Raw genomic sequence first — 57,671 nt, forward strand, 5'->3', positions numbered from 1 at the left:
GAGCATGTTTGAAGCAGAAACTGAGACCATGGCGCAGCTATAAGAGGATTAAAAGATGCAAGTATTTGTTATTGGTGGCGGCGGACGCGAACATGCGTTAGCTTGGAAAGCAGCACAATCAGCTCAAGTTGAAACAGTATTTGTTGCACCAGGTAATGCTGGTACAGCCTTAGAGCCAAAACTAGAAAACATCGACATTAAGGTTGAAGCAATTTCAGAGCTGGTTAAATTTGCTCAAGATAATAAAATTGAACTCACCATTGTTGGCCCAGAAGTACCATTAGCACTTGGCGTAGTGGATGCCTTTAACGAAGCAGGTTTGCCTATCTTTGGTCCAACTCAAGGCGCTGCACAGCTTGAGTCTTCAAAAGCCTTCACTAAAGACTTTTTAGCACGTCATAACATCCCAACAGCTGACTACTCAAACTTCACTGAAATTGAAGCAGCAAAAGCTTACTCAGTTGAGTTAACCAACAAAACAGGTTTCCCTGTGGTGATTAAAGCTGACGGCTTAGCAGCGGGTAAAGGCGTGATTATCGCGGCAGACCAAGCTGAAGCTGACGCCGCAATCGAAGACATGCTAGCAGGTAACAAGTTTGGTGAAGCAGGTTCACGGGTTGTTATCGAAGAATTTTTAAAAGGTGAAGAAGCCAGCTTTATCGTAATGGTAGATGGTAAAAACATTTTAGCAATGGCCACCAGCCAGGACCATAAAGCCCGTGATAACGGCGATAACGGCCCTAACACTGGCGGCATGGGTGCATATTCACCTGCACCAGTAGTGACCCAAGTTGTTCACGACTGGACCATTGCTAATGTTATCCGCCCAACGGTCGACGGCATGGCAGCAGAAGGCAATGTTTACACCGGCTTCTTATACGCAGGCTTAATGATTTCTCCAGATGGCAGCGCAAAAGTACTTGAGTACAACTGCCGCTTTGGCGACCCAGAAACGCAGCCAATCATGATGCGTCTGCAATCAGACTTAGTTGAGCTTTGTCTAGCCGCTACCCGGGGTGAGTTAGATAAAGTGACTGCTGAATTTGATTCACGCGCAGCAGTCGGTGTTGTACTTGCAGCAGGCGGATACCCAGATGCTTACCGTAAAGCTGACGTGATTGACGGTTTATCATTAGGTGATAACAACGCCAAAGTATTCCACGCTGGCACCGCCATGAAAGACGGCCATGTTGTCACTGCAGGCGGCCGCGTTTTATGTGCCACAGCACTAGGTAACACTGTGACAGAAGCACAAGCTAGCGCATACAAGCTAGTCGATGCTATCCACTGGGATGACGTCTACTTCCGCACTGATATTGCCTACCGCGCTATCGCACGTGAGCAAGATAAAGGTTAATTTTTTTAGCCTAATGCTGAATTAAAAAAATCCCTGTGATGGCAACTAATGCCAAAAGTCACAGGGATTTTTGTTTTAGCGTTCAAAATTCAATTCCATTAAAGTATTAGGAGCTTATTAAACTATTTATCTTCCTTTACTAAAGGCACCGCCGAGTGTTTGCTTAAATTCAAAATCAACACCCCAACCAGTATGGCGATAACAATCGAGATTAAACGGGTAAATTCAGACGACAGTGAATCTGCCGCTTGGTGCTTAATGATTTGATACGTTAATACGATAAAATTAGTAAACAATAACTGGTAAATACTAAAGCGACATTGTCGACGAATGCCAAAGCAAGCTAACTGCAGCCCGCAAAATAACGTCACCCCAATTAACATCCAAGTTGAAACCCCAAAGGCAAACAGTAGCATCACAGGTAAGGTAAATAAGATCCCAGTGGCGGTGGTGACAATTTTATTCTGGCTATAAATACGATGATCATTCGCGATAGGAATTTTAATCAAACTGCCAATGGTGATGGCAATCAGCATGGTTTGCGTACTGCCAATACTGATAAGTACCACCAGCGTAATACACATGGCGGTGGCTTTAAACATGATAAGCCCAATGTTAGTTTGCGCCCCTTCTTTAACGGTTTCATCCATTAAAATATCTTGCTCATCACCTGGGAATAATAAAAAACTGATGTAGGTGATAACGATGGCAATTAAAAAGGCTTCAAACATCAACCAAGGTAACACGTCCACTGGCGCACCCATTTGGAAATTCATCACTGTCATGATAATCACCACCATTAAGGCTAAGGTGGCAAGCATATCTTTAGGATCGTGATGACTGCGGTAAAAGCACCAAAAAAATAATCCCCAGCAAAATAGCGCATAACCTGTGGGAGTGTCTTTTAACACCCCAGCAAGAAACACCAATATAAAGCTAAGAAAGAATAATATGATAAGCAGTTTAAGTAACATACTCATAGGCGGCTTTGATGGCATGATGGTTAAAAATATCACCACAAACATCGGCGCTAAAATAGGCATAGCCGCCCCAGAGTATTGCAAATAAAACAGCAAAAAGACCGGGAAAAATACCAGCCTGATGATCGGATTCACCGCATTACGAAACATAGGTCCACACGCTCACAACTCGGATCCAAATTTTAGCTAACCATTCGCCAAAGCTGCTTTGCTCTGTAAAAAAGGCAACGGTAGCTTGGGAGCCATAACGAATGTTTTGCGGTATATCATCGTTTTCAAAAACAATGTTAACCGGATAACGCTGGGCATTTAACGAAGTGGTATCTGCGGTTAAAAAGCCTGTTGCTTGGTCAATATTATTACTGCCACCAGTCCCCCAACCTATGCTATCGACTTTGCCATTCAACACCCTCCCTGGCAGTGCATCGAGCACAATTTCAACTCGTTGCCCCTCACGAATATGCTCTAGAGAGTTTTCTCTAACCAGTGCTGAAATCCAAATACCGCGGGGATCAATAAAGGTCAGCATCGGCGTGCCAACCGTGGCTCTTTGCCCTAGAGTAAGTTGTAAATTGGTCACGACACCTTGTGAAGGCGCAATCACTTCGGTGCGCTGTAAGTCTAGCTGCGCTTGCTCAAGGTTGGCCATGGCCGCCAATAACTGCGGGTTATTTTCACCCTGTGGGCCTAAATTTTGTTTGGCTTGTACTAATGAGGCTTCTGCGGCGTTATAACTGGCTTGGGTTCGATCTCGAGACTCAATTGCATTGTCTAAATCAGATTGGCTTAATACCCCCTGCGCTGCTAACTCGGTGATCCTTACCGCTTGCTCTTTGGCGTTATTGCGGGCTGCTAACGCATCAATCACATTCGCTTGAGCAACTTCAACTGCTGCAGTATTGGCGCCAATACTTTGCCCTGTGATAGCAAGGTTAGCTTGGGCTGACTGTAAGGCAATTTGATAGTTGCGTGGGTCGATTTTAAACAGCACCTCACCCGCTTCTACCACTTGGTTATTTTTGACATTAACATCAACGATATTACCAGCCACTTGGCTGGCAACTCTCACCAAATAGGAATGGACTCTCGCATCGCCTGTCATAGGGGTGACTCTATCGGCCCATAGGCTATACAACCACACAAACAGGATCACGCCGATAATATAAAAACTTAACTTACGAGATGATTTTTCCGCTGCGGACATGATATTAACTCTCTAACTGATGATGAAATAGTGATGAAATAGTGCTGAAACTGAGCGCTAAGCTCTCAATAATACAGTCTAGGATATAAGTGAAAATATACATACAAGTATTTGTAAGAGTGATAAAAATTTATTCAAACAAAGGCTAAGGTTTCGATAAGAAGCACATTATAAATATTACATAGTTATTCACTTTTATTAGCCTAAGCGAATAGCTATTTTACTCAGTTAGCTTAATAGTCACAATCGCCTCATCAGCTCCAAAGAGCCACATTTTTTATCACTGCTGGTCATTGCCATAAAACATCGACTTACCCCTTAGACCTATGGCAGGATGTCACCCTGTCACAAGTTAATAACAAATAATACTGACAGCGCAACAGCCAGCATAAATATAAAAAATCTCATCACACCCCAAAAAAATAATAATAGAGATCACTCAATGTCTGATAAGCAAAAGCTAAACAAACACAAACAGCCCAGTTTGCTCGATGCCCTTGCACCCGTCTTTGCCCTCATCGCAATGCTAGGCACTGCGGTGTATCTTTTTTCTTCCGATAGCTCATCTGGTGCCAACCAAATCGCGCTGATCCTCGCGGCCTGTATCGCCATTTTAATTGGCTATAAAAATGGCTATAGCTGGAATGAAATGGAACGCGGCATCATTAAAAGTATTGGTGTTGCCACTGGCGCCTTGTTAATTCTATTTACCGTGGGCTCGCTGATTGGCACTTGGATTTTGGCAGGCACGGTGCCGACAATGATTTATTACGGCATGCAGATTTTGCACCCTCAATATTTTTATGCCGCTAGCTGTATTTTATGTGCCGTGGTCGCGATCAGTATTGGTAGCTCTTGGACTGTGGCGGGTACCCTAGGTATTGCCTTAATTGGTATAGCTTCCGCTATGGGATTAGATATTAATATCACCGCTGGCGCGATTATTAGCGGCGCCTATTTTGGCGATAAAATGTCACCATTATCAGACACAACCAACCTAGCGCCAGCGGTTGCAGGCTCTGATATTTTCAGCCACATCAAATACATGACTTGGACTACGGTTCCCAGCATTATCATTGCGCTAATTGTCTTCACTGTTTTAGGGCTATCAGCCGATGTTGCTAGCTTCAATTCAGATCTTGATAGCACCCTGTTGCTCCTCGAAGCAACTTATCAACCTGGCCTGCATCTGCTTATTCCTTTATTAGTGGTGTTATTTTTTGCTAACAAAAAAATGCCAGCCTTTCCTACCGTAATTCTAGGGACAATTGCTGGGGCTATTTGTGCGGCGATTTTCCAATTTGATAATGTGGTCAGCTACGTTAATGAGGACAACTTATTACCGATAGTAGCACTCATTAAAGGTATTTGGATTGCGATGTTTGATGGTTATGTTGCCACCACAGGTGACACGGTTTTAGATAACTTATTAAGCCGCGGCGGCATGAGCAGCATGGTCACCACGGTTTGGTTAATCCTCTGCGCCATGACATTTGGCGGCGTGATGGAAGTGACAGGATCATTATCGCGCTTACTGGAAAGTATCTTAAGTTTAGTGACGGGGACTAGCAGCTTAATTATCACCACTTTGGGAGTTTGTATCGGCGCAAATATTATTACTGCCGATCAATATATTGCCATTGTACTGCCCGGTAGAATGCTAAAAATTGAATATCAAAAACGCAAGTTGGCGCCAGTTAATCTAAGCCGTACTCTAGAAGATTCAGCTACAGTAACTAGCCCACTTATCCCGTGGAATACCTGCGGTGCTTTCATGGCCAGTACCTTAGGCGTAGCAACCATTGCTTATTTGCCTTATGCAATCTTTAACCTAGTTTGCCCATTCATCAGTGCATCCTATGCGTATTTCAATATCAAAATACAACCGCTAGATGAATCACTGCAACTCACAGAAGGTTTATAAATTTCAAAAATACGGACTTAGCCTGCTGCTATATAAGTGACTATATAAATGACTATATAAGCTGTTATCCAAAACGGTCTTTCAACCAGCCATAATGATAGTAACCCCATTGCCCTATTCGCCTTGCTTTAGCAAAGGGCAAACGGGGTAATGGGTTTTGATAAAGTGGTAAATTAGCTATTTCAGTTGGTGTTTCACCGGCAATACTTTGGGCTAATCGAAAAGCCGCTTGTGCACTAAAAGACACCCCAGCGCCGCAATAACCTAAGCTGTAACCCACGCCGTTTTTCTCAACTACATGGGACATATCATCCATTGATGCCGCTATCCAGCCCGTCCAGTTATAGGCCACTTTTTTAGTCGCTAATGCAGGAAAGCATTTATTCATGGCCAGCTTGAGTCGCTGACCATAAATCGGATCTGCAGCGTCTTTTCCCCACACAGCGCCACGGCCGCCAAACAGTAATCGATTATCAGGCAGTAACCTGAAGTAATATTTTAAAATGCGGGTGTCCATGGTTACTTGATGGCTAAATAGACCAGCGGCTTGCAGCTCATCAGCACTAAGTGGCTCAGTGACGATAATATTACTGAGTATTGGCAAAAACTTTTCATCAATGCGGTGATTAAACGCTTTGGGCGTATAGCCATTGGCGGCCACTATCACTTTATTTGCGCTTAACTCACCATGCTCAGTGAACAGACGGTGCTTGCCATTTTCCTCGATCCAGTCAAGCACGCATGAGCTTTCAGATAGGGTGACATCTTGATGCTCAACCATTGATTTATAGCCCAGCAATAACTTTAGCGGGTTTACCCCAAAGCCATCACTTAATCGCAGTGCGCCATAGGCTTGGTGATGATTTAAATAATCTCGGCGAAAGTCTGCAGCATTAATAAATTGCGCATGCTGATCCATATTTGCAGAGCCTGCTGACGAGGGTGATTTACTGTCTAATGGTGAAGGTATTAAATGCTGCTGAATAAAGTCAGCGGCTGTTTTAAGCTGCTGCAACGCCTTAGGGTTATGCGCCACCTTTAAGTAGCCTTTCTCCTGCGGATCACACTCTATATTGTATTTATGAATTAGTGATTCAACGCGCTCGACAGCTTGGCTAAACTCGCCATAAATGGCTTTAGTGGTGGCTAAATCCCAACGTTTTGCCATAGCGGCATAGCCCAACCTGCCCGAGCCCTTTAATACAAAACCTGCATTACGGGCGCTGGCACCAAAACCCACTTGGTTTGCCTCTAATACATGGCAATCTATATGGTATTTACTGGCGAGATAATATGCCGTCAGTAATCCTGTATAACCGCCGCCAATTATCGCGACATCCGTTTGCTGATGACCACTTAGGTGAGGTAAGCGTGGCGGCAAAGCTTGGGTACTTGCCCAATAGCTATTGGCCAGTGGTTGTGAAGCAGCATTCGGGGTTATTAAAGGATCATACATAGCAGCGGCTCTTTTTATTTTGGTTATATGAGTGCAAATGCGGGCACTAAAATCTGCAATAAAGCCTTTTAGTAAAGCCTTTTGATAACGTCTCTCTATAAATGGTTAGCTAAATTCAATCACCATTTCACAAGCTGTGCAGTGGCAATCATCGCCGCAAAGCACACAAAGATAATCGCTACCGTCTACTTTTTGGTTCCAACGGCTCGGATGTTGTTTAATTAATTGCCCACCAGCATGAGTAAAGTAACCTACCGCCGAGTTATTTGGGCTTTGTTGCCATAAGTGACTCACCCCCGCTTTGGCGCCCTGTTGCTTAACAGCCGCAATAGACGCTTGCAGTAATTTAGAACCAATCCCCTGACCGCGATATGCTTCTGCTACTGTATTACATTTGAAATAACACATATTTTCAGCAGTAACAGGCCACTTTTCAGGAGTACACCATTGATCAACTGGCCACTTCCCAGCGGCATAAGTCAGCCTAAAACCGACAATATTAGCCGTCGAATTATGGGTATTTTTAGTTGGTGATAATTGTTCACTTTCTGCGATAAAGTGAGCATTGATATTATTTTTTATACCCATTCGATAAATTTTTTCAAGCGAAGATAGATTTAAATACCCTTCACCATGAACCAAGTTTCCGAGTTCAATAACTTGTTGAAAATCATCAGGAGTTAAGCTTCTTATCATTATTATATTGACTCCAGGTTGTCTTAATATATCGCCAAGATAGCACAATTATTTAGCAAAAATAACGATGTTAAACTTTTGTGATAATTTGGCGATAACACAGTGAGATCCCTTTGGCAGAATCGATTGCAATTAAACAAAAGGAGCTCCGTTATGAAATCATCTGTATTAAAACCTATCGCACAAAAAGCAAGCTTACTGACTTGTGGACTCATCGCCGCTGGCCTGTTCAGTATGTCAGCTAATGCTGCTGAAGTTGAAATCAGTGTTGTTAACCTAACCCACGGTAATCACTTCACGCCATTGTTTATTGCAGCACACGATGCTGACAGTCACCTATTCCAAGTAGGCGAAATGGCTACACCAGCATTACAAAAAATGGCCGAGGGCGGTGATATTGCTGATTTAGATGCCGCAGTTATGGGCGCAAGTGGCGTGACTGTTACCAACCCAGCCATGGGTTTATTAGCCCCCGGTGCTAATGTCAGTGATGTCATGCTTGATTCAATGGAAATGACGCACCTTTCTATCGTTGCTATGGTACTACCAACCAATGATGCCTTTATGGGGTTAGATGGCTGGGAGATCCCGACTGAGGCGGGTACTTACGCAGTTTATGTAAACGCCTATGATGCGGGTACTGAAGCCAATGATGAAGTGGTTAATGGCGGCGGAATGTCCGGCGTTGCAGGTATTCCAGCAGCGCCAGGTGGTGACGGAGGTATGAATGGTACTGGTGTTATGGATGGTGCTACTAATGGTTATGTCCACACTCACCCAGGTGTGCTTGGTGATACTGATCCAGCCGGCGGCGCCAGTGATTTAGACAGCCGAATTCATCGCTGGTTAAACCCTGTTGCGAAAGTTGTTGTTACCGTTAAATAAGGGGCATGTGATGAAATATCCAATCAAAAATATCAATAAATATAGCCTGAGTGCTGCAGCATTAATTGCTGTGCTGGGCTTAAGTGGCTGTTCAGACAATAACAACTCACCGTCTCCTGAGCCGACTCCAACCCCAACGCCCGATACGGTAATGCAAACCTATAGCGTCACAGTGACAAACTTAACGGCTAATCAACCCATGTCACCGATTGCAATTGCCGTTCATAGCAATGATGTGATGTTATGGCAAGCAGGCGAAAGCGCAAATGTCGCCCTAGAGAAAATTGCTGAAGGCGGCGATTCAAGTGATGTAGCGGCTATTGAGGGTATCGAGGTTACGGCCAGTGGCGCTGGTATATTGATGCCAGGCATGTCAGAAACCATCACAATTACTTTAGATGAAGCCGATGTTGCCAACCTTACCGTAGCAACCATGCTGGTAAACACCAACGATGCCTTTACTGGATTAAACAGTTACGACATTTCGATGTTAGCAGTCGACACTATGGTCGCTATGAAAGGCATGGTTTACGACGCTGGCACTGAAGCTAATACAGAAGAAAAAGGTACTATGCCCGGACCTGCTGATGGCGGAGAGGGGTTTAATGCAACCCGTGATGATGTTGATTTTGTTCATATTCATCCAGGCGTGATCACCATGTATGACGGTTTAATGGACTCAGTCCTAACGCCATCACACCGTTTTGATAATCCGGCAATAGCCATATCAATCAGCCGCACACAATAGCAAGCATCAGCCTTTATGATTAAAAACCAAACAATCTGAAAGTTTATCCGCCCATCTCAGGTCTGCTGGATAAGGACCTGAAATGGGAAATTCTGGATGAATGATTCTAATAAGCACCATCAGCACCATCAGCACCATCAGCACCAAATCAAGCCACATATTTTGTTGGTTGAAGATGAGCAAGATTTGGCAAGGCTCATCATGCTAAATCTAACCGCACTAAATTATGAGGTGTTTCATGCCACCACATTAAGCCAAGCGCTTAACATCATTAAATCTAGTGTAATAGATTTGATTTTGATGGACCGTATGCTACCAGATGGCGATGGCATTATGTTGTGCCAGCAACTTCGTGAAGCTGACAACTCGGTTGCTGTGATGATGCTAACTGCCAAAGATTCAGAAGCCGATATTGTATTGGGCCTTGAAGCCGGTGCTGATGATTACTTAGTCAAACCCTTTAGTGTGCTGGAGCTACGAGCGCGAGTAAAAGCCATGCTTAGGCGTAGTAAAACTCAACAAATCAGCTCTGAGCAACTGCAGTTTAATGGCGTTACCATTAACGCAGCAACCCGTGAGGTCATTACCAATGACTGCCCGCTGGAATTAACCGCTAGAGAATTTGATCTGTTGCTGTTTATGGCCAAGCATCCACTACAAGTATTTAGCCGAATGCAATTATTAGAGGCAGTGTGGGGTTACAACTATGACGGTTATGAGCATACGATTAACAGTCACATTAATCGCTTACGCAATAAACTCGCCCACAGCCCTGGGCATCCAGAATTAGTCAAAACCGTTTGGGGTGTAGGCTATAAGTTCTCTCCACCATCAGCAACTTAGCTGATATTCGTTTTAAGCATGTTATTTTTAAAGTGTATATGGGTCTCTAATGAACCGCTTATTTAACCGACTATTCTTATCTGCCACTTTAATGGTGTTGCTACTTTTTGTAGCCCTGTGGCAATGGTTACAACTCAACCATGAATTTAGCCGTAATCAAATTCAGCAATCATTACACTTACAACTTGCTGAACATATGGCGCACATTAATCCGTTATTGTCACAAGGGATTACCTCAGATGCAGCGCTAAAAGAAGCATTTCACGACTTTATGCTGCTGGGCCCAAGTTTTGAAATTTATACCTTAGATCCACAAGGTCGTGTCATTGCTTACGATGCCAAAGAAGAGAAAATCAAAACCACTCGAGTAAATTTAGCCAAGATAAAGCAATTTATTGCAGGTCGAGACCTACCGATTTTAGGCACAGATCCCCGCTCAAAAAAAACAGAAAAAATCTTTTCCGTCAGCCCGCTCATCACTACTGACGGGCTTCACAGTGGATACTTATATGTCATCATCGGCGGCGAAGATTATGATAGCTGGCAAGCACTAATAAACTCAGAAAATCAGCCCAAGCTTTGGGGCGCTACCATTGGCTTTTGGATTATTTTTGCACTGATGTTATTTGTGCTATTGCTGGGCTTTTTTACCCAACCAATTAAAAAATTAGCTAGCGATCTCAACCAATTAAAAGATTCGCCATTAAGCGGCACACTGGCTTTGCCTAACCGTTACAATGGCAGCGAAGAAATCAGAGTCCTCAGTGACAATATTAATCATTTACTGCATAAAATCAGCCAACAACACCAACAAGTCAAACGCCAACAACAAGCCAAACATGACTTCTTACTGCATTTGTCCCATGACTTAAAAACCCCACTCACCTCTTTGCTGGGATATATCGATACCTGGCTACTATTACCGCCAGCAGAGCGCCAACCAGAATTAATTGAGTACGCCGCTAATTCAGGGCAAAACTTACAGCAGTTACTGGCACAATTACTTGAATTAGCAGCACTGGAAAATGGTCAAATCAGTGCCCAAATAAGTCAAATTAATTTGCGAGAGGTATTACTGGATTTAAAACAAACTTTTGCACCCAGAGCGCAAAAACTTGGAATACTCTTAGACTTTAATATTGCCGATGAGCTGCAAGTGTATACCGACCCACAATTAATGCGTCGAATATTAAATAATCTTGTAGATAATGCCCTGAGATACACCCCAAAAGGTGGCACCATCAAGGTATACAGCGAAAGCTTAAATGGTCAAAGCTGGTTAGCCGTTAAAGATACTGGCGCAGGCATGCATAAGCATGAAGTCGAAGCCTTAAAACAATTATCCATGCAGCAGTTATCATTTGAGCCCAATCAAACATTGCCACAGTTGGGTGTTGGTTTAGCCATAGTGCGCCAATTGCTTGGACTCCTAAAGTGCCGTATTAATGTTGACAGTGAACCAGGCACTGGGAGTTGCTTTCATATCGAACTACAAAGCTGTCATCATTAATTCGCTTTAGCATTAGTTGCATTAACACTCTCACTTATGTGCGACTAATTCTTCTCAATAAAATAGCTTCGCCTTCCTACCCATAATTCGTAAATATTGATAACATCGATTAAGTTAATAAAATATTAAATATAAACAAACAATAATAACAATATTGAGTTAAATGGAAGGTATACACCATATGCACCAGAAGTATTCAGATGACTTAAACCTCCCAGAAATCCCTTTCGGTTCTCCAAGGCTTCCCTATGAGAAGCCGGAAGAAAATGTAAACTATTGGATAATTGATGATTTCTTCCCTGAAAAACAGGCAATTGATATAGCAAACCGATGTTTTATTAAAAGTAAGTGGAAGCTTGGCAAACCCTACACCAATGAACTTTGGCCTGGGATGCGTTCGAAAAATGCATTGAAGAAAAAAGAGCTCGAACTGGTAGAGAATTGGATAAAACAAACAATAGGAAAAGATAAGATTTGGGTGGCTGAGTCAAATGATGTTGTCGTTGATACTAATACCGCTATTTTAGTCGGAAGCGAAGAAGGTGCTGCAAGGCCACATGTCGATAATCGTCAGCTTTGTCGCTTTGGTGCTGTACTTTTTTTAAGTCGCGACCCAAAACCACATTCAGGAACTTCTTTTTATCGCCTAAAATATTCAAATGATGCTGCTGGCGGAAACTTAGTCGAAAAGCCTTACCATAATTTAGTTGATGCATTGAATACACAAAGCTTGCCACCAAGTGCTTGGTATGAAGATGAAAGTATAGAAAATAAATTCAACCGTTTAATCCTATTCAAAGGCAATATGGTACATAGTGCAAGTAGCTATTTTGGCAAAGAAAAAAGAGAAAAGCGCCTCGCCGTCACTTTCTTTTATATGGCTGAAGACATATTTTAAAATATAAATTTTGCAGTTGCTTCTATCGTAAAAAAGACAAAAAATTCTCCTACTGGTATTCGCTTTATTGGTCGCTAGCGCTATCACCACATGGAAATCATCTATCAACTTGAAGCCAATATAAAACACTTTATCCTAGCGAATAAAATAAAGCACCGAACGTATCCACGCTCAGTGCTTTATTTGCCCAGCCGCTATCCACTAAACATAGATGTTTAGTGGAATAATTTTAGCTATTAACTCTAGATAGATTGATAAAGTTTTTTAATTTTGTGGAAGAAAAGACTCACAAAACCAGCAGCTAAACTGCCCCACATTAATAATACTGCCGCAACAGTCACAAATTGCCCCATATAATAATCGGCATTAGCCACATAAATGTAATGGGTACCTGGTAGTAGCGCAGCAAATACAGCAAAGAACATTAAAGCAACAATAATTTGAATTTTCATAATTAACTCTTTTTGGCAAAGGCTACTAGTTTTTGCCTCTGTTTCATCATGAAACAAAGCTAGTTAGCTAAATAATACTTAATTCTCAGAATGACGATAAAGTATCAAATAAACCCCACTAAGAGTTTTGTTAAGATCACAATTTAGAATATTCAATTGTCACTTTGTGATAGAGAGCACTCATTACCATTAAAACTATGATGAATAAAATATGGTAAAGCTCAGTGGTCGAAAACGAATTAAAAAAAAGACGAGCATTGCTCGTCTTTTTTTGTGCGCATCATTATCAATTACTTATGATATTTCGCTGATAGCTCATGTACTGAGTTAATGAATGAACCAGCATGTTCTGGGTTAACATGTTGATGGATACCATGACCCAAGTTAAATACATGGCCAGTACCTTCACCGTAAGAAGATAGGATTTGATCCACTTCTTGATGAATACGCTCTGGTGAAGCATAAAGTACAGATGGGTCCATGTTGCCTTGCAGCGCCACTTTATGACCAACACGGCGACGTGCATCACCGATATCAACAGTCCAATCTAAACCGAGCGCATCACAACCAGTTTCAGCCATAGACTCTAACCATAATCCGCCACCTTTAGTGAACAAGGTAACAGGAACTTGGCGACCGTCAGCATGGCGAGTTAGGCCATCAACGATTTTTTGCATGTAACGTAATGAGAACTCACGGTAAGCGTGGTGAGATAACGCACCGCCCCATGAATCAAAGATCATTAACGACTGAGCACCGTTAGCAACTTGTGCATTTAGGTACAAGATAACTGAATCAGCTAACTTGTCTAAAAGCATGTGTAATGCTGCTGGCTCTTCGTAAGCCATTTTCTTAATTTTTTCGAATGTTTTGCTTGAACCACCTTCAACCATATAAGTGGCTAGCGTCCAAGGAGAACCAGAGAAACCAATTAACGGTACTTCGCCTTTTAGCTCGCGACGAATCGTGCTTACTGCACGCATCACGTAACCAAGTTCATCTTCTGGATCTGGAATGCAAAGCTTTTTAATCGAGTCAACGGTATCAGCTCGACGTTCAAAACGTGGACCCTCACCAGTTTCAAAGTATAAGCCTAAGCCCATTGCATCTGGAATGGTTAGAATGTCTGAAAATAAAATAGCTGCATCTAAATCATAACGACGTAATGGCTGTAAAGTCACTTCACAAGCCAAGTCTTGGTCTTTACAAAGCGACATGAAATCACCGGCTTGAGCACGGGTTGCTTTGTATTCTGGAAGGTAACGACCAGCTTGACGCATCATCCATACAGGCGTTCTGTCAACAGGCTGTTTTAGTAAAGCGCGTAAATAACGATCATTCTTTAATTCTGCCATTGGGCTTGATTCCTAAACATATATTGATATCCGCTGAACCGTAGTTTAGCGACTTAAGGTATTAATGTAACCAGTTCTGCTAAATTTATGTGAGCTGCCCCTCCTACTAGTATCAAAATTGCTAATATAAACGTTAATATGCTCACAAAAAGGGTGATTTTTGACTAGGTGTGAAGCTAACTCGACAAAAAAGTTGCACCTTCGCTGCACCTTTGATATAAAAAGTCTGCGCTAGCAAGAACAATCAAGAAGCACGATAAATCGAGCCCTTAAAAATCTATTTGCCCAGCGGTAGCATGCTATCGCTGGGCATTTTTCTTTAGATTACAATAACAAAGAATATTTCCCTCGTAACTCAGCCCATTCCTCTGGTCAATCCATTGCTTCTTTTGCAGAAAAGAGTTGATTAATCACTACTTTCTCTCATACATTAAGTGTTATGTATTGGTTACTAAATTGAGAATGATAATGCTGACAAAACTAGAAAAAGCCGAACAAAAATGGGGTGGCTCCAATAAGCTGGTTGATCAATGGCTGCAGCACCGCAGAGCATTACTGATCCAATACTTCAAAATTGCTGGCCTCGCCCCTTACTCAGTCCCTGCAAAAAGCTTACCTGAACTAGATACCGTTAAGCAGTTTTGCGCTCAATTAGTTGATTATGTCTCTGAAGGTCATTTTGAGGTATACGATCAATTGGTTAATGAGTGTGAAAAATCAGGTGAACAAAGTAAAGCCCGAGCACAACTGTTATTACCACAAATCAGTGAATCAACTGATGCCGCATTAGACTTCAATGACAAATATACTGAAGCAGATAGCGATTCTATGTTGCTAGAATTAGATAGCGATCTCTCTAATTTAGCTCAAGCAATGGAAGCGCGCTTTGCTTTGGAAGATGAGTTACTCGAGCAACTTCATCAGCATCATTCAAAAGTCAGCTAATGTGACTTATTACTTATTACTTATTACTTATTACTTACCAAAGTAATTAGCAAAGCTAGCGGCTAACTGATTGATCTTGAGTCACAGACAAAGAAAGGCTCGATTTACTGATGCCATTTACTTGCGCCAGTTATCAGGTAGATCGACTTGGGACCATAAATCATGGCAAAGCGCTTGATGTTGATGCCAATTACCTTGTAGTAACCACCCCACCAAGGCATCACCGACTTGCGGATATGCAATAGGCTTGGGCGACGCCGCCTTTAACCATCGGGCTAACATTTTACTATCTAAGCTATCCATACTTTGTCCTGCAGCCAACAGCTCTAATGCTGCTACGTTTGATGATTGCTCAAATTGCCCCTGAAGCGGTTTAACCAGTAGCTTCTTACCTAATGTCATCGCCTCGCTGGCAAGCTCAAAACCTGCATTACCTATTACCCCACCACATTGCGACATGTGTTGTTTAAACCCACAGCGATCAAAGCTGAACCAATTAATATGATCTGGTAATGACTGCTTTGGCTTATTGCCATGGTAAACAAAAAATTGATAGTCAGGAAAAGGCCTTAAAAAAGCTGCTATCGCGTCGGCACTTTCAAAGGGTAAATACACCAAAATTTGATGACTGTGAGCACCACAACTTGGCTCAACTTCTACAAAGGGAGGTAAAATAGCAAAACCGAAATGATGCCAATGACAGCCTAATTTGATATCTGCAGGTGCAAAGTTGTTTAACAGTAATTCATCAAACCAGCTCATTCCCTGTTTAGGTACTGAGTATTGTAAGGACGCTTGATGACTGATCGCAATTGCGGTCACGCCCTGTTTTTTAGCAGCCCAAGCACTCACTGGCTCAAAGTCGTTTAACACTAAATCATAGCCGCTCAAATCAAGTTGTCTCACTTCAGACACAATGGGTGAAGTGATATTTCTTTTAATGGTTTTGCCAATGCTGACTCGCCCGTCTTCGGTAATAAAAGACATGCCCGTTCTAACTTGATAGTCGCCAAAACATTGCATATCAAAGTACTCATCTTTGGCGCGACCACTAAATAAAAAATCAACCTCGATATCAGTTTTACTTAACGCCTTTGCCATGACTCTGGCACGGCTAATATGGCCATTTCCCGTCCCTTGAACACCGTATAATATTTTCATGATTTACCTTGTTTAATGACCAATTTCAGCGCTATGACAAGCTAAATCAACGGCTCGGCTAAGATAACCACACCGACCCCCAACCCAATACCAGCAACAATATCCAATGGATAATGCACCCCAAGCGCTATTCGAGATAATCCAATCGCCACAGCCCAGGTCATTGCGATTGGCCACAATGCAGGAAAAGTCGAAGTGATAGCCATCGCCATAATAAAGGCCGCTGCAGTATGCCCCGATGGCAAACTAAATGTGTCTGATGCCTGAAAGCTGCTATCAAAGCCTGCAAAAGCGGCGCAAGGCCTAGTGCGGCGAATGGCATTTTTAAAGACAAAATATAACGGCAGTTCAATGATAAAACTCACTAACATCAAATTAAAAAACTGACTGCCTTGAGGATGTAAAAACAATAAACCTACCGCCATATACACGTAATAATGGCCATCCCCACTTGCTGAGATTCTTTTCGCTAAAGGGGTTAACTCATGAGTTCGACAAAAAGTAATAATGTGGCAAAACACAAACTTATCCAGTGCGCTAATCGTCATAGCCATACAAAATCCTTATAGTTCAATTGTTCAACCTTAATAAGAACTGTAAATAGGGCTAATGACGCTTAGATGACAAGCTATCGAAACTTTTATGACAATCATAACTTACTCAAAGGAGTCACCACAGACAGGGCAACAATGCAGTTAATCATATAAAAACAAGAACTAAGGCTAATAAAGGGCTTATCACAGCGATAAACAACAGCCGTTTAAGTCATCCCGCCTTAAGACCAAAGACTGAACAACTAACTGATTATCTTTATCAAGTGATGAATATCGCTGTTATTTTCATAAAAAGCTCATATAATTCATATATTATTGCTTTGATAACTGGCGAAAACCTCTGTGAATCGCTAACCCCAAGGAGTGTCACTATGGAATACAACACCTCAGAATTGTGTGATATGTATTTAGATGTCGTTGATGTAGTAGAACCAATGTTCAGTAATTACGGCGGTTGTAGCTCTTTTGGTGGTTCGATTAGTACCATCAAATGTTTTGAAGATAACGGCTTAATTGCTGATGCGCTGCAAGCAGAAGGCGAAGGTAAAGTCTTGTTAGTAGATGGTGGCGGTTCAATGCGCCGTGCATTAATTGATGCCTCGATTGCTGAAATCGCAGTGGCTAACAAGTGGGAAGGCATTATTGTTTACGGCTCAGTACGTGACGTTGACACCCTTGAAGAAATGGATATTGGTATTCAAGCATTAGCTTCAATCCCGATTGGCGCTGACACTAATGGCGTTGGTGAAGTTGAAATCCCAGTTAACTTTGGTGGGGTAACATTCCTGCCATGCGACCATATCTATGCTGACAATACTGGCGTTATCTTATCGCCAGAGCCATTAGATATCGAATAATCGATTGATATTGCTGGTTACATATTACCAGTTTAAATATCGACTAAAGCCAGCTATGCTGGCTTTTTTATGGCCTATTTTTAAGTCATAAGCTCTAAGTATTTGACTCTAGATATGTGGCTCGACATATTAGCCTTAAAGCTAACCCCAATTGAATGAAATAGGTTCTTAATGTTGCAGATAATGACCCGCAGTGAAGTTAATCAATACCTCTCCAGCAGAGATGGCGAAAGCAAACTGGGCCAAACCGTCAAGCTTATCTCCGAATCAGCCCCCTCTTTAGCGGATCTTAAACAGGCACTTTGTGAGGCTAAAACCAATGGGGTGCAATTTGTTATTGTCGGAATTACCGAAGATGCTGGTCCAAGGGCTAACTTAGGCCGCGGCGGCTCATCTGCAGCCTTTAGTGCCACTATGCAACAATGGCTTAATTTGCAGTCCAACCGCTACCTTGATGGTAAACAGTGTCTTATTTTAGGGGAAATATCTCAGGCCCCACTGCCAGAAGCGGCATCCCTAGAAGAGTTAAGGCAAGCGACTAAAGAACTTGATAACCAAGTCATTAGTGTGATCAGCCAAATTATGGCAGCAGAGCTTGAGCCCATAGTGATCGGCGGCGGTCATAACAATGCATATGGCATGCTAATGGCGACTAAGGCTCACTTTAATCAGGCGGCTGCGGCAGTAAACCTTGATCCCCATAGCGATTTTCGCCCACGGGAAGGGCGCCACAGTGGCAACGGATTTAGCTATGCTGCAGCCAATGGCGCACTGGCTTATTACCATGTGCTAGGTTTACATGAGCTAAAAAACACTGAAGCCACCTTAGAGCAATTAAGCTTATTTGGCGGTCATTGGCACAGCTTTCAGCAAATTTGGGTCAGACGAGAAATCGACTTAAGCCAAGCGCTGCAACAAATCGCCAGCAATCTTAATCAAACTCAACTGCCAGTGGCCTTAGAAATTGATGTAGATGCCATCGCCAAAATGCCCAGCAGCGCATCCACTTTTGCCGGTGTGCCCTTGTTAGATGCCTGCCACTATATTCATCACATCGCTAAACACTGCCCTTGTGCTTATCTGCATATTGCTGAAGCCGCGCCTCAATGTCACGATGCGGGTGATATGGCTGGTAAGCGTGATGTAGGCCAAAGTGTCTGTGAATTAATGTACAGTTATATCCAGGCAAGAAAAGTAAGCTAGCTTAAGCAAGGGATATTTGAACTTCTCTCGCTTAAGGATCGTACAAACTTAAGCTGTTAAATTTATTGCACGCTATTACCTAATACTTTCACTATTCAATAACTGTGAATTTTATGCTCTAATGCAGGGCAATTTTGATGAGATAGAATAATACGCTATCTTAACGCATTCTTAGCTATTTCAAGTAAACTTGATCACATTCTGGCTGATTGAAGTTTCTGCAAAGCAAGCAATGACATACACTCGCTGTTAATTACCGCACATTATAGGAATACACAGATGTCTGAGGGCGACCCAAAGAACACCCATTTTGGTTACAAAACCGTTGATTCAGAGAAAAAAGCGGATTTAGTTGCTGACGTATTTCATTCGGTTGCTGCTAAATACGACATCATGAATGATGTTATGTCATTCGGTGTACACCGTTTTTGGAAACGTCACACGATTGCGACCGCAGGTGCAAGACCGGGCATGAAAGTACTTGACCTTGCTGGCGGCACCGGTGATTTAACCGCTAAATTCTCACACCTTGTGGGTGAGCGCGGCCAGGTTATTCTTGCTGACATTAATGATTCAATGCTTAAAGTTGGCCGTACTAAATTGCGCGACAAAGGCATTGTTAGCAATGTCAGTTACGTACAAGCTAATGCTGAAGCACTGCCGTTTCCTGACAATCATTTTGATATTATTACCATTGCGTTTGGTTTACGTAATGTGACCGATAAAGACGCAGCATTACGCTCGATGCGCCGGGTACTAAAACCTGGCGGAAAGTTATTAGTGCTTGAGTTCTCAAAACCTCAACACGAAGTCATGCGTAAAGTTTATGACCTTTATAGCTTTAAAGTGTTGCCTAAAATGGGCGCACTAATTACCCAAGATGCTGACAGCTATGAATACCTAGCTGAATCAATTCGCATGCATCCAGATCAAGAAACCTTAAAGCAAATGATGCTTGATGCCGGTCTTGAACAAGTTGACTACACCAATATGACTGATGGTGTTGTCGCCTTACATCGCGGTTATAAATTCTAATGCTGCCGAACCACTGTTCATTACTGGCTTGTGCTGCAATGGAAACTGCTCTCGGGCAGTTACAAGCACAAGATCAGGGTGAATATGCGCGACTAAAGCCGTTGCACGGTAAAGTATTCAAAATTCAGTTAACCCAAGTTAGTTGGCCAATATACCTTATTTTTGCACCGCAAATTCAAGTCATGAGCGCTTATGAAGCCACTGTTGACGTCAGTATTACTGCTGATGTCACTACGCTTTATAAGGTGACTGAAGGGGCTAACCTTACCGAGCTCATTAAGCAAGATAAGCTGATCCTCGATGGCGATATCAACTTATTGCAAAGCTTTAGTCATTACTTAAAGCACATTGAGTTAGATTTTGCCGAGCCATTATCAAAGTATATTGGTGATGCCCCGACTCATATGTTGCTGACTAATACCAAACACTTAGCCAGTTCAATGAAGCAAGTGTTTGAAAAGTCGCTCTCTCATGTGGGTCAATTAACCACTGAAGAATATCGACTCGCCCCTCATCAAATCGACTTCATTCATTTTCGTGATAATCTGGAACAGCTTGTTGATAGAACAACAAGCATTGAGTCCAAGATAGCAAAATTAAGAGAAAAAATTACCCCATGACAATTGCAAGTATCAGGCGTGGTTACCAAGTCATAAAAACTGTACTCCATTACGGCTTAGATGATGTTTTACCCAAAAATAAAACTCCCTGGTACTTTTCACTTCTGCGAAATTGTTTCTTTTGGATCCGCAACCAACACAAAGACAAATCTTCTGCTGAGCGTTTAAAGCTGGCGATGCAAGATTTAGGACCGGTTTACATCAAGCTGGGACAAATGCTGTCAACTCGCCGTGACTTACTCAATGATGAGTGGGCCAGTGAGCTGGCTATGTTGCAAGACCGCGTACCACCTTTTGATTCAACCCTTGCCCGCCAAGCTATTGAAGCAGAACTAAAAGCGCCGATAGACTCATTATTTGACAACTTTGAAGACATTCCCTTAGCGTCAGCATCCATATCTCAAGTTCACACTGCTAACTTGAAAGAAAATGGCGCAGAGGTGGTGTTAAAAGTTTTACGTCCCAACGTTGAAGCGCAAGTTAATGCTGATTTACAACTGATGTGCCAAGCGGCCAATTTACTTGAAAAGCTATTAGGTGAAGGCAATCGTCTGCGCCCTGCTGAAGTCATTGATGATTATCGCACCACCATTTTAGGCGAGCTAAACCTTAAACTAGAGGCGCTCAATGCCATCAAGCTACGTAACAATTTTTTAGACTCTGATAGCTTGTATGTGCCTTATGTTTATGAAGATTATTGCTACCCTCGCCTAATGGTAATGGAGCGTGTTTACGGCATTCCTGTTTCAGATATTGAAGCCTTAAAAGCCCAAGGGACTAATTTAAAGCTTTTGGCTGAACGCGGTGTTGAGCTGTTTTTCACCCAAGTATTTCGTGATAATTTTTTCCATGCTGACATGCACCCTGGCAATATTTTTATAAGCCGTGAACACCCTGACAATCCATTTTATATCGGCATGGATTGCGGCATTATGGGCACCCTTAATGATGTCGACAAACGCTATTTAGCAGAAAATTTCTTAGCCTTTTTTAATCGTGATTATCAGCGTATTGCCCAGCTTTATATTGAATCGGGTTGGGTATCAGAAAACACTGACGTACTGGCATTTGAGCAAGCGGTTAAAGTGGTTTGCGAACCCATGTTTAATAAGCCATTAGACGAAATCTCATTTGGCCATGTGTTACTGGAGTTATTTCGCACTGCCCGCCGATTCGATATCGTCGTGCAACCACAACTTGTTTTACTCGAAAAAACATTACTTTACATTGAAGGCTTAGGTCGTCAGCTGTACCCACAGCTAGACTTATGGTCAACAGCTAAACCGTTTTTAGAGCAGTGGATGTCTGAACAAGTCGGCCCGAAAGCCATTTTTGATAAAGTTAAAATGAAGAGCCCTTATTGGGCTGAAAAGCTGCCAGAATTTCCAGAACTTATCTATGACAATTTAAAAATGGGTCGAAAACTACTGGGCACCCAACAACAAATGCTTGATAAGTACCTAAAATTTCAACATAAAGCCCATAAAAGTAATTACTTATTAATAACAGCCGCTGTAATGTTGATCTGTGGCACAATATTATTAAACCAATACGCTACACTATGGCCTGCTTACATTTGTATCACATCAGGTATAGTGCTTTGGTTCACAGGATGGCGATCCAGACCAAAAAACCGTAAATTTTAACTAGCACTTATACATTAGAGGTTCATAATACTCTATGTATAAAGGTTACAATTGTGAATGTAAAAATTCCAACATCATGTTTTTATTCTTATAGAGGAAATGTTCATGGGCGGCATCAGTATTTGGCAGCTTCTAATTATTGCGTTAATTGTTGTGTTGTTATTCGGAACTAAAAAATTACGTTCTTTAGGTGGCGATTTAGGTGGGGCTGTTAAGGGCTTCAAAAATGCAATGAATCCTGAAGATGAAGAAAAGAAGTCTCTAGAAGACAGCACTGCGAAAAAGTCTGAACAGGCAACTGAGCAGAAATCCGAGTCAAAGGATAAAGAACAGGCGTAATTCATTATGTTTGACGGTATTGGCTTTATGGAGCTACTGCTGATTGGAATTTTGGGGCTTGTGGTTCTCGGCCCCGAAAGACTTCCGGTTGCAGTACGTTCAATATCTGAGTGGCTCCGCTCATTAAAGCGGATGGCAAACTCAGTCAAAGATGAATTAGAGCAAGAGCTTAAAATTGATCAGCTTCATGCTGACCTTAAAAAAGCAGAAAGCAAAGGTTTGTCGAACCTATCACCTGAACTACAAGAGTCCATTGATCAGCTAAAAGATGCTGCAAAATCGGTTAATCGTCCCTATCAAGTTGACGAAGTAGCCAAAGATACCTCTGCAGCTACACCCGCTGAAAGTTCTACTGCCAAAAGTGAACAAGCAAACGACTCTGACAGTTCAAATACCAAAAGCTAACACGGGTAACCAATGTCACAACAGCTACCTCTTATCAGTCATTTGCTTGAGTTACGAAATAAGTTACTTAGAGCTATCGGCAGCGTATTGCTGGTATTTATCTGCTTAGTTTATTGGGCAAATGACATTTACCATTATATGGCAATCCCATTAATGCAATCACTGCCAGAGACCGGCAGTATGATTGCAACGGATGTAGCCGCGCCCTTTTTTGCGCCATTTAAATTAACCTTAGTGTTATCATTTTTTGTGGCGATCCCCTACGTACTATTTCAAGTATGGTCATTTGTGGCGCCCGGTTTATACAAACACGAAAAGCGCATGATTATGCCGCTGCTATTTAGCAGTACGGTATTATTTTACCTCGGTATTGCTTTCGCCTATTACGTGGTATTTCCGGTGGTATTTGCGTTTTTCACCAGTGTCGCACCAGAAGGAGTGCAAGTAGCAACCGACATTAGTAGCTATTTAAGTTTTATCTTAAAGCTATTTTTTGCTTTTGGTTTAGCCTTTGAAATCCCTGTAGCCGTAGTATTAATGTGCTGGGCTGGCGTGACAACACCAGATGAGCTTAAACAAAAACGCCCTTACATTGTTGTAGGTGCATTTGTGGTTGGCATGATGCTAACGCCACCTGATATTATTTCACAAACAATGTTAGCGATTCCTATGTTAATATTATTTGAAGGTGGTTTATTAGCAGCTAGACTATATACCCCAAAAGAAGATACAGATAACGAAGAGCCAGAGAACGAGAAAGCTGATAGTTAAATTGCGCATCGCACTCATGGACTAGTTAACCAATAAAAAGAAGGATTCTGTAATGCGTTTAACTTTGATTGCCACTTTTGCTTTGGCTATCTCTTCTCAAGCACAGGCCAGTGTTGAGCAACAACTGGCGAGCTGTGCAGCTCAAACTGACAAACTTGACCGGCTAATGTGTTACGACACATTAGCCGCGTCAGTTAACACCTCCCTCACTTCAGCGACAACAGAGACTGCTACTGCGGTATCGACGCCAGCAGTAGTAACTGCATCTGCCGTAACAAAGGCTGCAGTTGCAACGTCTAACAATCCTACTGCAGAACAAGAGTTTGGTCTTAAAAAGAAGGTCGATGAGGATGTCACTCGCCTTTATGCTGACGTTGTATCGGTAAAAAAAGATCCTTACGGCTCATTAATTATTACCCTGTCTAATAATCAAACTTGGAAGCAGTCAGGTACTGACCGCTATAAAGTGAAAAAAGATCAAACCGTCTTTGTTGAAAAAGGCGCTCTCGGTTCATTCCTACTGGGCAGCGATGATCGTAACTCCACTATTCGAGTGAAGCGTTTAAAATAAATCATGCCGCAGCATATCGACATAGCCGTTAATTTGCTTAGCAGCAGGTTAATCGCTGATATTGACAACATAGTGACTCAAGCGGCGCAACATCATGTTTCGCCGTTAATTGTTATTGGCAGTGATATTACTGAAAGTAGCGACAGCGCCTCGCTGTGCGCAAAATACCCTCAGCAACTCTATAGCACTGCAGGGGTTCACCCTCACCACGCCAGTAGCTGGAATGCTGCCAGTGCTGATGAGATAAAAACCTTAGCAGCATTAAAGCAAGTGGTTGCTATTGGTGAATGCGGTTTAGATTATAATCGCGACTTTTCTCCCCGTAATGCCCAGCGCCTTGCCTTTCACGCCCAACTTGAATTGGCAGTTGCATTACAAATGCCGGTACTGATGCACTGTCGTGACGCTCACGAGGACTTTATTGCAATAGTAAGTCAATATCGCCACAAGCTCCCTGCAGCGCTGCTGCATTGCTTTACGGGCAGCAAAGATGAGTTACTTGCTTGTCTTGAATTAGATTTACATATCGGCATAACTGGCTGGGTATGCGATGAACGTCGCGGCGCTGAGCTGGCGAGCATAGTGCCATTGATCCCAAACAACCGCTTAATGGTTGAAACTGACAGCCCTTATTTATTACCTCGCAGCATGCGCCCTAAACCCAAATCTAGCAAAAATTTGCCACAATACTTGCCCTATATTGCCGAGTATATTGCTAATCTTCGTCAGCAACCCTATGCAGAGCTGGCAGCCCATTGCTACACCAACAGCCAGCGTTTTTTTAACCTAGGGCAGGATTAATGCAGCAAGTGCATTGGGCGTTTAAAGCATTTACTTTGTTTTTTATTATATTGCTAACTCAATTACAAGCAGCCCACGCGCTTGCCGTTGAGCACGCCAATACCCCGCTAAGATTAACCGCCTCATCCATTACAAAAATCAAATTAACGGATTGGATGTATATCAATCAGTCTCAAGATATTGAAGAGCTTGCCAGCTTAACACTGCTAAAAAATAGCCAACAAGATTGGCGCAAGTTAAGCCGCGGCGATATGCGTAAAATTGGCGCTAAAAATACTTGGTTGAGTTTTAGTATTTTTAGCCCTAATGACCATCTATCACGCATGATAGCGCTGAATAACCCACTGCTAGATAGCATGAAACTATATCATTTAGTCAATAACAAATTAGTAAAAGTGGAGCTAATGGGTGATAGCTATCCGTTTAAACAGCGCCCACTGCAAAGTAATTTATTTCTTTACCCCTTTGAATTACAGCCAAACGAAACACATACCTTTTACTTAAAAATCGATAATCGCGGCAGCTTAAATTTTCCATTGGTACTATGGAGTAAAAATGATTACAGCCATGCCATTGAGTCTCAAAGCCTTGCTAATGGCTTTCAAATTGGGATATTGATTGCCATTGGGCTATTTAGTTTGTTTATTGCCCTCGCATCAGGGTCTTTTAGTTATAGTTACTATAGTGGCTATGTACTCAGTTTAACTCTACTTGTGGCCACTATTCATGGTATTGCCTTTCAATATTTATGGCCCACACTGCCGGTGGTGCAAAACTTAGCCATTCCAATATTAATCCCGATAGCCTTAGCTTTTGCGCTGATGTTTACCGAAAAAGTGATGCTACTTAAATATCATAATAAACCGATGCTATTAGTCGGTCGTTACCTTGCGGTTTACTGCGTTTTACTGAGTCTGGTTATCTCGTTTATTGATTTTAAATTCAGCTTATATTTGCTCACTTTCTCGGTAATCGCCATTAGCTGTGTACTGATTACAGTATCTTTAATACAAGTAATTAAAGGCAGTAAAAATGCACGTTTATATGCTATTGCCCGTATCGGGCTATTTATTGGTGCCATTCTCAGCGGGCTCATTTATCTGGGCTATTTACAGTGGTATATGCCAGCGCATACTCCAATGATGATCGGACTGACCTTTGAAGTCATTGTCATGGCTGCAGTGCTAGCTGTGCGCTATAACGATGAACGAAAAGCCAAACTTCAAATGCAAAAAAAGGCCCTAGAGCAAGCCCAAAAACTACAACAAAACCGTGATGAAGCTTTAAAAGCAGAAGCGAGAACCAATGAACGTCTCGAACAAATGGTCGCTGAGCGGACTCTTGAGCTCGAAGTCACCTTACGTGAGCTAAATGATGCCAATCAAAAGCTGCAGCAACAAAGCACCACTGACAGTTTAACTGGGGTAAAAAATAGAAACGCCTTTGATAAACGCCTAACCGCAGAAGGACGCATTAGTCGTCGTCAGCAAACCTCACTTGCTATCCTAATGGTTGATATTGATAAATTTAAACAGATTAATGATCAATTTGGTCACCTTGCTGGCGACCTTGCAATTAAAGTGATTGCGACAACAATTTCTGAGTTTTTAAAACGACCAACCGATCTGGTGTCACGTTTTGGAGGTGAAGAGTTTGCTATTATATTACCAAATACTGATAGTGTAGGAGCGATGCTATTGGCTGAAAGAATTCGCCAAGCAATCTCCAATTTATCAATCGATTGGGATAATAACCCTATTTCCCTTTTCGTAAGTATCGGTGTGAGCGCTGCCATTATCGAAACCGATGAACAGCCAACTCAGTTACTTGAACAAGCAGATAAAGCGCTTTACCAAGCTAAGCGCAGTGGACGAAATCAGGTTTGTCTGTTTTCGTCTGATTAAGATCAGTCTAATTTCAGGAGTCGAATGTGAATATAATTACTAGTGCTTTTCCACAGCGCAGAATGCGCCGCATGCGTAAACATGATTTCAGCCGCCGTTTAATGTCAGAAAACAAACTGTCGGTGAATGACCTTATCTACCCAATGTTTGTTCTTGAAGGCAACAATCGCACCGAAAAAGTGGCGTCGATGCCGGGTGTTGAACGCTATTCAATCGACTTATTACTCAAAGAAGCCGCTGAATTAGTCGAACTTGGCATTCCTTTGATTGCCCTGTTCCCAGTTACACCTGCGGAAAAGAAAACCCTCATGGCTGAAGAAGCTTACAATTGTGACGGTTTAGTACAGCGCGCCGTACGTGAGTTAAAACAAGCTTTTCCTGAGCTTGGGATTATGACAGATGTGGCACTTGACCCCTTCACCACCCATGGTCAAGACGGCATTATTGATGACACAGGTTACATCCTTAACGACATCACCACTGAGATCTTAGTCAAACAAGCCTTATCACACGCTGAAGCCGGCGCTGACATTGTCGCTCCTTCAGACATGATGGATGGCCGAATTGGCGCTATTCGTGAAGCATTAGAATCTGCAGGCCACGTTAACACCCAAATTATGGCATATTCAGCCAAATACTCTTCTAGTTACTACGGCCCTTTCCGTGACGCTGTCGGCTCAGCAGGTAACCTTAAAGGTGGCAACAAGCATAGCTACCAAATGGATCCAGCCAATAGCGATGAAGCCTTACATGAAGTCGCATTAGATATTCAAGAAGGTGCAGACATGGTAATGGTAAAGCCTGGCATGCCATACCTTGATATCGTTCGCCGCGTAAAAACCGAACTAGCAGTGCCGACTTTTGCATACCAAGTGAGTGGCGAATATGCCATGCACATGGCAGCAATTCAAAATGGCTGGTTAGCCGAAAAGGCTATCGTGATGGAATCACTGCTGTGCTTTAAGCGCGCTGGCGCCGATGGTATTTTAACTTACTTTGCTAAAAGCGCAGCTCAGTGGCTAAAAGAAGATAAGTAAATAAAAGATTTTATTTATACAAGATGAATAACAAACAGGAGACCTATTGGTCTCCTTTTTTATAGCGCATTTTGCAGGCTAAATGATTCAAATTGATTACAAAGGCGACTAAAACACCCCCCAATAGTGACATTCATCGCCGTAGCAATAAACATTAACTCTTGCTAATGCACTATGAGCCAGTGCAAAGTTATCTTTGAATTTTACTTATATTAGTGATCTAGCTAACAGCTAGCTAATATTCAACTTCACTAACCTAAGGTTAAATGATTGAATTGTTTTATTGTTCTTTCTTGAGGCCTTATCATGCATAACACTGTTAAAACATTATTAGCTACAACCGCAATTTTCTTTGGCAGCCATTTGGTTGCTGGCTCAGCCATGGCTGGCAGTGGTTGTTCATTCGATGAAGAGCAAACAGGCTTCATGGCAACATGCAGCGAGGAGAAACAAGAAGTGATTATTACCGGACTTGTTGATATTTCAACACTTGAAAAAGACTTACCAGGTTACGCTGCAGAGTATGAGCAGTATAAAATTGATGCTGCCGCATTAACTGAATTAAAAGCGGTAACTACCCCAACAAATATCGTGGTAATTATTGGTACTTGGTGCCCTGATTGCCATCGTGAAACGCCACGTTTCATGCGCCTTATCGAAGAAGCGGCCAATCCGAATATTACCGTGACTTACATAGGTATTGATCGCAGCAAAGTTGATCCAGAAGGCCTAGCGGCAGCATATGAATTCACCCGAATCCCGACCTTTATCATTCAGCAACAAGATGAAGAAATTGGCCGAATCGTTGAACGTCCAACAGTGTCGCTGGAACAAGATTTAGTCAACATTCTGAAATAGTCTGTTTTGAGTTATTTCAGCCAAATAAAAACGGGATCAAATGATCCCGTTTTTTGTATTCGATTTTTATTACAAGGTCATTAAAGCATTAAGCCATTCTTGCAGCCAACATGCTTAGCACTCCTTCACGCAGCGCACCACCCGATAAATTAAGCGACTCAATATCAAGTAACTCAAATAAGGCGATTAAAATCGCAATCCCTGAGGCAAATGTCGGTGCTTTTTCAGCAGATAAGCCTTGAATATGATGCAGTGACTCATTTTGCTGTGCCAACACTTCGTCTCTAAAACGATGCAGCACTTTCAAAGTGATGATCTCAGACAGCTCGCGATGATGAAGTACTGACACCACAGACTGTACAGCCCCAGATGCGCCCACAACGCCTTGCCAACCCAATTGTGTCAGTTGTTGCAAGCAAGGCTTCAGCGCCATCAGTACCGCAGCTTTAGCTTGCTCAAAATCAGCCATTAGATAAGGCGTTTGCTTAAAAAACTGTTGATTAAAGCGCACACAGCCAAAGTCTAAACTGGTTTTAAACAGCACTTGATTACCATTTCCGATAATAAACTCAGTACTGGCGCCGCCAATATCAATCACCAAGCGTTGGCCGCCACCTTCTGTAGTGGCCGCCATACCTTGGTAAATTAATTCAGCTTCTCGCAAACCACTAATGACTTCAATCGGATGACCTAAAATCGGTAATGCCCGTTGGTGAAACTCATCAGCATTGCTGATCACACGTAAAGTTGCGGTGGCAAATACCGCCACATGCTCAGCTGCGACTTGATGTTTATCAAGCATCTCAGCAAACATTTGCAAACAATCTAGCCCGCGCTGTAATACGGCTTCATCAAGACGGTTATCAGCCCCAATACCTTCAGCCAAACGTACTTTACGTTTGTATTTTGCAATAATAGTGGGTTGGCCGTTCAGGGTGTGAGCGACCAACATATTAAAACTATTTGAGCCGAGTGTTATCGCGGCATATGCAGGCATTGCAGCTGTCACTGTCATTTACGAATGTCTACGTGCCCTTTGAGGTGGACGTCCACCACTGCGATGCGCACCACTTCTCGCACCATCACGCGTACGTGTTGTTGGGTGCTTACGATGGATACGAACCGGTGGCGGTAAATCGTCTAGCAAAGCTTCACGATCATAATTAGTGACTGGTATTGAGTGCTTAATATACGTCTCAATGGCCGGTAAATTCAGTGCGTACTCTTCACAAGCAAAACTCACTGACACACCTTTTTGTCCCGCACGACCTGTACGACCAATACGGTGAACGTAATCTTCACAATCATCTGGTAAATCATAGTTATAAACATGAGATACATCAGAAATATGTAAGCCACGCGCCGCCACATCAGTTGCAACTAACACATCAAGCGCGCCTGAAGTAAATTGCTCTAAAATGCGAATACGTTTTTTCTGCGGTACATCACCGGTTAATAACCCCACTCGATGGCCGTCGCCTTCTAACCATGACCACACCTTTTCACAGCTGTGTTTGGTGTTTGAAAATACGATAGCCTTTTCTGGCCAATCTTCTTCCATTAATGTCAGAAGCAAACGCATTTTATCTTCAGTCGAAGGGTAGAAAATTTCTTCTTTGATGTTCTTTGAGGTTTTTTCGCCAGGTGAGACTTCAACTTTTTCTGGATCATTCATATGATCGTAAGCTAATTCCTGAACCTTCATTGATAACGTCGCTGAAAACAACATATTTAAGCGTGACTTAGCATCAGGCATACGCCTAAACAAGAAACGAATATCTTTAATAAAACCTAAATCGAACATGCGATCAGCTTCATCAAGCACAACGGCTTGAATTGCATTTAAACTGATCACACCTTGGCGTACGTAATCGATAATACGACCCGTAGTACCAATTAAAATATCAACACCAGCATCAAGCACTTGGCGTTGAACATCATAACTCTCACCGCCATAAACAATACCGACTTTTAAACCCGTATGTCGTGCAAGCAATTTAGCATCTTTGGCAATCTGAATCGCAAGTTCGCGAGTCGGTGCCATGATGATAGCTCTAGGCTGATTAATTTGACGACCTTCTGGCTCAGCAACTGAGAGAAGGTGGTGAAAAGTGGCCACTAAAAAGGCCATTGTCTTGCCAGTTCCTGTTTGTGCCTGGCCAGCAATATCTTTTTGTTGTAATAAAATGGGAAGAGATAACGCCTGAATTGGCGTACAAAATTCAAAGCCATTTTCGTTCAAAGCCTGTATAACCTCTGACTTCAGAGGGAAGTCGGCGAATCTTTGTGTTGATAAATGTGTTTCGCTCATAGCGCAAGCATACCCGTTAGTGTTGCAAAAAAAGACTCGATCGTTTCAAATAGCTACATTAATAGAACGGTCACTTGAAAAGCTATTTAACCGTCCCAATATACATGGTAAGCCATTAATAAACTAGCAATGGTGCCAAATCTGGAGATCTACATGAGCGATAAAATTGTATACCTAAGCGATGACAGCTTCGAAAACGACGTCATTAACTCAGAATTACCAGTACTGGTAGACTTCTGGGCAGAGTGGTGTGGTCCTTGTAAAATGATTGCCCCAATCCTAGACGACGTGGCTGAAGAGTACGCGGGTAAGCTAACTGTAGCTAAATTAAACGTTGACCAAAATAATGTTTCACCTGCTAAGTACGGTGTACGTGGCATTCCAACATTATTAATGTTTAAAGGCGGCGAGTTAGTTGCTACTAAAGTGGGTGCTTTATCAAAAACTCAACTTAAAGAGTTTATTGACGCACAAGCTTAATCAAGTCTATTTATAAAATCGCGGCACTATTGATTAATGACATAACCTGCTAACCCCGTTAGCAGGTTATTGCTAAAAAAAACGCTATTTTAGTGTAATGAACAACAATCAATTTTAATAATGTTGCGTGTTTTACGTTTGAAAAGTGACAATCGGCACAATATATGAACAATTTGTGCCGTTTTTTCGCTAAAATTCTGGACGCACTGCCCATATAGTGCTAATTTATTCATCAGATTTTTCAACCAAACCCCTACTCGCTTATCAATCGACTATTTCAATTTCGTAAGACCCAAAGAAAGATTGATTGCAGTAAGCATCGTCGCGTAATACAAGACCCCCAACATGAATTTAACTGAATTAAAAGACACGTCTATATCAGATCTGGTTTCACTAGCAGATAGCATGAAATTAGAGAACATGGCCCGTGCCCGTAAACAGGACATCATCTTCTCTATTCTGAAATCCCACGCCAAAAGCGGTGAAGACATTTTTGGTGGCGGTGTGCTTGAAATCCTCCAAGATGGTTTCGGCTTTTTAAGAAGCTCAGATGGTTCATATTTAGCAGGCCCTGATGACATTTATGTCTCTCCTAGCCAAATCAGACGCTTCAATATGCGTACCGGTGATACCATCTTTGGTAAAATCCGCCCACCGAAAGATGGTGAACGCTATTTTGCACTCTTAAAAGTTAACGAAGTTAACTTCGATAAGCCTGAAAATTCTCGCACAAAAATCCTCTTTGAAAACCTTACCCCACTGCATGCAGAAGAACGTATGCGTATGGAACGTGGTAATGGTTCAACAGAAGACATCACCTCACGTATTTTGGATCTATGTTCTCCAATTGGTAAAGGTCAGCGTGGTTTGATTGTGGCTCCGCCTAAAGCGGGTAAAACCTTATTGCTACAAAACATGGCGCAAAGCATTACCTATAACAACCCAGAAGTGGTGTTAATGGTATTACTTATCGATGAACGTCCTGAAGAAGTAACCGAAATGCAGCGCATGGTAAAAGGTGAAGTTATTGCTTCTACCTTTGATGAGCCAGCAAGTCGTCACGTTCAAGTTGCTGAAATGGTTATTGAAAAAGCCAAGCGCTTAGTTGAACACAAAAAAGACGTGGTTATCTTATTAGATTCAATCACTCGTCTTGCCCGTGCATACAACACAGTAATCCCATCATCAGGTAAAGTGCTTACTGGTGGTGTTGATGCAAACGCATTACATCGTCCAAAACGTTTCTTCGGTGCTGCACGTAACATCGAACATGGCGGCAGCTTAACCATTATCGCAACAGCGCTTGTGGATACTGGCTCTAAAATGGATGAAGTTATTTACGAAGAATTTAAAGGTACTGGTAACCAAGAGTTACACCTTTCTCGTAAAGCAGCTGAAAAACGCGTTTTCCCTGCAATCGACTTTAACCGCTCTGGTACTCGTCGTGAAGAGAAACTAACCACGCCTGATGAGCTACAGAAGATGTGGATTTTACGTAAAATCCTTAATCCTATGGATGAAGTTACCGGCATGGAGTTCCTTATCGATAAATTGGCAATGACCAAAACTAACGATGAGTTCTTCACTGCAATGAAACGCGCTAAGAGTTAATTCTCTTTATCGTTTCAGTACAGTAAACTGAATACAAAAATGCCGCTAACTGAGTTAGCGGCATTTTTATTTGTAAATTTAACCCTTATAACGCCTGAGTTAACAGCTCACAATAGTTTGCGCCATTTTACGGCGTAAATAGGCAATTTGCTGCATGTGCGGTAAATCTTTGGGACAAGCATCTTGGCAGCCCAGTAAAGTCATACAGCCAAATACGCCGTCTTGATTACCTATCACATGATAGAAATCTTCTGCGCTGCGAATATCACGGCTATCCATTTCAAAGCGGGCGATTTTCATCATCCCCACAGCGCCAACAAAGCTGTCTTTCATTTGCTTAGTGGCACATGCAGACACACAAACACCACATTCAACGCAGCGTTCAAGCTCATACAGTTTTGCAGCTTCAGCTGGATCCATTGGCGTTTCTAAGCGATGAATATCAATATCGTTGGCATCAGGTTGCAACCATAACTGCAGTCGCTCAGCTAGCTCGCGCATGAATTTACCCGTGTTCACTGACAAGTCACCAATTAACTCAAAACCCGGTAACGGCATTAGGGTAATGTTACCGTCAGGGAAATTAGCGGTTAAGGTTCTACAAGCCAATGTAGGTTTGCCATTAATCACCATAGCGCAACTGCCACAGATCCCTGCGCGGCAGACAAAATCAAACTGCAGTGAAGGATCTTGTTGCTCACGCAGCATATTAAGCGCAATAAATACTGTCATTCCAGGCGCTTCAGTGAGCTCATATGTGACCATTTTAGGTTTATCGCTTGGATCTTGTGGATCGTAACGAAAGATATTAAAACTGATAGTTCGTGGGCTGGTCATTAGCTCTTTTCTCCTGACGCCAAAAAGGTGTCACTTAATCTTTCATTACGCGGACGCAAGCTTTCTGGTAAATCAAATGGCATAACGGCTGCTTGTTTTTCAACGCGGTCTGCATCGTCACCCAGCTCAGCGAGGATTTTTTCAATTTCAACTTCACGGGCAGCAGTATCAGGATGCGCAATGGCATTGTCGTTACCATAACCACGATAACCTGGCGGCAACTCCATCTTCATCACATCAAGTTGCTCGTAAGTTAGCTTGGGCTCAAGGGCGTTTTCGTCTGGCCAAGTTGATAAAGTGCGGTTGAGCCATTCTTTATCATTACGTTGCGGGTAATCTTCACGAGCATGGGCACCGCGGCTTTCTGTACGGGCATTGGCGCCGCACGCAACCGTTAAGGCAACCCGCAGCATACGCGGCACACGTAACGCTTCCACCAGCTCAGGGTTCCCATGACGTTTTTTACATTTAAGGCCAATACTTTTACTGCGAACCAGTAATTCTTTTAATTCAGCAATGGCTTTTTCAAGCTCAGGACCATTGCGGAAAATACCTACGTAATCCATCATGATGCGCTGCATTTCCAGTTTGATATCAAACACATTTTCAGTGCCCTTACCGACTAACAAGCCGTTGATTTCTTGCTGCATCTTAGCCATGCTGGCTTCAATTTCGGCTGTATTGATTTCAAGGGTGTTCTTTTCACAAAAATCAGCCACGTACTTACCGATGATCATACCGCCAACTACAGTTTCAGCCAGAGAATTTCCACCTAAACGGTTAAAGCCATGCATATCCCAACACGCAGCCTCACCCACGCTAAATAAGCCTGCTAATTGCGGGCTTTCACCGGTAGCATTAGTACGAATACCGCCCATTGAGTAATGCTGAGTCGGACGCACTGGGATCCAGTCTTTGGCAGGATCTATGCCCAAGAAATTTTCACAAATCTCTTTCACTTCTCTAAGGTTGGTTTCAACGTGTTTGCGCCCAAGCAAAGTGATATCAAGCCATAAATGCGGCCCATAAGGGCTATCAACGCCTTTATCTTTACGCATATGTTCAGTCATGCGCCGTGAGACCACATCTCGAGAGGCGAGCTCTTTCTTTTCAGGCTCATAATCTGGCATGAAACGATGACCGTCTTTATCTCGCAGTAAGCCGCCATCACCTCGGCAACCTTCCGTGGTTAAGATCCCCACTGGTACAATCGCTGTTGGGTGAAATTGCACCGCTTCCATATTGCCTAATGTGGCAACGCCAGTATCTAACGCCAATGCTTGGCCAATGCCTTCACAGATAATGGCATTGGTAGAGACTTCATAAATACGGCCATAGCCGCCTGTTGCAATCGTCGTTGATTTACCAATATAGGCACGTAATTCACCCGTAATGAGACAACGGGCAATGACGCCGTGACAACGTTTGCCATCATGAATAAGCGATAATGCTTCAATGCGTTCATGGACAGGAATATCCATTTCAATGGCTTTGTTGTCAACGGCATACAGTAGTGAGTGGCCGGTGCCGTCGGCGGTATAGCAAGTACGCCATTTTTTAGTCCCGCCAAAGTCACGGGCATTAATTAATCCGTGGGCTTGCTCGGCTTCAGTAATGGTGACCTTTTCGGCGTTCACCACCACTTCACGATCGCCAGCACTAATACGTGACCAAGGCACGCCCCAATTAGCAAGTTCTCGCACCGCTTTAGGTGCGCAATGGGCAAACATGCGCGCCACATCTTGATCGCAGCCCCAGTCAGAGCCTTTTACTGTGTCTTGAAAGTGGACGTCTTCATCGTCACCCATGCCTTTAACTGTATTACCAAGGCTGGCTTGCATACCGCCTTGGGCTGCAGCAGAATGGGAACGTTTGGCAGGTATTAATGACAGCACCACGGTATCTAAACCACGCTCTTTGGAGGCGATTGCCACACGTAAACCAGCAAGACCGGCGCCGACAACTAATGAATCTGTATAAATAATTTTCACTGGCATTCCTTTAATACGGTATTAGGCTTTGTATTTCTAAGCGATAAACTCAATGGTGCATGACTGTGCACAGTCACTGTGTCTTTAACTCGGTACAAAAGGCGTTACGGGTAACTCCAACGATTGCCCAATAAAGATGTAGGTCAATAAACTTGCGATACCAATAATCATTAAGTAAACCACCATTATTTTGGCAAGCTTAAGCGCCGCCATACGCTTTGTGGTCACGCCCCACTTTACCGCTAGGCGATAGAGACCAAACATGGCATGCAATACCACAGCAGGTAATAGCAAGACATACAGCATCCACACATCTTGGTGGTAAACACGCTCAGCCGATAAATGCGGGCCGATTTCAGGATTGGTGATCATGTCAAACAAGTGAACGGGGGCGAGAAAGAACAGTAAAAAACCCGTAATTAACTGCCAAAACCAAATTTTAGTATCTTGGTGAGGCATAATGGTCATTTGACTTCTAAGTGCCCGCCATTGCTTTATTTGTGCAGGAAAGCGACGTAAGGCAAATACAGCGTGGATTAATAAGACTATCAGCATAAATGCCGAAATGAATTTAGTCAGAACAGGAAAGCCATGGCCAGTTTCACTGAACATGCCCCCTTCTAAGAAGTGGCCTACATGATAAAAGGCTTCTTTACTGATCAAAATACTCGACTCAAAATGCAGATGCATAATGATGAATATGCCAAGTAACAGGCCAGTTGCACTTTGAAGCATATCGGCCCGAGCGGCCCATACAGGATGAGAGAATCCGCTGGTCTTTTTTGCTGCAGAGGTTAGCGCTTCAAGAGCGGGTTGATCAGCCATAAATTTGCACGTCCTGTAAATTCAATATGACTTATGACCATATCAAGTTCACAAACGGTAGCAATAACCAAAAACCAGCAAGTGACCCAGATCACCCACCGCAAGGCAAGAGTCAGACGCAGATCACACCAACGCAAATCGTGAGATGTTAGCAAGCCACTGCGCTTTGAGATAAAGATTTGAACTTGATATCAAACCCTCTAAACATAAGACTAAATAGCCACAGCTTGTTGTAATTGCAGGCAATGTTGCCGCAGTTTATCACGCATTAACAACATGGCAGGGCTGACATGCTGTCGCCCTGCACAAATGAGATTCAACGGCATCGCCTCACTGGTAAATCCAGGCAATATCTGTTGCAGTCGACCGCTATTTAAATCATCTACAACATCTAAAGCCGATTTAAATACAATGCCTTGGCCTGATACTGCCCACCGACGAGTGACATCAGCATCATTGCTACTTCGATCACCACTCACCCGTATTTTAAAGCTCTGCTGCTCGTTAATTAACGTCCACAAATCATAATTACGTTCATCAACCTTATAAATTAAACAATTGTGCTGCGCTAATTCAGCTGGGCTTTTAGGTTCGCCATGATGCTGAATATAAGCAGAAGAGGCACATAACACCCGTTGAGTATGACAAATATTAAACGCCACTTGGCTTGAATCAGGCGGTATGCCATAACGTAACGCCATATCAATTTTATCGTGCTGAAAATGGCTAAGGCTATCGCCTATATGCAGTTGAATGGTTAAATCTGGATACTGCAGTAGAAAACTGTCTAACCAAGGTAAGAATACATTCCGGCCAAAGTCAGAAGAGACTGAGATATTGAGCTGACCTGAGATTTGACCTTTTTCGGTTAACAAGGCTTGCTGGCCTAATTGCAATTGCGCCAGCGCCTCGCGACAATGGATCAGATAATGCTCACCTTCGGCGGTCAGACGCAAACTACGAGTGGTGCGAATAAACAGTACGCTATTTAACTGTTTCTCTAATCGTTTTAATGCTGCACTTGCCGCAGCAGCTGAAATATCTAGCTCAACTGCAGCAGCGCCAATACTGCCGCAATCAGCCACTCGCACAAACAGGTGTAAATCATTTATCTGCATTGTCTGGACCTTAATCTCACATCTTAATCATTCATTACTAAAATAATTTTGATAACGATACAAATATTACCCTCTAAATCATCATAGTCAATTTGACTCAAATACACTCATCGCGGTGAAATAGTCCCACAATCAGTCCACTTCTGAAGTGTAAAAACCAATGTTTCACAACAAATATCAGCCGCTAAATAGTTATCATTTGGCGCGTTTTTGCTTTTTGGCCGATAAACCCAAAGGAATATCTGCCACCTCGTTATGGCATCAGCTATAATAGCCGCCAATTCATGTTTAATTTTATTATCAGTTAGGAAAATCCCATGCCTTGGATCCAATTACGAATTCACACTCATCGCGATCATGCAGACATGCTAGGCGACTTATTGATGGATCAAGGTTCTGTGTCTATCACCTACGAAGACGGCCAAGATGAGCCAATTTTCGAGCCTAAACTAGGTGAAACACCTTTATGGCAAGACACCATATTAATGGCCTTATTTGATGCTGGCACTGATTTAGCACCGACCATAGAGTTATTAGAGTCAGTTCCCTGCTTAGGTAAAGGCTTTAACCATAAAATTGAACAAGTAGAAGATAAAGACTGGGTTCGTGAATGGATGGACAGCTTCCACCCCATCAAATTTGGTCAGCGTTTATGGATTTGCCCAAGCTGGCGTGACATCCCTGAACCAGACGCAGTAAATGTTATTCTTGATCCAGGTTTAGCCTTCGGTACTGGTACTCACCCAACCACCGCATTATGTTTAGAGTGGTTAGACAGCTTAGATTTGTCAGATAAAGAAGTTATCGACTTTGGTTGTGGCTCAGGCATCTTAGCCATTGCTGCATTAAAGCTTGGCGCGAAGAAGGTCACCGGGGTTGATATTGACTATCAAGCCATTGATGCATCGACAGCCAATGCCGAGCGCAACGGTGTTGTCGAGCAGTTGTCACTGTATTTACCCGAAAACCAACCAGAAAATTTACAGGCTGATATCTTAGTCGCTAACATCTTAGCCGGCCCACTGCGCGAGCTTGCCCCATTGATTGCAGAGAAAGTCAAAACAGGTGGTAAGTTAGCCCTTTCAGGCTTACTACAAGAGCAAGCAGAAGAAGTATCACAATTCTACAGCCAATGGTTCATCATGGATGAAGCGGCTCACAAAGAAGACTGGAGCCGCTTGACAGGCACCCGCAAATAACGGTAAAGGCAGCACACCCCTTATGACAGCTAGTTTTACGCCAAAAGGGGCGCTGACGACTCCACAACTAAAAGTCAAGCAAAAAAGTTATCTTTAGTTCATTTATTGACCTTTTCAGGACGGTAAAAAAGGGCTAATATAGCGCCCCTTTGACGAGCATGGTGAATAACTCAATGCAAATTGGCCCCTATCAACTGAAAAATCAGCTGATCGTGGCACCAATGGCAGGTGTCACCGATCGCGCTTTTCGAAATCTTTGTTTACGTTATGGCGCAGGCCTAGCGGTTTCAGAGATGCTTTCATCTAATCCCGAAGTTTGGGATACCGATAAAAGCCGCCAGCGCATGATGCATTCTGGTGAAGAAGGTATTCGTTCAGTACAAATTGCAGGTGCAGATCCTGATTTAATGGCTGCGGCCGCCCAGTTCAACGTTGAACAAGGCGCTCACATCATTGACATCAATATGGGCTGCCCTGCCAAAAAAGTGAATAAGAAGCTTGCTGGATCAGCATTAATGCAAGATCCCCAGCTAGTAAAAGCGATTTTACAGGCTGTTGTTAGTGCAGTTGATGTACCGGTAACGCTAAAGATTCGCACAGGCTGGCAACCTGAACACCGTAATGGTGTTGAAATTGCTCATATTGCCGAAGATTGTGGCATTGCCTCCTTAGCCGTTCACGGCCGCACTAGGCAGTGTATGTATAAAGGCTTTGCCGAATACGACACGATTAAAGCAATAAAACAAAATGTCTCAATCCCTGTTGTTGCCAATGGAGATATCGACAGTCCAGAAAAAGCTAAGTTCGTCTTAGACTACACTGGCGCCGATGCTGTAATGGTAGGACGAGGAGCCCAAGGCAGACCGTGGATTTTTAGAGAAATTCACCACTACTTGGAAACAGGTAACAAATTACCGCCAGTTGAGGCAAGCGAGCAACGAGAAATCATGCTCGAACACCTTAACGCTTTGTACGAATTGTACGGCGAGTACAAAGGTGTCCGATTTGCTAGAAAGCACATGGGATGGTACCTAAACCAAGAAGAGCAGCGTCAATTTCGTGCTGACTTCAATAGGCTTGAAACCGCTGAACAGCAATATTCCCTTGTGGAATGTTACTTTGATGAATTAGTTAATTTTTAATATAAAGAGCAGAATAGAATGTTTGATCAGACAACTAACACAGAAGTTCACCAGCTAACCGTAGGTAAGATTGAAACCGCTAACGGTACAATCAAGCCACAATTATTACGTGACGCAGTTAAGCGCGCAGTAACAAACTTCTTCTCTCAGTTAGACGGTCAAGAAGCGTCTGAAGTATATGAAATGGTATTAAGTGAAGTTGAAGCACCTTTACTAGACATCATCATGCAACACACACGTGGCAACCAAACACGTGCAGCGAACATGCTAGGTATTAACCGTGGCACTTTACGCAAAAAATTAAAAAAATACGGCATGAACTAAGACTTAACGTCTAAGTGATTGTAAGAAAACGGGCTTTCCAGCAATGGAAAGCCCGTTTTTGTTGATATGTCCCCCATATGTACCCCCGTTGTTTTGTTGCCCCTTCCTGTATTCGATTCCGCTTTCCTTCAACGTAATTCCGAAGCTAAAACTTTAACTTTTACTCATGGTTAAATATCAGATAATGATACAAAAAATGCTTAGTGCGTCAGATTATGTCGCAGGGTAGTATTATGCTCATGGCATAGATAATCGGGAGAACATCGATGCAAATCAATATCCAACGCCAAATTGCCATGCTGGAACAAATACCTGCTCATCCAAGGCGCATTACCGCTAATGACATCACTGCAAGACTGCAAAGTCGTGATTTTGATATTGGATTAAGAACCGTGCAGCGGGAATTAAAAGCCATGTACGACATGGGGCTGTTTGGCATAGTGCTCGATGACAGAAGCAAGCCTTTTGGCTGGTCGATTGCCGCCTGTTGGCGTGGTCTTAACTTGACCTTGATGGATAATCACATGGCATTGGCATTTTACACCCTAAAGCACAGTGCTAGCCAACTGCTGCCTCCCCAAAGCCTTAAGCAGTTGACCCCTTATTTTGACCGTGCAGATCAAATATTAGGAAATGATCCTGATAACCCTTGGCTTTACTGGGCCTGCCGCGTGGCGCAGTTACCTAAACCTTTTCCTTTTATAATTGAGCAGCAAGATCCACAAATATTTGAAGCTGTGCAATCGGCACTGCTTAACAAGCGCCAGATTGCCTGCCAAATAAAGCGAGTGATCCAAGGGAAAAGCTATTGGCTTGATTACACGCCCATTAATCCTGAAGGTATACAAATATCAGATGGTGTCGCACTACTGACCTTTACCATTGGCACGGTTGAGCCAAAACTTTTTGCCAAATCCATCGACTTACTACGTAATGTGCGAGTGCTGGACACCCCTTCCATTACTCGAAGTGAAGCTAATATTGCCCGTAGAAAAATGGAAAACCAAGCGGAGTTGATTGATATTGAATTGCTTTTTTCTGCATCAGCAAACTTTATCATGCGCAATGCCAAGCTCAGTGACAATCAAACTGTTAAGCAGTTAGAAGATAAACGCTATCTGGTTGAAGCAACCGTTGAAGACACCTCAGGATTAAGAACATTGTTGTGGAGCATGGCTGACAATGTCGAAGTGCTGGCACCAGCCAAATTAAGAGCCCATTTCACTCGATTAATTAACAAGGTCAATGCGCGCTATCAAATTGCTGCGTCTTAGGCTGTCGCACCCTTAAGTTACGCTGTTTAGCGTAACTTCAAGGAGATGAATCGATGTTTGACTTACTGACGCAAAACAGCCCATCACCTCGCATTGCCGTTTTCGGTGTGGGAGGCTGCGGCTGCAATACCATAAATCAACTTAGCCAATCGCCATTCAATGACAACGTCCTGCTGATTGCCGTCAATACTGATGCACAATCACTGCAGGCCTCTCAATCTAGCACTCGATTACAAATTGGCATTGAAGCCACTAAAGGATTAGGTGCGGGCGCTAAGCCCGAAAAAGGTCAAGCTGCTGCGCAGGAGTCTGAAGCACAAATAAAAGAGCTTATTGAACTCGCCGACATCATTTTTATTACTGGCGGTATGGGCGGCGGCACTGGCACTGGCGCCATCCCGTTCATGGCTTCAGTCGCCGCAGCGCTAAATAAACCATTAATTGCCGTGGTTACCACCCCTTTTAGTTTTGAAGGCCAGCAAAGGAATCTTCTGGCCAATAAAGGCGTCGATAAATTAATGCAGCACGCCAATGCTGTAATCGTGTTACCTAATGACAAACTGGCTAAAACTCTGGATAAGAAAGTCAGCCTAGTTAACGCCTTTTTTGAAAGTAACCGTATTTTGCAAGATGTATTGCTGGGGTTAACCACCACCATTAGCCAATCAGGTTTGATTAATATCGATCTCAATGATTTCATTGCGGTGGTAAATCACCATGGACGAGCCGCTATGGGAGTGGCGAAGCAAATGCCAGGTGCAGATATCCAAGTGACGATTAATAGCGCCCTTAAAAATCCATTACTGGAAGACGTTGAGCTGACTCATGCCAAAGGAGCGATTGTCAGTGTGATGGCATCTGAAAATATTGAGCTCAGCCAATATAATATGATTGGCGAAACCCTGCAGCAGCAACTCGACCCTAGTGCATTGGTGATAATTGGATTAACCATAGTGCCTGAGCTGGATTGCGAGCTGGAATTGATGGTGATTGCCACCGGTATTCAAGCCACAACCGACCAATCAGTAATCATTATGGATGATGCTAAAGTACCGCCTTCAACAGACCGCTTTGCATCAGTAGAGCTGCTTAATCTTCACGATTTTCTAAAAGAAAAGTCTGTAGGCAGTAACGATGATAATCATTGCTTAGCTGAGCTCGATGTCCCGACTTATACCCGTAACTTAAATCAAAAAACAGCAGGGCAATAATATCGGCCCCTAGGGTGAGCCGCTAGCTGCTGCTATATCTTTGATAGCATCAGAGAAGGCTCACTCCTTTCAAGTCGATCGACTTCGGCAGTACTAACTTGGCTTTATCAACTGCATGGGTGCAACTTTGCCTGCTGTTAGCCTTGCTACTTTGACGATGACTACCACGATAATTTTTACAGCCCCAGAATTCCCCCCGAGCGCTTTTTCTTAGCACCATATCAGCGCCGCAAACGCTGCATAACGGTGTGGTATGGGCGCATTGATCATTAAGACAGACTTTAAAGCCTGCAAAGCGTTTACGGGTCATGGGGCTTGCACAAAGCTCGCAGCCTGCTTCTTTGTGGTCGCACAAAGGAAAGTGGCAACAGGAATAGAATGATTTAAAGTTACCGGTTCTTTGCTTTAATACTCCTGTGGTGCAGCGAACACAGTTAATATCTTCAAACAGCCTTTGCACTATAGAGGTCGTAAATTCTGCTTGCTCAATGGCATAACCATCTTGAATAAGCTCTGTGACAAACGGGCTGACGTCGGTCATATCGGCCAGCACATAGGCGCGATGCTTAGCACGGGTTAACGCCACATAAAATAACCGTCGCTCTTCAGCGTACTTAAAGTCTTCTTCTTTTGCTAAAAAGGCATCTAACAAAGGCGGGATGATTTTATTTGATGGAAAGCCATGCAGGCCGGTTTTCATCCCGATGATCACCACATAGTCAGCCTCTTTACCTTTAGCGCCATGAAAGGACTGACACTCAATGGTTATATTGGAGTATTGCTGATTCAGTAGTCTTAGGGCGTTACTATCTGGCAGCTGAAACCAAAACCGAGCCAGTAAGTACACTGTCGGTTGTTTTGTACCAGCTTTAAGCTTATTGACCCTAGCACTAATCGCCGACAATGCTTGTGCTACCGCATTAGGGCTTGGGTTGTCACCTGTGGCGGCTTCATTTTCGCCGCGCTTAATCACTGATACCGCCGCTTGGGTCACTGTCACGTTGGAGCGAATCTGTTTTTTAAGCTGCGCCGGATTTTGAGTGACAAACTGGGTAGCAACATCGCCAATGCTGCTATTAAATCTAAATGTTTGGTCAAGATAGCTTGTCGCAGCTGCGCCAAAATAGTCACTAAAATGGGTCGTTAGGCTGACATCTGCGCCACTAAAACGATAAATAGCCTGCCAGTCATCGCCAACACAAAATAATGAGGCTGTGGTTTTACTCTGTGCTGAGTAAGCCTGTGTTAATGCTTTAACTAAACGCGCTCTAGGCTCGGAGATATCTTGAAATTCATCCACCATAATATAACGCCACGGGCTAATGAATTGCCCTGTTTGTATATAGTTAAGCGCCTTGGCAATCATGTCTTCAAAATCGATATCGCCATTTGCAGCTAACTGCTGTTGGTAAGCGGTTAATATGGGCTGGAGCAATTCAAATGCCTTACGGCTTTGCTTGGGATCAGTAGCTTGATTAAATAGCTTGTCTAGGCCTTTATTATCAAGGCAAGCCGCTTTGTATAAACCAATAAGCTGACTAAATAATTTGGCTAATTCAGTCACCCGCCCAAGCTCATTAAGGGTTGCCAGTATCGCGTCATCGGGCAGCGGCGCATATTGCAGTTCAAATGCCGTTAATGCCTGTTGCAGTTCTGCCGTTAACTGGCCCTTTTTATGCTGATAGTAAAATAGCTCAATACAGGCAGTATCATGCTGTTGATGTAACTCGCGTTTCCACTGTATCGACTCAAGATAAGCCTGATTATCGATATAACTGGCGGTATTATTAGCCTCATCAATGCCGTAATATTCAATATAAACATCATATTCTGGCAGGTAAAAATCAGGCTGGTACTGGCGAAAATCAACACTACTAACATCATGCTCATACTTGGCTTCATAGCGATATTCAATGCCGTTTTTAAATAGCCAGTTAGCAATATACAGTTCGCCGAAACTCTTAACCCGCTCGCCTTTAAGCGTGCGAATATCATTGTCAGTTAAGTATTGGAAGTACTCGCCTTCGGATTCAAAATCAAATGGGCTTTTTTCCACATAATAATATTGGCTAAAAAACTCACACAGCCGTTTGCGGTAAACCTCATCTTTAAGCAAGTAATCAAGCTGGAGTTGTAACCATTTCTCTTTGGCTTGGTCATCTTCTGCCAATGGTGACAAACTGGGCTGCTTGCCTTCCACTGCTGCAATAATCCTTAAACCAAGGCTGTGGAAGGTGCTGGCTTTGATATCATCAGTGCCGAGTTTTTGTTTGATGCGGTCATCCATTTCATCAGCGGCTTTGCGGCCATAAGCTAACAATAAAATATCCGCTGCTTGCGCTTGACCGCTGGCAACTAAATAGCCTGCACGCCCCACCATTACACTGGTTTTACCGGTGCCAGCCCCTGCCAGTAATAAATTGTTATCATCATCTATAACGCAAGCGCGGCGCTGTTTATCGGTTAATGGCTTTGATTCAACATTATCAAAAAAGTCTGCATATTTGACTAATTGCCTGTCAACATAAGCCGAACGAATTTGCGCTATCTTGGCGTTATTCCAATGATAAAAGCCAGATAATTTCACTAACGCAGCGTTAAGCGTTACCGATAACCCCGCCGATTTACACCATGGAAACCAGCGGCGATATTCACGTTTAATGCGAGGCTGCATTTGCCCAAGTAACGACTGACGTAAATACTTATTCGCTAAGGTATGCTCAATGCGGGCAACTAACTCACACAGCTGCTGCTCATGAGCTTGCGCCCAATATTGTTCAATGTCTTGTTTGAATTTGGCTTTAGAAAAGTAGCCCAGAAATGGCACCTGATAAAACTGGCCTTGGGCTTGAAATCGAAGCAAACTGCCTAAAAAGCTTGGGGTAAACTCGGCTGGCGCAACCAGTTGCTGCCAAGTAAATTGTTGCAGCTGAGGTACAGGTTTTACTGTAAACCAATGCCTAAATAAACGACCTTGCTGAGCACGAAACTCAATGCCATTAGCCGATAATTTAATGGCATCTGCAGCGCCTAAATACAGGCGCCCAAACCAACTATGCTTGATCGTTTTTTCTGATTTTTTAAATTTTTCTGGTAACAATTTACAACCTACGACTTAATGGCTGAACAGCAAACTATTGATATTTAGGCGTCACTATAGCTTAATCTTAAGCGCCTAAGCATGATCTTTATCTGCTAATGATTTAGCGATGGGCAATTGAGTTAACCGCAACTGGGGTTAATGAGATAGACAGGCGTTTTATGTAAGCAGGCTTGCGGGCTATCGCTATGAGTAAGCTCAAAAGATAGCGATTAAGATCTCGTCTAATTTAGAGCTATGAATAGGCTTAGTGACAACCTCAGTACACCCCATGCTGATCATATCGATACGGGTTTGCTCAAAAGCATCTGCGGTACAGCCAATAATTAACGGCTCATTAGCCAAGTTTAACGCTTTAATTGCCTTGGTCGCGGCAATGCCGTCCATCACCGGCATATGATTATCCATGATCACCAAGTCAAAGTGTGTTGCTTGCACTTTATCGACACCAATTTGACCGTTTTCAGCGACCTCACAATCAAAGCCGCGTTTGTTGAGGAACATCTTCATCACTTTTACATTGATTTTATTATCTTCAACAATAAGCACTTTTAAACCTGAGCCATCAAACATAGAGCTATGATGACCTGTGACCTGTTGCGGTTTGGCATCTAATTTAATCGGTATACTCACTCTAAACTGGCTACCTACCCCCAGCTCACTATTGAGTTCTATGCTACCTCCCATAACATTCACCAGCTCAGAGATAATCGCCAGCCCCAGCCCAGTGCCGCCAAACCGACGGGTGGTATCCGCTTCAGCTTGAGAGAATGCCTGAAAAACATAATCTTGTTTATCTTTATTAATACCAATACCGCTATCAGACACAATAATTTCTAATAACGGCTCAGCCTCATTATTGATGACGTTAATTGACGCGGCAATATGGCCTTGAGGGGTAAACTTCCACGCATTATTGAGCAAGTTTTGTAGTATTTGTTGAATTCGGATCTTATCAGCGACACAAACTTTATCTTGCTCGCCAGCCGACTCAAAGCTAAATGCCAAGCCTTTTTCATCGCACAAGGCTTTATAAATCGGTTCAACTTCCGACTTGAGTTCGTTGATGGTAAAACGGGTTAAATTTAAGGTTAATTTCCCCGCTTCAATTTTTGAAAAATCCAAAATATCATTGAGCACAGATAGCATGTGCTTTCCTGATCTCAATAAGGTATTGACCATCTCTTCTTGTTCAACATTAAGAGAAGTGTCTTTAATCAGTTCTGTCATACCTAACACGCCATTCATTGGAGTGCGAAGCTCATGACTCATTGATGCTAAAAACTGCGATTTTGAGATATTTGCGGCATCGGCTTTTTTGGCAGTGAGTTTTAACGAGTCTTCCAATTCTTTGCGCTCAGTAATATCACGCTCAACCGCCATAAAACCTTCTAGCTCACCTGAATCATCATACAGCGGCCCAATTTGCACCTCTAACCAATAGGCTTCGTTACTCTTGGTGTAGTTAATTATCTCAAAAGTACCAAAGCCTCTATTTTTTATTAGCTCACCAATTTTACGAGCCGTTACTTTGCTAGTCTTTGGCCCTTGCAGTAAATCTGCGGGTTTCATGCCCAACACTTCATGTTTTTTATAGCCTGTCATCTTCTCAAATGCACCATTGACCCAAATTATTTTGATATCAGGATCGGTAAATACCACCGCATCTCGCATATATTTGACAACCCGCGCAAGTCGAGTTGATTCAGCCTCTTTATTTTTTAAATTTTCCGCCTGTTGCTCAAGTAATTGCTGTGAGCGAGCTAATGACTGAAAGGGGGATACTAAGATTTTTCTACCCAAAAAATACAAGAGTAAAATGGTCATACTGGTAGCAAGCAGCATTCTAAGAAATAAGCTTCGTAAGAAGTCTGACTCTATTTTTTCAACAAATTGTGGCGATGATGCATACAGAAGATAAATATCAAATTGGGGGATCATTTTCGCTTGAGCCTGCCAGCCACCCTGGGGAGACATAGCCCAGTTAAACCTGTCTTGTCTGATCCCAAACCAATGATTTTTATCTGCAATTAATCGACCTATTAATTGCGAGTCATTTAACTGGATAATATAAGCAGTCAAGCCCTCAGCTAATGCGTGATATCGTATCGGCTCAGTGATTAATAAGTAATCTTGGCCACGCTCGTTAAAAAAGATATAGTTGTTATCATTAAGAATTGACTCATCATTAATCCCCTCAACCAGGTAATGTCTTAGTTGCTCCCCAAGCTCAAATTCAAGATAAATGCCCTCGCCAGCAAAGTCATACAGGTTCACAAAAGTATCTACATCATGTGGTTTTATCAGTGATAGTTGGTCATGTAAGGTATGTTTATCATCAACACCTTCTAGCGTCGCGCTGATAACATCAGGGTAAGTGGATATTTTATTAACATCCCTTTCATGGGCGCCGATGAACTCGGCAACGTATTGTTCAATTGCAGAAAATTTACCTTTTAAATTCTCTTCATTGATGAGTTTTGCAGTTTCAGCGGCCTGATTGGACACAAAAATATAACTGGACGCCATAAAGGTAATGGCCCCCAACAAAATAAACAGCGAAAATAAATGCATTCCATTTTTTTTATCAAACCACATAATAAATTCGACGCCTTAGGCTTACTGCTCAATCAATTTAACCGCATTAATATCATCGTATATCGCCATACATAAATCGTTTTCATCTAGCGCCTCATGGGCATCTGGGGCGCTATGGCTAAATACACTAAATGGTGCCTGATATTGTTTTATTAATCCGTCAACCGGCGCTGTCATCGACTCCAGTGCCTGCTTCATTGCGATGCGATTAGTGACTATATTGTCAGTAAAACTGACATTATTGGCGGCTGCGATAAAAATTTTACCGAGATCATAACCATGAACAAAGCCTGCCGGCGATTTGATGTTTTTATCAACAAACTGCTCTGGAAACATAGCTTTAGCATCATTAAAAACCTGCTGATTAAAATCAGTTACCTCTGAGCTATAAAAATTAAAGCATGATTGTATGAAGTGTAAATTTGCTTTATTGCGGATCTCAAATGGCACCACAGTGGCAAAATCCCCACCGGTAATCCCCCAGTGACTGTATATTGAAATATCCAAACCCAGCTCAGCCACAGCGGCTACGATTAACGCCCCTTCTGTGGCCCCTGCGACCATAAATAAGCAGTCAACTTGTTCTTTTTGGGCGGTTGCTAATAATAATCTTGCTTGCGCTGGGTTTATCCCCCAAGCAAACCAAGTTTCCCCCACTTCAGTCATGCCATAAGCCTCAAGGGCAGAAGTCATACTGCGATAATTAGATTTACCCCAAGCGGTATTTTCGAGCATCATGTGTGGTTTTTTACATTGTTTTTGCATCGCAAAATCAACTAAGTGCTTGCCAACTTTTTGATCATCTACCGAAAGCCGAAAAACAAAATTATCTTTTGAGGGGTATCGAGTAATTGGTCCACCAGCAGCCCAAGGGACAAGGGTGAGCAATTGTGACTCATTAATAAAATCTCGATATTTTATTAATGGCGGGGAATGCAGACCGCCTATAAACACTATCCCATTAGGATCTTTCAAAAAACGGTCCATATTCTTTTTGCTTCTGCCGACATTACCTCGATGATCTAAGGTGACAAATTCCACACCAAGGCCACCAAGTTTATTATCTGCCTGTTCAAATGCGACTTTAAAACCCTGTTCAATTGCTAATGACGATTCAATATGACCCGTTCTATCGGCATCAAAGTAAACTTTAAAAAACTTAGGAGAGGCGAGTATCTCGAGGGAATAACTAAATAATAGAAGCAAAAATACAATTTTAAGCATACTGACAATCCTTGGTTGGCATGCGGCAATTTTAGTCAAGCATCTTAGTTATAGCCTACCCTCTGAAAATAACCATATAAACTGTGATGCTATTTGTGCCAGTAACGCAGTCATGCCAAGCTAAGTTAGTTTGATACTCGTTAGGTTTGCCCTACTTTTCAGCCTTACGCAATTTGTATATCTAAGTTTTCAAGCTCATTAACTGAGTCCTTAACTGAGTTAGCTCGCTGCACAATAAACTCGCTAAACACCTTAATCGATTGGCTTTGTTGGTTTTCTGCTAGGCTAACAATACTGAACTTAGCATTCAGTTTCGGCATCAATTGCGGGCTAAGCTGCACCAAGGTGCCCGCTAATAATTCATCACGTACTGCTATTTCTGGAGTTAGCACTACTAAATCTGAATGAAAAATAGCGTCTTTAATTGAGTGAAGCTGATCAAAACGAATTAAACCGGCAGAATCATCTCTTTGTAATTGAAATAAGTCTTCAAATTGATTGGCGATGGTAATGGGCAATTTCAATGGGATCGCCAAAGGATAATCTCTAAATGTCGCTAAATATAATCTCGGCAGCTTAGTAAGCGGGTGATCAGGACGACAACAAAATATCACCGGAAATGGTGGCAGCGCTTGTAAGTGAAGTAATGGGTTATCTTCAAGCTCAGTCGCTTTGGCTTCCGCAACAAACAAATCCAACTTTCCTTGAAGTAACAGCTCTGTTAATGATTGCCAATGATCCACTTTAAAATCAATGGTCATTTTGGGACAAGCCTGAATAAACTGCCCCAATATAGGGCCCACTAAACAGTTTGATGGAATAGGGCTGGCGCCAATGCTAATTTCATGCTCATTTTCACCATGAAAGCTGGCGATATCGCGTTTTAGTTTATCGTGCTGCTTTACAATGTTTTGGCAATGAGCTAATACCATTTCCCCCAAAGGGGTTAGCGTCATATTTTTAGAGTCGCGCTGAAATAGCTTACCACCAACTAATAATTCGAGTTTTTGCAAGCTTTTGGATAGTGACGGCTGAGTAATATTTAACTCTGCGGCAGCTTTATGAAAGTGTTTTAATTCAGCCAATACAACAAAGTATTTAATGTGACGTAATTCCATATCAATCCTACTTATATTTAAACTGAATTATTTAAATTAATATTTCCGTGCTAAAATTTATAAAATAATGTTCACCAACTAATCTTTATCAAATAACATAAAACACTAACTATTAAGCCAACTATTAAATAAATTATTATCTCTAGCTATAAAGATACTTAACGCTATTTAGCAGTAAAAATGTACCATTGTTATTATTTTATTAGTAAAGCTAATGGCGATAGTTCAATTAGCCTAATAATCACAACAATCACCCTGTAGTGACTGTTTCACTTTGTATCACCATAGGCGCCAAGTAAACTCAATTCACTCCATTTAATCTCTTATATAGCTGGTATTTTTATCTAAAAAAAGTCAAACCATTGGTTTTTAAGCTTATTTATTTTATAATTTGATCGCTAGCCTTTATTGTTTTTCACAAAAACTATCAGTTGATTCATAAAATGCATTGGCCGCTAACGCAAATACACGTTAAATATTCATGTGACAAATTTGTTAAAAAATTTGCATTCACAAATAATAACGGAAGAAACGACAATGAAACTGAACAAAGTTCATATAATGACCCTAGCGGCCATTTATGCGGGTGCTGCCGGAGCGAGTGCTGATAGCGCCAATGCTGATGGTGCATACTCGGCCAATATTAAGCCTATAGTTATTACCGATGCAATTAAGCAATATAACGACAATAAAAATAAAGATCGTTTATCTGGAGAGGTAGTGACACAAACTCGAAATAGTAATGGACGTAATGTTCATCGTGCTATTTCAAGTGTTGATCAAAAAGTTCCCTTTGTTTATGAAGATGATGTTGAAGGTGAGCAAACTTATATTATTCAGTTATCTGACAAGCCAGTTTCATTATATCAAGGCGGTGTTGCTGGATTAAATGCTACGACTCCTCGAGCCAGTAAAATCCCGGCGGCATTAAGCCCACAGCTGCATGATAAAGTTGATATCAATAGTACCGATGTACAATCATATCGTAGTTACCTTAGTGAAAAACAAGCTAGCGTAAGCTCGCAAATTACCAGCTTGGTAGGTAACACTAAAACTATCGCTAACTATCAGCTTGCCTTTAACGGTATGTCGATGCGTATGACTCAAGATCAAGCAGCAAGCGTTGCCGGCTTATCTGGTGTTGTCAGTGTGACCCGTGAAATCATCTACCAATTACAAACTGATGTGGGTCCACAGCATATCGGCGCTGACAAGTTTTGGACCGGTGAAGTTACTGGTGAAGCGTTTACCGGTAAAGGTATTGTTGTAGGCGTGCTCGATACCGGGATTAACACCGACCATGAATCGTTTGCAGCACAAGGCGATGATGGCTACGTACATCAATTACCAGCACGATATGATGGTTACATTGGTGATTGTGAGCTAGAAGAGTTTGCCAGCATGTGTAATGACAAGCTTATTGGTGTGCGCTCTTACCCTGCGATTACCGACTCTTATAGCGATGAAAGTTTTCAACCTGATAAAGGTTGGTGGGAAATCGAAGGTCCATTAAGACCTGCAAATGGCGAAGATTACAACGGCCATGGTTCACACACCGCCTCTACCGCTGCCGGTAATGTCATATTAGATAGTACCTATATGGTGCCTGATGTTGGCGTAACCAGTGACGGCAAAGCAACTGACTTAATGTTACCGCGTATTTCAGGTGTCGCGCCGCACGCTAACGTCATTATGTACCAAGTGTGTCACCCAGGTGACGGCAGCTTTAATAATTATACCGGCTGCCCTGGTTCTGCATTACTTGCGGGTATTGAAGATGCAGTCGCCGATGGCGTAGATGTGATTAACTACTCAATTGGTACTGCTTATGGCGCATTCCCATGGGAAGACCCAATGGAGATGGCCTTTTTAGCAGCACGAGAAGCCGGTATTTCGGTATCAGCCTCAGCGGGTAACTCTTTTGACCCTTCTGAAGCAAATGTACGCCGCGGGGCCATTGATCACTTATCCCCTTGGGTGACCTCTGTTGCAGCAACCACTCATACACGTGAGTTTAGTGTTGAAGGTAAAATGCTTACTGGCGCAACTGGCGGCGAGCAAGAGCTACCAGAACTTGTTGGCGGCGGGATTACCGAAGGTTATACAGGCCCTGTGGTTGAAGCAAAAGCCTACGGCTGGGAATATGAAAAATGTAATGAAGCCTTCCCAGCAGGCTTTTTTGATAACTCTCCTGAAGGCATTCCATATGACACTGCGCCAATTGTAGTTTGTAAGCGTGGTGATATCGCTCGTGTACAAAAAGCCATTAACGTAGCCGAAGGCGGTGCAGGTGGTTTTATTTTACGTAACGCCAGCTCTACAGAGTCGGTTAATAACGACCCTTATGTGATCCCCGGTATTCACTTGCCTTATAGTGGTTATTATGGTGATGCTTCAACTAACTGGTTTGGTTTATCAAGCTGGTTATCTAAAGGCAGTGATCATCAGTTAACCATCACGGCTTCAAATGTGGTGACGACTGAACGTGTGCCTAATGCGTTAGCTGACTTCTCATCTCGTGGACATAACTTTGATAACCCTGAAGTCATGTCACCAAACCTTGCCGCTCCTGGTGTTGATATTTATGCGGCATGGGCTGATGAAATGCCGTTTTCTGGTGTAGGTGTACCTGGTGACTACAACACCATTAGTGGTACTTCAATGGCAGCGCCCCATGTTGCAGGTGCAATGGCATTATTAAAGCAAGCACAACCAAGTTGGACACCAGCACAAATTCAGTCAGCATTAATGATGACTGCGAATTTAGCTGAAGTGACTCGCACGGTTGAAACTTACCCCTTTGTTGATTTAGAGCCAGCAGGCTTTAGTGATGCAGGTAGTGGCGTGATTAACGTTGCTCGCGCATTTAAAGCGGGTTTAATCATGGATGAAACCGGTGATAATTACCGCGCGGCGAACCCTAAAAATGGCGGTACAGTGAATACCCTCAACGTGCCATATTTTTACAATGAAAGCTGCAGTGGCACTTGTACCATGATGCGGACATTTACCGCGACAGCTGATGGCAGTTGGACTGTGGATGCTGAGTCGCTGGCAATGGATGGCGCAGATATGCTGTCGCTTGAAGTGTCGCCTAAGACATTTAGCCTTAGCAAAGGCGAAACTCAAGCCATCATGCTCACAGCAACAGTGTTAGAAGTTCAAGCACCGGGTGCAGATTCATCATCTCTACGCTTACTAGGTGATGTGACTATTACCCCTGCAAGCACGGATATGCCAATGCAACATTTACCGGTTAGCATTCGCTACAGTGGTACCAGTATGCCTGAAAATGTGGTCGGTAATATCCACCGCCAACAAGGGCATATTTTAACCCCTGAAATCACCACTGAAGAAATTCAAACCTTTAATAGCCGCGTTAATGGCTTAGTAAAAGCGGAACTTTTTGATGTGCAAATGCAGCGCAGTGATGTGCGCGACTTAGACAATACCGCGCAATCACGTATTGATGATGGTCAAGTGGTTAACTTCTTTGACGTACCAGAAGGCACTAAGCGTATCGTGTGGGAAGTGGTTAAAGCTGACTATAATGCTTATGCATCAATCGATATTGGTATGGATGTCAATAACGACGGTGAGATCCAGTGGAATGAAGAAGCCATTTGTTACTCTCGTATTGATAACAACGATTACTGCGCCATCAATAATCCAACTCCAGGAACTTACTGGGCTTATGGCTCTAACTATAAGTATGATTATGAAGATGCAGCTAACCTTGCTGATAATATGACCTTCGCTTTAGCTATCATCGGTGATCAAGATGACGCTAATCTGACTGCCGTTGGCCCAGATTCATCAAATGGCATGGACCCTTACCGCGTACAGTTAAACTATGATTTAGCTGATGCTGTAGAGGGCGATGTTTATTATGGTTATGTGGGAATTGGTAGCGACAGCTATAACGATGATAACTTAGGTTATATCCCAGTACAGCTTATTCATGACGGTAGCGACACCGAAATTGAAGCAAGCCATACTAGTGCCAAGGCCGGTGATATTGTTGAGTTTGAAGTCAGCCTAGCGCCTAACTTGTTAGGTGGTGAGCGTCAGTTAACCTTAAGTACTGAACTCGCTTCAGGCTTCCAGTTAATTGAAGACAGCGTTCAGGTTTCTGGCTTACCACAATACACTGAAGACATGACAATTGATGGTAATACCATTGCCTTTAATACTGTGCAACCTTCGTCATTAGATACCCCACGTCACTATGTGTTTACCACGAGTCTAGAGGATGCGACGTGTCGTATTCCTGCGCAAATGCAGGGCGCGAGTGACACCTTTGTGGATGTACCAAGTGAGTTTGGTTTCTCTGATTTAGGCATTACTGGCTACTCTAACCAATATTTGAGTATTCCAATGTCAGCGAATGATTTACCTCACGTACCTTTATACGGTGCAGAGCAAGACATGCTGCATGACTTACTTGAAATCTCACCATTTGGTTATGTGAAATTTGACGAAATGCCAGATTTCTATAATTACCATTATGAGTTTAATGATGTGTTCCAAAGCTTCCCTGACACTATGGTTGCCCCATTGTGGCGTGGTGATGTGATGATGCCAGAAGTGGCATTCCGTGAAGATATCGGCGCAGTCACTAACCTAGTATATGGTGCTGTGGTTGATGATTATTATGTGTTCCAGTGGAAAGGTGGTGCAGAAATTAATAACCGCTTTACCGGTAACCGTAACCCAGATGCATCAGCTTACTTTGATGTTGAAACCATTATCTCAACTAAGTTAGATTTTGCCCCTGGTGCCCATGAAATCATGTTTGGTTATCAAGCGCTGCAAACGGCTAACGATCATTTTGGTTCAATTGGTCTACATGGTTATTACGGTGAGCGTGGCACCTACCAGCCTGTCGGTGGTTGGTACAATGACGGTTTTGCCTACAATAACGTTGATGAAAAAGTGGCTGAAGGCATGCTAGTTTGTGCTGATTATCAAGGCCCTGAAAGCTCAGCATTAACGGTTAGCTTCTCTGCCCGTGTATCAGCTGCAGCTGTTGGAATGGATAATGCAGTAACGGTTAGCAGTCAATACGCTGATTCAGAGTTAGTGACGGTATCCCATACGGTTTCATCAGCAAGTAATATTCAAGTTGCAGGTTTTACAGACCAAGTAATTGAAGAGAATAGCTCTCTTACAATGAATGTTGTCTATGCTGACCTTAAAGGCACAGTCAATGGCATTATGGTGGCAGGTGATAACATCACTGCTAAAGTTGAAGGTGATAGCATCACGATTACCCCTGATGCTGACTGGTTTGGTGAAACCATGGTATCTGTAACTGTGCATGATATGGCTTACCCGTCTGATCAAGCAACCACCAGCTTTAAGCTAACGGTTAACTCTGATGGCGTAGAGCCTGTAGCGCCAGCACCTGAAGTTCCTGTTGTTGAAGAGAAAAAATCAAGCGGTGGTAGCTTAGGCTTCTTAGCATTAGGTGTACTAGGTTTATTCGCTGGTCGTCGCCGTAAGCTTCACTAAATATTAAGCTTCACGATTATATAGGCATGTTAAGCAAACAATACCTATGAGAAAGGCCCTCTGATGAGGGCCTTCTTTTTAGTTTGATTTTATTAAACCATGAAAATAACTACACTTAAACTCAGCTTTTAACCTTTAAGAACCGCGTTAATTTATAACGCTTATTCACTAAGTTCTCTCCCACCCAATACAAACCTGACAGTGATAAAAACAAGCCCATTAAGCCAAAAAACCAACTGAAAGGATTATTGAAACTGCCTTGATGTAAGTAATCCATAAAATGTAATTTGAACATCAAATCTGCCAGTTCAGTGTCGCTATTTTTGTGGCCAATTAACTGGCCATTAATGGCATTGATGTATATTCGTGTCTCAAGATCATCATCCATGTTGATTTGCCATAAGGGATTGCATTCTTTAGGCCACTCGCTAATCGGCGGCTTAAGTTTATTAGCACTGATAACGCTGCCAGGCCCCCTATAACTGTCGATGGCCAGCGTGGTTGCTAACGATAGGTCAATATGAATCACTTCACCGCTATAGGCATTCACTAAGGTTTGCTGCTGACACTCATGTTTATAACGCATTGCGGTTTCAGTCAGTAAATACACGGGATTGCTGTCCAATGATATGAGTGCTAATTGCTGTTGATTCGGATGGTTTGTCAGTACTTGCTTTGCCGTTATTAGTTCTGCAGCATTGAAATTATAGTCTTCATGGGCAGCATGATGACTATATGCCATGCCTTTTAGCGCCTCGTGTGGGGTGATATTAAAGTAA

At 42.7% G+C, this 57,671-nt stretch carries 48 protein-coding genes (1 of these 48 running past the window's edge); 29 read left to right on the forward strand and 19 right to left on the reverse strand.

Annotated elements, in window-relative coordinates; translation table 11 throughout:
• The first annotated feature begins 55 nt into the window (after positions 1-55).
• On the forward strand, positions 56-1,357 hold the full coding sequence (gene purD, locus BCU94_RS07220) for a phosphoribosylamine--glycine ligase (RefSeq protein ID WP_102476016.1): 1,302 nt from the start codon (positions 56-58) through the stop codon (positions 1,355-1,357).
• 122 nt (positions 1,358-1,479) lie between these two features.
• Here the strand turns inward: purD and BCU94_RS07225 are convergent, their stop codons facing one another.
• Complete coding sequence (locus BCU94_RS07225) at positions 1,480-2,487, reverse strand: DUF2955 domain-containing protein (protein WP_102476017.1); 1,008 nt, start codon at positions 2,485-2,487, stop codon at positions 1,480-1,482.
• Complete coding sequence (locus BCU94_RS07230) at positions 2,477-3,541, reverse strand: HlyD family secretion protein (protein ID WP_102436946.1); 1,065 nt, start codon at positions 3,539-3,541, stop codon at positions 2,477-2,479. The genes BCU94_RS07225 and BCU94_RS07230 overlap by 11 nt, the downstream gene beginning before the upstream one ends.
• A 442-nt stretch (positions 3,542-3,983) precedes the next feature.
• Between BCU94_RS07230 and nhaC the strand changes: the two genes are divergently transcribed.
• Entirely contained in the window at positions 3,984-5,465 is a 1,482-nt protein-coding gene (nhaC, locus tag BCU94_RS07235) for a Na+/H+ antiporter NhaC (protein WP_102436948.1), read from the forward strand.
• 64 nt (positions 5,466-5,529) lie between these two features.
• Here the strand turns inward: nhaC and BCU94_RS07240 are convergent, their stop codons facing one another.
• Both BCU94_RS07240 and BCU94_RS07245 read right to left on the reverse strand, forming a co-directional pair.
• On the reverse strand, positions 5,530-6,921 hold the full coding sequence (locus BCU94_RS07240; RefSeq protein ID WP_102476018.1) for an FAD-binding oxidoreductase: 1,392 nt from the start codon (positions 6,919-6,921) through the stop codon (positions 5,530-5,532).
• Between the two features lie 105 nt (positions 6,922-7,026).
• Positions 7,027-7,617, reverse strand: a complete 591-nt coding sequence (locus BCU94_RS07245; RefSeq protein WP_102436952.1) for a GNAT family N-acetyltransferase — start codon at positions 7,615-7,617, stop codon at positions 7,027-7,029.
• Positions 7,618-7,851: 234 nt separating this feature from the next.
• Here BCU94_RS07245 and BCU94_RS07250 point away from each other — a divergent pair, with 234 nt between their 5' ends.
• The 5 genes from BCU94_RS07250 (at position 7,852) to BCU94_RS07270 (ending at position 12,501) form a co-directional block, all read left to right on the forward strand.
• Positions 7,852-8,502 carry a spondin domain-containing protein gene (locus BCU94_RS07250; protein ID WP_241904973.1) on the forward strand — a complete coding sequence of 217 codons (651 nt, stop codon included), beginning with the start codon at positions 7,852-7,854 and terminating at the stop codon, positions 8,500-8,502.
• A gap of 10 nt (positions 8,503-8,512) precedes the next feature.
• Entirely contained in the window at positions 8,513-9,250 is a 738-nt protein-coding gene (locus BCU94_RS07255; RefSeq protein ID WP_198589304.1) for a spondin domain-containing protein, read from the forward strand.
• 96 nt (positions 9,251-9,346) lie between these two features.
• Entirely contained in the window at positions 9,347-10,093 is a 747-nt protein-coding gene (locus BCU94_RS07260) for a response regulator transcription factor (protein WP_102476020.1), read from the forward strand.
• A gap of 49 nt (positions 10,094-10,142) precedes the next feature.
• On the forward strand, positions 10,143-11,603 hold the full coding sequence (locus tag BCU94_RS07265; RefSeq protein ID WP_102436958.1) for a HAMP domain-containing sensor histidine kinase: 1,461 nt from the start codon (positions 10,143-10,145) through the stop codon (positions 11,601-11,603).
• A 181-nt stretch (positions 11,604-11,784) separates the two neighbouring features.
• Positions 11,785-12,501 carry a DUF6445 family protein gene (locus BCU94_RS07270; protein ID WP_102436960.1) on the forward strand — a complete coding sequence of 239 codons (717 nt, stop codon included), beginning with the start codon at positions 11,785-11,787 and terminating at the stop codon, positions 12,499-12,501.
• A 242-nt stretch (positions 12,502-12,743) separates the two neighbouring features.
• Here BCU94_RS07270 and BCU94_RS07275 read toward each other — a convergent pair whose 3' ends face one another.
• Together BCU94_RS07275 and hemE are read right to left on the reverse strand one after the other, a co-directional pair.
• A complete protein-coding gene (locus BCU94_RS07275; RefSeq protein ID WP_102476021.1) occupies positions 12,744-12,953 on the reverse strand; it encodes a hypothetical protein in 210 nt (69 codons plus the stop codon).
• Between the two features lie 290 nt (positions 12,954-13,243).
• Positions 13,244-14,308 (reverse strand): uroporphyrinogen decarboxylase, encoded by a 1,065-nt coding sequence (gene hemE / locus BCU94_RS07280; protein ID WP_102436964.1) that lies wholly within the window; start codon positions 14,306-14,308, stop codon positions 13,244-13,246.
• Between the two features lie 468 nt (positions 14,309-14,776).
• On the opposite strand from hemE, the gene rsd reads away from it, so the two are divergent.
• Positions 14,777-15,253, forward strand: a complete 477-nt coding sequence (gene rsd, locus BCU94_RS07285) for a sigma D regulator (RefSeq protein ID WP_198590413.1) — start codon at positions 14,777-14,779, stop codon at positions 15,251-15,253.
• Between the two features lie 117 nt (positions 15,254-15,370).
• On the opposite strand, the gene BCU94_RS07290 is transcribed toward rsd, so the two are convergent.
• Both BCU94_RS07290 and BCU94_RS07295 read right to left on the reverse strand, forming a co-directional pair.
• On the reverse strand, positions 15,371-16,414 hold the full coding sequence (locus BCU94_RS07290) for an MJ1255/VC2487 family glycosyltransferase (protein WP_102476023.1): 1,044 nt from the start codon (positions 16,412-16,414) through the stop codon (positions 15,371-15,373).
• Positions 16,415-16,455: 41 nt separating this feature from the next.
• Positions 16,456-16,968, reverse strand: coding sequence for a phosphatase PAP2 family protein (locus BCU94_RS07295; protein ID WP_102476024.1), 513 nt, complete (start codon positions 16,966-16,968; stop codon positions 16,456-16,458).
• A 371-nt stretch (positions 16,969-17,339) separates the two neighbouring features.
• On the opposite strand from BCU94_RS07295, the gene rraA reads away from it, so the two are divergent.
• The 13 genes from rraA to BCU94_RS07360 all read left to right on the forward strand — a co-directional run bounded on the left by rraA (position 17,340) and on the right by BCU94_RS07360 (position 29,015).
• Complete coding sequence (rraA, locus tag BCU94_RS07300; protein WP_076539310.1) at positions 17,340-17,825, forward strand: ribonuclease E activity regulator RraA; 486 nt, start codon at positions 17,340-17,342, stop codon at positions 17,823-17,825.
• Positions 17,826-17,996: 171 nt separating this feature from the next.
• Positions 17,997-19,028, forward strand: a complete 1,032-nt coding sequence (locus tag BCU94_RS07305) for a formimidoylglutamase (RefSeq protein ID WP_102436972.1) — start codon at positions 17,997-17,999, stop codon at positions 19,026-19,028.
• A 279-nt stretch (positions 19,029-19,307) separates the two neighbouring features.
• Positions 19,308-20,063 carry a bifunctional demethylmenaquinone methyltransferase/2-methoxy-6-polyprenyl-1,4-benzoquinol methylase UbiE gene (gene ubiE / locus BCU94_RS07310; protein WP_102436973.1) on the forward strand — a complete coding sequence of 252 codons (756 nt, stop codon included), beginning with the start codon at positions 19,308-19,310 and terminating at the stop codon, positions 20,061-20,063.
• Positions 20,063-20,683: an SCP2 sterol-binding domain-containing protein gene (locus tag BCU94_RS07315; protein WP_102476025.1), complete on the forward strand. Its 621-nt coding sequence runs from the start codon at positions 20,063-20,065 to the stop codon at positions 20,681-20,683. Before ubiE ends, BCU94_RS07315 begins: the two co-directional genes overlap by 1 nt.
• On the forward strand, positions 20,680-22,329 hold the full coding sequence (gene ubiB / locus BCU94_RS07320; protein ID WP_102476026.1) for a ubiquinone biosynthesis regulatory protein kinase UbiB: 1,650 nt from the start codon (positions 20,680-20,682) through the stop codon (positions 22,327-22,329). Before BCU94_RS07315 ends, ubiB begins: the two co-directional genes overlap by 4 nt.
• Positions 22,330-22,434: 105 nt before the next feature.
• Entirely contained in the window at positions 22,435-22,668 is a 234-nt protein-coding gene (gene tatA, locus BCU94_RS07325; protein ID WP_076539319.1) for a Sec-independent protein translocase subunit TatA, read from the forward strand.
• Positions 22,669-22,674: 6 nt separating this feature from the next.
• Complete coding sequence (gene tatB, locus BCU94_RS07330) at positions 22,675-23,073, forward strand: Sec-independent protein translocase protein TatB (RefSeq protein ID WP_102476027.1); 399 nt, start codon at positions 22,675-22,677, stop codon at positions 23,071-23,073.
• 12 nt (positions 23,074-23,085) lie between these two features.
• Complete coding sequence (gene tatC / locus BCU94_RS07335) at positions 23,086-23,844, forward strand: twin-arginine translocase subunit TatC (protein ID WP_076539321.1); 759 nt, start codon at positions 23,086-23,088, stop codon at positions 23,842-23,844.
• Positions 23,845-23,896: 52 nt separating this feature from the next.
• Positions 23,897-24,415: a hypothetical protein gene (locus BCU94_RS07340; protein WP_102476028.1), complete on the forward strand. Its 519-nt coding sequence runs from the start codon at positions 23,897-23,899 to the stop codon at positions 24,413-24,415.
• A 3-nt stretch (positions 24,416-24,418) separates the two neighbouring features.
• Complete coding sequence (locus BCU94_RS07345; RefSeq protein WP_102436983.1) at positions 24,419-25,216, forward strand: TatD family hydrolase; 798 nt, start codon at positions 24,419-24,421, stop codon at positions 25,214-25,216.
• The gene (locus BCU94_RS07350; protein ID WP_102476029.1) at positions 25,216-27,120 is read left to right on the forward strand and encodes a diguanylate cyclase; all 1,905 of its coding nucleotides are present in this window, start codon (positions 25,216-25,218) and stop codon (positions 27,118-27,120) included. Before BCU94_RS07345 ends, BCU94_RS07350 begins: the two co-directional genes overlap by 1 nt.
• Positions 27,121-27,146: 26 nt before the next feature.
• A complete protein-coding gene (gene hemB / locus BCU94_RS07355; protein WP_102476030.1) occupies positions 27,147-28,157 on the forward strand; it encodes a porphobilinogen synthase in 1,011 nt (336 codons plus the stop codon).
• Positions 28,158-28,463: 306 nt separating this feature from the next.
• Positions 28,464-29,015, forward strand: coding sequence for a thioredoxin family protein (locus BCU94_RS07360; RefSeq protein WP_102476031.1), 552 nt, complete (start codon positions 28,464-28,466; stop codon positions 29,013-29,015).
• Between the two features lie 88 nt (positions 29,016-29,103).
• On the opposite strand, the gene BCU94_RS07365 is transcribed toward BCU94_RS07360, so the two are convergent.
• Positions 29,104-30,030, reverse strand: a complete 927-nt coding sequence (locus tag BCU94_RS07365) for an exopolyphosphatase (RefSeq protein ID WP_241904971.1) — start codon at positions 30,028-30,030, stop codon at positions 29,104-29,106.
• Positions 30,031-31,326, reverse strand: a complete 1,296-nt coding sequence (gene rhlB, locus BCU94_RS07370; protein WP_102436991.1) for an ATP-dependent RNA helicase RhlB — start codon at positions 31,324-31,326, stop codon at positions 30,031-30,033.
• A gap of 153 nt (positions 31,327-31,479) precedes the next feature.
• On the opposite strand from rhlB, the gene trxA reads away from it, so the two are divergent.
• Together trxA and rho are read left to right on the forward strand one after the other, a co-directional pair.
• A complete protein-coding gene (gene trxA, locus BCU94_RS07375) occupies positions 31,480-31,806 on the forward strand; it encodes a thioredoxin TrxA (RefSeq protein ID WP_055023577.1) in 327 nt (108 codons plus the stop codon).
• A gap of 345 nt (positions 31,807-32,151) precedes the next feature.
• On the forward strand, positions 32,152-33,417 hold the full coding sequence (gene rho / locus BCU94_RS07380) for a transcription termination factor Rho (RefSeq protein WP_076539336.1): 1,266 nt from the start codon (positions 32,152-32,154) through the stop codon (positions 33,415-33,417).
• A 99-nt stretch (positions 33,418-33,516) separates the two neighbouring features.
• Here the strand turns inward: rho and BCU94_RS07385 are convergent, their stop codons facing one another.
• The 4 genes from BCU94_RS07385 to BCU94_RS07400 form a co-directional block, all read right to left on the reverse strand.
• On the reverse strand, positions 33,517-34,254 hold the full coding sequence (locus BCU94_RS07385) for a fumarate reductase iron-sulfur subunit (RefSeq protein ID WP_102437003.1): 738 nt from the start codon (positions 34,252-34,254) through the stop codon (positions 33,517-33,519).
• Entirely contained in the window at positions 34,254-36,245 is a 1,992-nt protein-coding gene (locus tag BCU94_RS07390) for a fumarate reductase flavoprotein subunit (RefSeq protein ID WP_102437005.1), read from the reverse strand. Before BCU94_RS07390 ends, BCU94_RS07385 begins: the two co-directional genes overlap by 1 nt.
• Before the next feature lie 84 nt (positions 36,246-36,329).
• Entirely contained in the window at positions 36,330-37,070 is a 741-nt protein-coding gene (locus BCU94_RS07395; protein WP_102437007.1) for a fumarate reductase cytochrome b subunit, read from the reverse strand.
• A 212-nt stretch (positions 37,071-37,282) separates the two neighbouring features.
• A complete protein-coding gene (locus BCU94_RS07400) occupies positions 37,283-38,188 on the reverse strand; it encodes a LysR family transcriptional regulator (RefSeq protein WP_102437009.1) in 906 nt (301 codons plus the stop codon).
• Between the two features lie 317 nt (positions 38,189-38,505).
• Here BCU94_RS07400 and prmA point away from each other — a divergent pair, with 317 nt between their 5' ends.
• The 5 genes from prmA (at position 38,506) to ftsZ (ending at position 43,338) form a co-directional block, all read left to right on the forward strand.
• On the forward strand, positions 38,506-39,387 hold the full coding sequence (gene prmA / locus BCU94_RS07405; protein WP_102437011.1) for a 50S ribosomal protein L11 methyltransferase: 882 nt from the start codon (positions 38,506-38,508) through the stop codon (positions 39,385-39,387).
• 173 nt (positions 39,388-39,560) lie between these two features.
• Positions 39,561-40,529, forward strand: coding sequence for a tRNA dihydrouridine synthase DusB (dusB, locus tag BCU94_RS07410; RefSeq protein WP_102437013.1), 969 nt, complete (start codon positions 39,561-39,563; stop codon positions 40,527-40,529).
• Positions 40,530-40,547: 18 nt separating this feature from the next.
• The gene (gene fis / locus BCU94_RS07415; protein WP_011494902.1) at positions 40,548-40,853 is read left to right on the forward strand and encodes a DNA-binding transcriptional regulator Fis; all 306 of its coding nucleotides are present in this window, start codon (positions 40,548-40,550) and stop codon (positions 40,851-40,853) included.
• Between the two features lie 266 nt (positions 40,854-41,119).
• On the forward strand, positions 41,120-42,127 hold the full coding sequence (locus BCU94_RS07420) for a WYL domain-containing protein (RefSeq protein WP_102476032.1): 1,008 nt from the start codon (positions 41,120-41,122) through the stop codon (positions 42,125-42,127).
• Between the two features lie 53 nt (positions 42,128-42,180).
• The gene (ftsZ, locus tag BCU94_RS07425; protein ID WP_102476033.1) at positions 42,181-43,338 is read left to right on the forward strand and encodes a cell division protein FtsZ; all 1,158 of its coding nucleotides are present in this window, start codon (positions 42,181-42,183) and stop codon (positions 43,336-43,338) included.
• 49 nt (positions 43,339-43,387) lie between these two features.
• On the opposite strand, the gene BCU94_RS07430 is transcribed toward ftsZ, so the two are convergent.
• The 4 genes from BCU94_RS07430 to BCU94_RS07445 form a co-directional block, all read right to left on the reverse strand.
• On the reverse strand, positions 43,388-46,438 hold the full coding sequence (locus BCU94_RS07430) for a UvrD-helicase domain-containing protein (protein WP_102476034.1): 3,051 nt from the start codon (positions 46,436-46,438) through the stop codon (positions 43,388-43,390).
• 198 nt (positions 46,439-46,636) lie between these two features.
• On the reverse strand, positions 46,637-49,036 hold the full coding sequence (locus tag BCU94_RS07435; protein WP_102476035.1) for an ATP-binding protein: 2,400 nt from the start codon (positions 49,034-49,036) through the stop codon (positions 46,637-46,639).
• Between the two features lie 21 nt (positions 49,037-49,057).
• A complete protein-coding gene (locus tag BCU94_RS07440) occupies positions 49,058-50,260 on the reverse strand; it encodes an ABC transporter substrate-binding protein (RefSeq protein ID WP_102476036.1) in 1,203 nt (400 codons plus the stop codon).
• A 164-nt stretch (positions 50,261-50,424) separates the two neighbouring features.
• A complete protein-coding gene (locus tag BCU94_RS07445) occupies positions 50,425-51,378 on the reverse strand; it encodes a LysR family transcriptional regulator (RefSeq protein WP_102476037.1) in 954 nt (317 codons plus the stop codon).
• A 537-nt stretch (positions 51,379-51,915) separates the two neighbouring features.
• Here BCU94_RS07445 and BCU94_RS19880 point away from each other — a divergent pair.
• Positions 51,916-56,892 carry a S8 family serine peptidase gene (locus BCU94_RS19880; protein WP_102476038.1) on the forward strand — a complete coding sequence of 1,659 codons (4,977 nt, stop codon included), beginning with the start codon at positions 51,916-51,918 and terminating at the stop codon, positions 56,890-56,892.
• Between the two features lie 121 nt (positions 56,893-57,013).
• Here the strand turns inward: BCU94_RS19880 and BCU94_RS07455 are convergent, their stop codons facing one another.
• Positions 57,014-57,671, reverse strand: the 3' portion of a protein-coding gene (locus BCU94_RS07455) for a PepSY domain-containing protein (protein ID WP_102440227.1). The gene runs 140 nt beyond the window's last position; 658 of the gene's 798 nt are visible here — the last part of the coding sequence; the start codon falls outside the window, past its right edge — the gene reads right to left on this strand; the stop codon is at positions 57,014-57,016.

Origin of the sequence: Shewanella sp. 10N.286.52.C2, from assembly GCF_002874545.1 — a bacterium.
Taxonomy (GTDB): domain Bacteria; phylum Pseudomonadota; class Gammaproteobacteria; order Enterobacterales; family Shewanellaceae; genus Shewanella.

What these genes read in the sequence shown, in the direction of transcription:
- purD (WP_102476016.1), top strand. Translation starts at nt 56, where the DNA reads ATGCAAGTATTTGTTATTGGTGGCGGCGGACGCGAACATGCGTTAGCT.
- BCU94_RS07225 (WP_102476017.1), bottom strand. Translation starts at nt 2,487, where the DNA reads ATGTTTCGTAATGCGGTGAATCCGATCATCAGGCTGGTATTTTTCCCG.
- BCU94_RS07230 (WP_102436946.1), bottom strand. Translation starts at nt 3,541, where the DNA reads ATGTCCGCAGCGGAAAAATCATCTCGTAAGTTAAGTTTTTATATTATC.
- nhaC (WP_102436948.1), top strand. Translation starts at nt 3,984, where the DNA reads ATGTCTGATAAGCAAAAGCTAAACAAACACAAACAGCCCAGTTTGCTC.
- BCU94_RS07240 (WP_102476018.1), bottom strand. Translation starts at nt 6,921, where the DNA reads ATGTATGATCCTTTAATAACCCCGAATGCTGCTTCACAACCACTGGCC.
- BCU94_RS07245 (WP_102436952.1), bottom strand. Translation starts at nt 7,617, where the DNA reads ATGATAAGAAGCTTAACTCCTGATGATTTTCAACAAGTTATTGAACTC.
- BCU94_RS07250 (WP_241904973.1), top strand. Translation starts at nt 7,852, where the DNA reads ATGTCAGCTAATGCTGCTGAAGTTGAAATCAGTGTTGTTAACCTAACC.
- BCU94_RS07255 (WP_198589304.1), top strand. Translation starts at nt 8,513, where the DNA reads ATGAAATATCCAATCAAAAATATCAATAAATATAGCCTGAGTGCTGCA.
- BCU94_RS07260 (WP_102476020.1), top strand. Translation starts at nt 9,347, where the DNA reads ATGAATGATTCTAATAAGCACCATCAGCACCATCAGCACCATCAGCAC.
- BCU94_RS07265 (WP_102436958.1), top strand. Translation starts at nt 10,143, where the DNA reads ATGAACCGCTTATTTAACCGACTATTCTTATCTGCCACTTTAATGGTG.
- BCU94_RS07270 (WP_102436960.1), top strand. Translation starts at nt 11,785, where the DNA reads ATGCACCAGAAGTATTCAGATGACTTAAACCTCCCAGAAATCCCTTTC.
- BCU94_RS07275 (WP_102476021.1), bottom strand. Translation starts at nt 12,953, where the DNA reads ATGAAAATTCAAATTATTGTTGCTTTAATGTTCTTTGCTGTATTTGCT.
- hemE (WP_102436964.1), bottom strand. Translation starts at nt 14,308, where the DNA reads ATGGCAGAATTAAAGAATGATCGTTATTTACGCGCTTTACTAAAACAG.
- rsd (WP_198590413.1), top strand. Translation starts at nt 14,777, where the DNA reads ATGCTGACAAAACTAGAAAAAGCCGAACAAAAATGGGGTGGCTCCAAT.
- BCU94_RS07290 (WP_102476023.1), bottom strand. Translation starts at nt 16,414, where the DNA reads ATGAAAATATTATACGGTGTTCAAGGGACGGGAAATGGCCATATTAGC.
- BCU94_RS07295 (WP_102476024.1), bottom strand. Translation starts at nt 16,968, where the DNA reads ATGGCTATGACGATTAGCGCACTGGATAAGTTTGTGTTTTGCCACATT.
- rraA (WP_076539310.1), top strand. Translation starts at nt 17,340, where the DNA reads ATGGAATACAACACCTCAGAATTGTGTGATATGTATTTAGATGTCGTT.
- BCU94_RS07305 (WP_102436972.1), top strand. Translation starts at nt 17,997, where the DNA reads ATGTTGCAGATAATGACCCGCAGTGAAGTTAATCAATACCTCTCCAGC.
- ubiE (WP_102436973.1), top strand. Translation starts at nt 19,308, where the DNA reads ATGTCTGAGGGCGACCCAAAGAACACCCATTTTGGTTACAAAACCGTT.
- BCU94_RS07315 (WP_102476025.1), top strand. Translation starts at nt 20,063, where the DNA reads ATGCTGCCGAACCACTGTTCATTACTGGCTTGTGCTGCAATGGAAACT.
- ubiB (WP_102476026.1), top strand. Translation starts at nt 20,680, where the DNA reads ATGACAATTGCAAGTATCAGGCGTGGTTACCAAGTCATAAAAACTGTA.
- tatA (WP_076539319.1), top strand. Translation starts at nt 22,435, where the DNA reads ATGGGCGGCATCAGTATTTGGCAGCTTCTAATTATTGCGTTAATTGTT.
- tatB (WP_102476027.1), top strand. Translation starts at nt 22,675, where the DNA reads ATGTTTGACGGTATTGGCTTTATGGAGCTACTGCTGATTGGAATTTTG.
- tatC (WP_076539321.1), top strand. Translation starts at nt 23,086, where the DNA reads ATGTCACAACAGCTACCTCTTATCAGTCATTTGCTTGAGTTACGAAAT.
- BCU94_RS07340 (WP_102476028.1), top strand. Translation starts at nt 23,897, where the DNA reads ATGCGTTTAACTTTGATTGCCACTTTTGCTTTGGCTATCTCTTCTCAA.
- BCU94_RS07345 (WP_102436983.1), top strand. Translation starts at nt 24,419, where the DNA reads ATGCCGCAGCATATCGACATAGCCGTTAATTTGCTTAGCAGCAGGTTA.
- BCU94_RS07350 (WP_102476029.1), top strand. Translation starts at nt 25,216, where the DNA reads ATGCAGCAAGTGCATTGGGCGTTTAAAGCATTTACTTTGTTTTTTATT.
- BCU94_RS07360 (WP_102476031.1), top strand. Translation starts at nt 28,464, where the DNA reads ATGCATAACACTGTTAAAACATTATTAGCTACAACCGCAATTTTCTTT.
- BCU94_RS07365 (WP_241904971.1), bottom strand. Translation starts at nt 30,030, where the DNA reads ATGACAGTGACAGCTGCAATGCCTGCATATGCCGCGATAACACTCGGC.
- rhlB (WP_102436991.1), bottom strand. Translation starts at nt 31,326, where the DNA reads ATGAGCGAAACACATTTATCAACACAAAGATTCGCCGACTTCCCTCTG.
- trxA (WP_055023577.1), top strand. Translation starts at nt 31,480, where the DNA reads ATGAGCGATAAAATTGTATACCTAAGCGATGACAGCTTCGAAAACGAC.
- rho (WP_076539336.1), top strand. Translation starts at nt 32,152, where the DNA reads ATGAATTTAACTGAATTAAAAGACACGTCTATATCAGATCTGGTTTCA.
- BCU94_RS07385 (WP_102437003.1), bottom strand. Translation starts at nt 34,254, where the DNA reads ATGACCAGCCCACGAACTATCAGTTTTAATATCTTTCGTTACGATCCA.
- BCU94_RS07395 (WP_102437007.1), bottom strand. Translation starts at nt 37,070, where the DNA reads ATGGCTGATCAACCCGCTCTTGAAGCGCTAACCTCTGCAGCAAAAAAG.
- BCU94_RS07400 (WP_102437009.1), bottom strand. Translation starts at nt 38,188, where the DNA reads ATGCAGATAAATGATTTACACCTGTTTGTGCGAGTGGCTGATTGCGGC.
- prmA (WP_102437011.1), top strand. Translation starts at nt 38,506, where the DNA reads ATGCCTTGGATCCAATTACGAATTCACACTCATCGCGATCATGCAGAC.
- dusB (WP_102437013.1), top strand. Translation starts at nt 39,561, where the DNA reads ATGCAAATTGGCCCCTATCAACTGAAAAATCAGCTGATCGTGGCACCA.
- fis (WP_011494902.1), top strand. Translation starts at nt 40,548, where the DNA reads ATGTTTGATCAGACAACTAACACAGAAGTTCACCAGCTAACCGTAGGT.
- BCU94_RS07420 (WP_102476032.1), top strand. Translation starts at nt 41,120, where the DNA reads ATGCAAATCAATATCCAACGCCAAATTGCCATGCTGGAACAAATACCT.
- ftsZ (WP_102476033.1), top strand. Translation starts at nt 42,181, where the DNA reads ATGTTTGACTTACTGACGCAAAACAGCCCATCACCTCGCATTGCCGTT.
- BCU94_RS07435 (WP_102476035.1), bottom strand. Translation starts at nt 49,036, where the DNA reads ATGTGGTTTGATAAAAAAAATGGAATGCATTTATTTTCGCTGTTTATT.
- BCU94_RS07440 (WP_102476036.1), bottom strand. Translation starts at nt 50,260, where the DNA reads ATGCTTAAAATTGTATTTTTGCTTCTATTATTTAGTTATTCCCTCGAG.
- BCU94_RS07445 (WP_102476037.1), bottom strand. Translation starts at nt 51,378, where the DNA reads ATGGAATTACGTCACATTAAATACTTTGTTGTATTGGCTGAATTAAAA.
- BCU94_RS19880 (WP_102476038.1), top strand. Translation starts at nt 51,916, where the DNA reads ATGAAACTGAACAAAGTTCATATAATGACCCTAGCGGCCATTTATGCG.